Annotated in this window: 52 protein-coding genes (2 of these 52 running past the window's edge); 27 read left to right on the top strand and 25 right to left on the bottom strand. The window is 74.4% G+C overall.

The genetic code is table 11. The annotated features are described in order from the left end of the window. Positions 1–3,103: the 5' portion of a DEAD/DEAH box helicase gene (locus IFT77_RS11215; protein ID WP_192170020.1), read on the bottom strand. It extends 1,910 nt beyond the left edge of the window; the window shows 3,103 of its 5,013 coding nt (coding positions 1–3,103); its start codon is at positions 3,101–3,103; its stop codon lies off the left edge, out of view. Between the two features lie 117 nt (positions 3,104–3,220). Between IFT77_RS11215 and IFT77_RS11210 the strand changes: the two genes are divergently transcribed. Both IFT77_RS11210 and IFT77_RS11205 read left to right on the top strand, forming a co-directional pair. Continuing rightward, positions 3,221–3,865 (top strand): FMN-dependent NADH-azoreductase, encoded by a 645-nt coding sequence (locus IFT77_RS11210; RefSeq protein ID WP_192170019.1) that lies wholly within the window; start codon positions 3,221–3,223, stop codon positions 3,863–3,865. Then, positions 3,862–4,149, top strand: a complete 288-nt coding sequence (locus tag IFT77_RS11205; protein WP_192040650.1) for a hypothetical protein — start codon at positions 3,862–3,864, stop codon at positions 4,147–4,149. The genes IFT77_RS11210 and IFT77_RS11205 overlap by 4 nt, the downstream gene beginning before the upstream one ends. Here IFT77_RS11205 and IFT77_RS11200 read toward each other — a convergent pair. Beyond that, positions 4,130–4,552: a hypothetical protein gene (locus IFT77_RS11200; RefSeq protein WP_192040651.1), complete on the bottom strand. Its 423-nt coding sequence runs from the start codon at positions 4,550–4,552 to the stop codon at positions 4,130–4,132. The two genes, IFT77_RS11205 and IFT77_RS11200, sit on opposite strands and share 20 nt — an antisense overlap. A gap of 143 nt (positions 4,553–4,695) precedes the next feature. Here IFT77_RS11200 and IFT77_RS11195 point away from each other — a divergent pair, with 143 nt between their 5' ends. Both IFT77_RS11195 and IFT77_RS11190 read left to right on the top strand, forming a co-directional pair. Further along, a complete protein-coding gene (locus IFT77_RS11195) occupies positions 4,696–5,676 on the top strand; it encodes an aldo/keto reductase (RefSeq protein ID WP_192170018.1) in 981 nt (326 codons plus the stop codon). 188 nt (positions 5,677–5,864) lie between these two features. Beyond that, positions 5,865–6,758: an SDR family oxidoreductase gene (locus tag IFT77_RS11190; protein WP_192170017.1), complete on the top strand. Its 894-nt coding sequence runs from the start codon at positions 5,865–5,867 to the stop codon at positions 6,756–6,758. A 378-nt stretch (positions 6,759–7,136) separates the two neighbouring features. On the opposite strand, the gene IFT77_RS11185 is transcribed toward IFT77_RS11190, so the two are convergent. After that, on the bottom strand, positions 7,137–7,988 hold the full coding sequence (locus IFT77_RS11185) for an SDR family NAD(P)-dependent oxidoreductase (RefSeq protein WP_192170016.1): 852 nt from the start codon (positions 7,986–7,988) through the stop codon (positions 7,137–7,139). Between the two features lie 428 nt (positions 7,989–8,416). Further along, complete coding sequence (locus tag IFT77_RS11180; RefSeq protein ID WP_192170015.1) at positions 8,417–8,869, bottom strand: DUF1810 domain-containing protein; 453 nt, start codon at positions 8,867–8,869, stop codon at positions 8,417–8,419. A gap of 134 nt (positions 8,870–9,003) precedes the next feature. Between IFT77_RS11180 and IFT77_RS11175 the strand changes: the two genes are divergently transcribed. After that, positions 9,004–10,161 (top strand): GNAT family N-acetyltransferase, encoded by a 1,158-nt coding sequence (locus IFT77_RS11175; protein WP_192170014.1) that lies wholly within the window; start codon positions 9,004–9,006, stop codon positions 10,159–10,161. Positions 10,162–10,195: 34 nt separating this feature from the next. Here the strand turns inward: IFT77_RS11175 and IFT77_RS11170 are convergent, their stop codons facing one another. Together IFT77_RS11170 and IFT77_RS11165 are read right to left on the bottom strand one after the other, a co-directional pair. After that, the gene (locus tag IFT77_RS11170) at positions 10,196–10,873 is read right to left on the bottom strand and encodes an SIMPL domain-containing protein (RefSeq protein ID WP_192040657.1); all 678 of its coding nucleotides are present in this window, start codon (positions 10,871–10,873) and stop codon (positions 10,196–10,198) included. A 101-nt stretch (positions 10,874–10,974) separates the two neighbouring features. After that, entirely contained in the window at positions 10,975–11,676 is a 702-nt protein-coding gene (locus IFT77_RS11165; protein ID WP_192170013.1) for an alpha/beta hydrolase, read from the bottom strand. Positions 11,677–11,776: 100 nt separating this feature from the next. Here IFT77_RS11165 and IFT77_RS11160 point away from each other — a divergent pair, with 100 nt between their 5' ends. Then, positions 11,777–12,334 carry an NUDIX hydrolase family protein gene (locus IFT77_RS11160; RefSeq protein ID WP_146902586.1) on the top strand — a complete coding sequence of 186 codons (558 nt, stop codon included), beginning with the start codon at positions 11,777–11,779 and terminating at the stop codon, positions 12,332–12,334. 511 nt (positions 12,335–12,845) lie between these two features. Next, complete coding sequence (locus tag IFT77_RS11155; RefSeq protein ID WP_192170012.1) at positions 12,846–13,454, top strand: hypothetical protein; 609 nt, start codon at positions 12,846–12,848, stop codon at positions 13,452–13,454. A 199-nt stretch (positions 13,455–13,653) separates the two neighbouring features. Here the strand turns inward: IFT77_RS11155 and IFT77_RS11150 are convergent, their stop codons facing one another. The 3 genes from IFT77_RS11150 to IFT77_RS11140 form a co-directional block, all read right to left on the bottom strand. After that, positions 13,654–15,522, bottom strand: coding sequence for a DEAD/DEAH box helicase (locus IFT77_RS11150; protein WP_192040660.1), 1,869 nt, complete (start codon positions 15,520–15,522; stop codon positions 13,654–13,656). 388 nt (positions 15,523–15,910) lie between these two features. After that, on the bottom strand, positions 15,911–16,315 hold the full coding sequence (locus IFT77_RS11145) for a hypothetical protein (protein WP_192170011.1): 405 nt from the start codon (positions 16,313–16,315) through the stop codon (positions 15,911–15,913). Positions 16,316–16,371: 56 nt separating this feature from the next. Beyond that, the gene (locus tag IFT77_RS11140) at positions 16,372–16,998 is read right to left on the bottom strand and encodes a DUF1684 domain-containing protein (RefSeq protein ID WP_146903578.1); all 627 of its coding nucleotides are present in this window, start codon (positions 16,996–16,998) and stop codon (positions 16,372–16,374) included. Positions 16,999–17,170: 172 nt separating this feature from the next. Here IFT77_RS11140 and IFT77_RS11135 point away from each other — a divergent pair, with 172 nt between their 5' ends. Then, positions 17,171–17,497 carry a DUF4333 domain-containing protein gene (locus tag IFT77_RS11135; RefSeq protein WP_192040663.1) on the top strand — a complete coding sequence of 109 codons (327 nt, stop codon included), beginning with the start codon at positions 17,171–17,173 and terminating at the stop codon, positions 17,495–17,497. Positions 17,498–17,538: 41 nt separating this feature from the next. Here IFT77_RS11135 and IFT77_RS11130 read toward each other — a convergent pair whose 3' ends face one another. Then, complete coding sequence (locus IFT77_RS11130; RefSeq protein ID WP_192040664.1) at positions 17,539–18,030, bottom strand: hypothetical protein; 492 nt, start codon at positions 18,028–18,030, stop codon at positions 17,539–17,541. A gap of 243 nt (positions 18,031–18,273) precedes the next feature. On the opposite strand from IFT77_RS11130, the gene IFT77_RS11125 reads away from it, so the two are divergent. After that, entirely contained in the window at positions 18,274–18,978 is a 705-nt protein-coding gene (locus IFT77_RS11125) for a hypothetical protein (RefSeq protein ID WP_192040665.1), read from the top strand. 51 nt (positions 18,979–19,029) lie between these two features. After that, a complete protein-coding gene (locus IFT77_RS11120) occupies positions 19,030–19,335 on the top strand; it encodes a DUF427 domain-containing protein (RefSeq protein ID WP_123547613.1) in 306 nt (101 codons plus the stop codon). A gap of 195 nt (positions 19,336–19,530) precedes the next feature. On the opposite strand, the gene IFT77_RS11115 is transcribed toward IFT77_RS11120, so the two are convergent. The 12 genes from IFT77_RS11115 to IFT77_RS17475 form a co-directional block, all read right to left on the bottom strand. Continuing rightward, positions 19,531–20,175 carry a CGNR zinc finger domain-containing protein gene (locus IFT77_RS11115; RefSeq protein WP_192040666.1) on the bottom strand — a complete coding sequence of 215 codons (645 nt, stop codon included), beginning with the start codon at positions 20,173–20,175 and terminating at the stop codon, positions 19,531–19,533. Between the two features lie 324 nt (positions 20,176–20,499). After that, positions 20,500–20,955 carry a SprT-like domain-containing protein gene (locus IFT77_RS11110; protein ID WP_123547615.1) on the bottom strand — a complete coding sequence of 152 codons (456 nt, stop codon included), beginning with the start codon at positions 20,953–20,955 and terminating at the stop codon, positions 20,500–20,502. A 72-nt stretch (positions 20,956–21,027) separates the two neighbouring features. Beyond that, entirely contained in the window at positions 21,028–22,272 is a 1,245-nt protein-coding gene (locus tag IFT77_RS11105) for a tetratricopeptide repeat protein (protein ID WP_192170009.1), read from the bottom strand. A gap of 252 nt (positions 22,273–22,524) precedes the next feature. Then, positions 22,525–23,799: a sorbosone dehydrogenase family protein gene (locus IFT77_RS11100; protein WP_192170008.1), complete on the bottom strand. Its 1,275-nt coding sequence runs from the start codon at positions 23,797–23,799 to the stop codon at positions 22,525–22,527. Between the two features lie 119 nt (positions 23,800–23,918). After that, positions 23,919–24,311 (bottom strand): flagellar assembly protein FliW, encoded by a 393-nt coding sequence (gene fliW, locus IFT77_RS11095; RefSeq protein ID WP_133738192.1) that lies wholly within the window; start codon positions 24,309–24,311, stop codon positions 23,919–23,921. Continuing rightward, on the bottom strand, positions 24,308–25,177 hold the full coding sequence (locus IFT77_RS11090; protein WP_370544925.1) for a flagellin: 870 nt from the start codon (positions 25,175–25,177) through the stop codon (positions 24,308–24,310). Before IFT77_RS11090 ends, fliW begins: the two co-directional genes overlap by 4 nt. Before the next feature lie 17 nt (positions 25,178–25,194). Then, positions 25,195–26,610: a flagellar hook-associated protein FlgK gene (gene flgK, locus IFT77_RS11085; RefSeq protein WP_192170140.1), complete on the bottom strand. Its 1,416-nt coding sequence runs from the start codon at positions 26,608–26,610 to the stop codon at positions 25,195–25,197. After that, a complete protein-coding gene (locus IFT77_RS11080) occupies positions 26,610–27,152 on the bottom strand; it encodes a flagellar protein FlgN (protein WP_123547621.1) in 543 nt (180 codons plus the stop codon). The genes flgK and IFT77_RS11080 overlap by 1 nt, the downstream gene beginning before the upstream one ends. Positions 27,153–27,269: 117 nt before the next feature. Next, positions 27,270–28,448 (bottom strand): sensor histidine kinase, encoded by a 1,179-nt coding sequence (locus IFT77_RS11075; RefSeq protein WP_371741028.1) that lies wholly within the window; start codon positions 28,446–28,448, stop codon positions 27,270–27,272. Further along, a complete protein-coding gene (locus tag IFT77_RS11070; RefSeq protein WP_371741027.1) occupies positions 28,445–29,095 on the bottom strand; it encodes a response regulator in 651 nt (216 codons plus the stop codon). Before IFT77_RS11070 ends, IFT77_RS11075 begins: the two co-directional genes overlap by 4 nt. Before the next feature lie 104 nt (positions 29,096–29,199). Next, the gene (locus tag IFT77_RS11065) at positions 29,200–30,624 is read right to left on the bottom strand and encodes an esterase family protein (RefSeq protein WP_192170007.1); all 1,425 of its coding nucleotides are present in this window, start codon (positions 30,622–30,624) and stop codon (positions 29,200–29,202) included. After that, positions 30,621–32,792 carry a bifunctional lysylphosphatidylglycerol flippase/synthetase MprF gene (locus IFT77_RS17475; RefSeq protein WP_371741026.1) on the bottom strand — a complete coding sequence of 724 codons (2,172 nt, stop codon included), beginning with the start codon at positions 32,790–32,792 and terminating at the stop codon, positions 30,621–30,623. Before IFT77_RS17475 ends, IFT77_RS11065 begins: the two co-directional genes overlap by 4 nt. A 320-nt stretch (positions 32,793–33,112) precedes the next feature. On the opposite strand from IFT77_RS17475, the gene IFT77_RS11055 reads away from it, so the two are divergent. Further along, entirely contained in the window at positions 33,113–34,435 is a 1,323-nt protein-coding gene (locus IFT77_RS11055; RefSeq protein WP_192170005.1) for an esterase family protein, read from the top strand. Between the two features lie 15 nt (positions 34,436–34,450). Here the strand turns inward: IFT77_RS11055 and IFT77_RS11050 are convergent, their stop codons facing one another. After that, the gene (locus tag IFT77_RS11050) at positions 34,451–35,635 is read right to left on the bottom strand and encodes an ROK family transcriptional regulator (RefSeq protein WP_192170004.1); all 1,185 of its coding nucleotides are present in this window, start codon (positions 35,633–35,635) and stop codon (positions 34,451–34,453) included. A 219-nt stretch (positions 35,636–35,854) separates the two neighbouring features. Here IFT77_RS11050 and IFT77_RS11045 point away from each other — a divergent pair, with 219 nt between their 5' ends. From IFT77_RS11045 to IFT77_RS17340, 8 genes are all read left to right on the top strand, one after another. After that, on the top strand, positions 35,855–36,583 hold the full coding sequence (locus IFT77_RS11045; protein WP_192041376.1) for an amino acid ABC transporter ATP-binding protein: 729 nt from the start codon (positions 35,855–35,857) through the stop codon (positions 36,581–36,583). A 68-nt stretch (positions 36,584–36,651) separates the two neighbouring features. After that, on the top strand, positions 36,652–37,611 hold the full coding sequence (locus IFT77_RS11040; protein WP_244638737.1) for a glutamate ABC transporter substrate-binding protein: 960 nt from the start codon (positions 36,652–36,654) through the stop codon (positions 37,609–37,611). Positions 37,612–37,750: 139 nt separating this feature from the next. After that, positions 37,751–38,395, top strand: a complete 645-nt coding sequence (locus tag IFT77_RS11035) for an amino acid ABC transporter permease (protein WP_133738194.1) — start codon at positions 37,751–37,753, stop codon at positions 38,393–38,395. After that, entirely contained in the window at positions 38,392–39,327 is a 936-nt protein-coding gene (locus IFT77_RS11030; RefSeq protein WP_192170003.1) for an amino acid ABC transporter permease, read from the top strand. The genes IFT77_RS11035 and IFT77_RS11030 overlap by 4 nt, the downstream gene beginning before the upstream one ends. A 39-nt stretch (positions 39,328–39,366) precedes the next feature. After that, entirely contained in the window at positions 39,367–40,458 is a 1,092-nt protein-coding gene (locus tag IFT77_RS11025; RefSeq protein ID WP_371741025.1) for an asparaginase, read from the top strand. After that, positions 40,455–42,308, top strand: coding sequence for a copper homeostasis protein CutC (locus IFT77_RS17470; RefSeq protein WP_192170002.1), 1,854 nt, complete (start codon positions 40,455–40,457; stop codon positions 42,306–42,308). The genes IFT77_RS11025 and IFT77_RS17470 overlap by 4 nt, the downstream gene beginning before the upstream one ends. A 221-nt stretch (positions 42,309–42,529) precedes the next feature. Then, positions 42,530–43,330 (top strand): DNA-formamidopyrimidine glycosylase family protein, encoded by an 801-nt coding sequence (locus IFT77_RS11015; RefSeq protein WP_192170001.1) that lies wholly within the window; start codon positions 42,530–42,532, stop codon positions 43,328–43,330. A gap of 107 nt (positions 43,331–43,437) precedes the next feature. After that, positions 43,438–45,639, top strand: a complete 2,202-nt coding sequence (locus IFT77_RS17340) for an Ig-like domain repeat protein (RefSeq protein ID WP_192170000.1) — start codon at positions 43,438–43,440, stop codon at positions 45,637–45,639. A 49-nt stretch (positions 45,640–45,688) separates the two neighbouring features. On the opposite strand, the gene IFT77_RS11005 is transcribed toward IFT77_RS17340, so the two are convergent. Then, the gene (locus tag IFT77_RS11005) at positions 45,689–46,249 is read right to left on the bottom strand and encodes a CGNR zinc finger domain-containing protein (protein WP_123547627.1); all 561 of its coding nucleotides are present in this window, start codon (positions 46,247–46,249) and stop codon (positions 45,689–45,691) included. Between the two features lie 106 nt (positions 46,250–46,355). Between IFT77_RS11005 and IFT77_RS11000 the strand changes: the two genes are divergently transcribed. From IFT77_RS11000 to IFT77_RS10965, 8 genes are all read left to right on the top strand, one after another. Beyond that, entirely contained in the window at positions 46,356–47,357 is a 1,002-nt protein-coding gene (locus tag IFT77_RS11000; RefSeq protein ID WP_192169999.1) for an EamA family transporter, read from the top strand. Between the two features lie 88 nt (positions 47,358–47,445). Then, positions 47,446–48,972 carry a family 16 glycosylhydrolase gene (locus IFT77_RS17465; RefSeq protein WP_371741024.1) on the top strand — a complete coding sequence of 509 codons (1,527 nt, stop codon included), beginning with the start codon at positions 47,446–47,448 and terminating at the stop codon, positions 48,970–48,972. 365 nt (positions 48,973–49,337) lie between these two features. Then, on the top strand, positions 49,338–50,159 hold the full coding sequence (locus IFT77_RS10990; RefSeq protein ID WP_192040681.1) for a sigma-70 family RNA polymerase sigma factor: 822 nt from the start codon (positions 49,338–49,340) through the stop codon (positions 50,157–50,159). Between the two features lie 141 nt (positions 50,160–50,300). Beyond that, the gene (locus tag IFT77_RS10985) at positions 50,301–51,140 is read left to right on the top strand and encodes a flagellin (RefSeq protein ID WP_305798190.1); all 840 of its coding nucleotides are present in this window, start codon (positions 50,301–50,303) and stop codon (positions 51,138–51,140) included. A gap of 279 nt (positions 51,141–51,419) precedes the next feature. Then, positions 51,420–52,802, top strand: a complete 1,383-nt coding sequence (gene fliD, locus IFT77_RS10980) for a flagellar filament capping protein FliD (RefSeq protein WP_192040682.1) — start codon at positions 51,420–51,422, stop codon at positions 52,800–52,802. Then, positions 52,802–53,470, top strand: a complete 669-nt coding sequence (fliS, locus tag IFT77_RS10975; protein WP_192169998.1) for a flagellar export chaperone FliS — start codon at positions 52,802–52,804, stop codon at positions 53,468–53,470. Before fliD ends, fliS begins: the two co-directional genes overlap by 1 nt. Continuing rightward, positions 53,460–53,795, top strand: a complete 336-nt coding sequence (locus IFT77_RS10970) for a hypothetical protein (RefSeq protein WP_192169997.1) — start codon at positions 53,460–53,462, stop codon at positions 53,793–53,795. Before fliS ends, IFT77_RS10970 begins: the two co-directional genes overlap by 11 nt. A 72-nt stretch (positions 53,796–53,867) precedes the next feature. Continuing rightward, on the top strand, positions 53,868–55,064 hold the full coding sequence (locus IFT77_RS10965; RefSeq protein ID WP_197980771.1) for an AAA family ATPase: 1,197 nt from the start codon (positions 53,868–53,870) through the stop codon (positions 55,062–55,064). Between the two features lie 116 nt (positions 55,065–55,180). On the opposite strand, the gene IFT77_RS10960 is transcribed toward IFT77_RS10965, so the two are convergent. Further along, on the bottom strand, positions 55,181–56,074 hold the 3' portion of the coding sequence (locus tag IFT77_RS10960; RefSeq protein WP_192169995.1) for a CitMHS family transporter. 630 nt of this gene lie beyond the right edge of the window; the window shows 894 of its 1,524 coding nt (coding positions 631–1,524); the start codon falls outside the window, past its right edge; the stop codon is at positions 55,181–55,183.

The raw sequence follows: 56,074 nt of genomic DNA, 5'->3' as shown, positions 1-56,074 counted from the left end.
TCGCCGGGGCGCCCGCACCGGCGCCCTCTGCGCCCTCGGTCTCGGTCTCGCCCTCGACCGTGCTGGTCGCCGCGCTGCCGGCGGTCGTCGCCAGCCAGCTCCGGTCGACGATCTCGGAGGTGGTCAGCGGCCCGAGCAGGCGCAGCAGGTCGACGACGCCCTCGATGTCGCGGGCGCGGCGATCGGGAGCGAGGCGCTGCAGCTCGAGCTCGTGCTGGTCGATGACGTCGGCGTCGAGCAGCTCGCGGAGCTCTGCTCGGCCCAGCAGCTCCTGCAGCAGGGTCGAGTCGAGCGAGAGCGCGGCCGCACGGCGCTCGGCCAGCGGGGAGTCGCCCTCGTACATGAACGCGGCGACGTAGCCGAAGAGCAGCGACCGGGCGAACGGCGAGGGCACCTCGGTCTCGACCTCGACGACGCGCACGGCGCGGGTCTCCAGCTCGCGGGTGAGGCTCATCAGGGCCGGCAGGTCGTACACGTCTTGCAGGACCTCGCGCACGGCCTCGAGCACGATCGGGAACTGCGGGTACTTGCGCGCCACGTCGAGCAGCTGTGACGCCCGCTGGCGCTGCTGCCAGAGCGGTGAGCGACGGCCGGGGTTGTACCGGGGCAGCAACAGCGCGCGGGCCGCGCACTCGCGGAAGCGGGAGGAGAAGAGGGCGGAGCCGCCCACCTCCTCCGTCACGATCGCGTCGAGGTCGTCGCCCTCGAACCGGAAGAGCTCGGACCCGGGAGGTTCGGCGTCGGTGTCGGGGATGCGCACGACGATCCCGTCGTCGGCCGCCATCGCACCGCCGTCGACGCCGAGCTGGTCGCGGATGCGGGCCGAGATCGCGAGGGCCCACGGCGCGTGCACCTGCATGCCGTAGGGGGAGTGGAGGACGAGCCGCCAGTCGCCGAGCTCGTCGCGGAAGCGCTCGACGACGAGGGTCGTGTCGGACGGCACGTGCCCGGTCGCCTCGCGCTGCTCCGTGACGAAGGCCAACAGGTTGCGGGCCGCGCGCTCGTCGAGCCCGCCCTGCGTGACCCGCTGGGTGGCGTCGTCCGTCGACGAGCTGGCGAGCTCGCGGATGTAGCCCCCGATCGCGCGGCCCAGCTCGGCCGGACGGCCGATCCCGTCGCCCTTCCAGAACGGGACGCGACCCGGCTGCCCGTAGGCAGGGGAGACGAGCACGCGGTCGTGCGTGATGTCCTCGATGCGCCAGCTCGTCGCGCCGAGGGCGAAGACGTCGCCGACCCGGGACTCGTAGACCATCTCCTCGTCGAGCTCGCCGACGCGGGCGGCCTTCTCGCCGACCATGAAGACGCCGAACAGGCCGCGGTCGGGGATGGTGCCGCCGCTCGTGACCGCCAGCCGCTGGGCGCCGGGACGACCGGTGAGCGTGCCGTGCACGCGGTCCCAGACGATGCGGGGCCGCAGCTCGGCGAACTCGTCGGAGGGGTACTTGCCACTCAGCAGGTCGAGCGTCGCGTCGTAGGCCGAGCGCGGCAGAGTCGCGAACGGCGCGCTGCGGCGCACGGTCTCGAACCACTCGTCGGCGTCGATCTCGTCGAGGGCGACGGCCGCGACGGTCTGCTGGGCGAGCACGTCGAGGGGGTTCGTCGGCACGCGCAGCTCTTCGATCAGGCCCGCCACCATCCGCTCGGCGGCGACGGCCGAGTGGATCAGGTCGGCCCGGTGCTTCGGGAACATGACGCCGCGGCTGATCTCGCCGACCTGGTGCCCTGCCCGCCCGACGCGCTGCAGCCCGCTGGCGACCGACGGCGGCGACTCGACCTGGACGACGAGGTCGACCGCGCCCATGTCGATGCCGAGCTCGAGCGAGCTGGTCGCGACGACGCAGCGGAGGCGTCCGCTCTTCAGGTCGTCCTCGATGATCGCTCGTTGGTCTTTCGAGACGGAGCCGTGGTGCGCGCGCGCGAGCAGCGGCTCGCTGCCCTGGGTCTGCCCGCTGCCGCCGATCAGCTGGGCGGGGGCGCCGCCTCCCACCATGGGGTTGCGGGGCGGGTTCGCCGGTGCGGACGGCGCGAAGGGATCGACCACGGTGGACGAGTCCGAGGGGTCGGAGCTGCCGGAGGCGCCGGCCGCGACCTCGGGCACGGCACCGGCGGGCACCAGCTCGCCCCGCGCCTCGTCGGCAGCCTGCAGCGCGGCGGCCCGGGTCTCGACGTCGGCGCCGGTGCGCTCGAGGTAGATGTCGTTGAGGCGCGCGGTGAGCCGCTCGGCCAGCCGACGCGAGTTCGAGAAGACGATCGTCGAACGGTGGTCGAGGATCAGGTCGACGATGCCCTCTTCGACGTGGGGCCAGATCGAGCCCTGGGGGGCACTGCCCGCGGCGGAGCCCTCGAGCGGCGCGGCCGTGCCCAGCTCGGTCATGTCGTCGACGGGCACGACGACGCGCAGGTCGAAGGTCTTCTCCGAGCGCGGGTTCACGATCGTGACGGGCTTGCGGCCGGAGAGGAACCTTGCCACCTCGGTCGGCGGGCGCACCGTCGCGGACAGCCCGATGCGCTGCGCGGGCTTCTCGAGCAGCGCGTCGAGCCGCTCGAGCGACAGGGCGAGGTGCGCGCCGCGCTTCGTGGCGGCGACCGCGTGCACCTCGTCGACGATGACCGTGTGCACGCCCTTGAGGTTCTCGCGCGCCGCCGACGTGAGCATCAGGTAGAGCGACTCGGGAGTCGTGATGAGGATGTCGGGCGGGGTGCGCTGCAGGAGGCGGCGGTCGCCGGACGAGGTGTCGCCCGACCGCACCCCGACGGTGAGCTCGGGTGCGTCGATGCCGAGCCGGCGGGCCGTCTGGGTGATGCCGACGAGGGGCGAGCGCAGGTTGCGCTCGACGTCGACGCCGAGGGCCTTGAGCGGCGAGATGTAGAGGACCCGCGTGCGGTGTTCCTTCACCTCGGGGGGCGGCCCGCTCGCGAGCGTGTCGATCGACCAGAGGAACGACGCGAGGGTCTTGCCCGAGCCTGTCGGGGCGATGACGAGGGCGTCGTCGCCCTCGCTGATCGCCTGCCACGCCCCCAGCTGAGCGAGCGTGGGCGCAGCGAACGCGCCACGGAACCACTCGCGGGTCGCGGGGGAGAAGCGCTCGAGGATGTCGGTCATCGTGAGGACCATCCTGCTCCGGACCACCGACACTGTGCCGAGAGGGCGGCGCGACGACGGCTGCCCGGGCCCCGGGCGCCGAGACCGGACGTCGGGGGCCGCCGCTACGGTGGGCGCATGCCGAACCTGCTGCACCTCGACTCGTCCGCCGACACGGCGACCAGCCGGTCGCGCGCGATCACCGCCTCCTTCGCCGACGCCTGGCGGTCGCTCGGCGACGACCACACGGTGACGCGCCGCGACCTGCACGTCGACCAGCTGCCGCACCTCAGCGACCCGGCCCTGCACTGGCCCGCGCGGCTGCGGCTCCCCGGCGCCGCCCCCGCCCCTGCCGCCGAGGCGCTCCAGGCCGAGCTGATCGCCGAGCTGACGGCCGCGGACGTGGTCGTCGTCGGCGCCCCGCTCTACAACTACACGGTGCCGTCGACGCTCAAGGCCTGGCTCGACAACGTGCACCTGCCGGGGGTCACCGCGCCCTTCGACGGCGACGACCAGCAGCCGATGCTCGGCCGTCCGCTGCTGATCGCGACCAGCCGGGGCGGCTCGTACGACGTCGGCTCGCCGACCGAGGGCTGGGACCACGCGGTGCCGGTGCTCGAGCAGATCCTGGGGTCGACGCTCGGCATGGTCGTCGAGGTGATCGCCGTGAACCTCACCCTGAGCGGGCAGATCGCGATGCCCGGCGGGGCGCGCGAGCGAGCCGAGCGCGAGCTGGCCGAGGCGCTCGCGGCGGCCGCCGACGCCGCGCGCCGACTCGGGTGAGCGGCCGTGCCGGCCGCCTCGGCCGCCGCGCGCAGATCGTCGCGGCCCGGGTGCTCGGCTACCTCTCGGCCGTGCTCGCCGTCGTCGGCGTCGTGACGCTCGCCAAGGGCAGCCCCGGCGTGGGCGGCCTGCTGTTGCTCGCCGCCTTCGTGCTCGTCGCGATCGCGTACGCCTTCGTCCGCAGCGTGAACCGGCGCAGCGTGGACCGGCGCAGCCCGGACCGGCCCGGACCGGACCGGCCCAGCTCGCGGCGCGGCTCCCGCCTCAGGCGACCCGGGCGATGAGTCCGCGGCCGTAGTTGAGGCGCGACTGGGCCTCGAACAGCTGCGCCTGGCCGTCGGGCAGCGCGGGCTCGAAACTCTGGTGGGTGAACGAGCCGTTCGTCGCGGTGAACTGGACGAAGCCCGAGCGGCGGTCCGCCTTGACGAAGAAGAACGCGATCGCCCCCAGGCCGATGATCGTCCAGAAGAACAGCACGAGCAGCACGACGCCGAGGGCGATCGCCCAGCCCGGCGTGTAGCGATCGGTCCGCGACAAGTCCTGGACGAAGAGCTGCGTGCCCGCGAGCGGACGCGTGCCCGACGGGGTCACGAGCTCGTGCTCGGTCAGGGTGATGTCGCCGTACTGGACCAGCGCACGGGGAGGCGTGGGCCGGCGGGGCGGGACGGGGACGAGCTCGCTCGACATGAGGGCCTCTCGACGATCGGGGTGAGGTCCCAGGATGGCGGTCTCGCGGTCCGGGCGCCAACCCCCTCGCGGGGGAGGAGCCCGGGGCGGCGACCGGGCACGCCGTCGGCCCCGCTGTCGGCGGCAGCGCCTAGGGTCGGACCATGCACAGTCGCACCCTGGGCCGCACCGGCCGCGAAGTATCCGTCATCGGCCTCGGCACCTGGCAGCTCGGCGCCGACTGGGGCGACGTCAGCGAGAGCGACGCGCTCGAGGTGCTGGGCGCCTCCGTCGAGTCGGGTGTCACCTTCTTCGACACCGCCGACGTCTACGGCGACGGCCGCAGCGAGAAGGTCATCAGCAGGTTCCGCGCGGCGAACCCCGATGTCCCGCTGACCGTCGCCACCAAGATGGGCCGCCGCCTCGACCAGGTGCCCTCGAACTACGTGCGCGAGAACTTCATCGCCTGGACCGACCGCTCGCGTCGCAACCTCGGCGTCGACACCCTCGACCTGGTCCAGCTGCACTGCCCGCCGTCCGCCGTGTACGACGACGACGCCGTCTACGACGCGCTCGACGAGCTCGTCCAGAACGGGGCCATCGCCTCCTACGGGGTGTCCGTCGAGGAGGCGCAGCAGGCGCTGACCGCGATCGCCCGCCCCGGCGTCGCGACCGTCCAGATCATCCTCAACGCGTTCCGGCTCAAGCCGCTCGACGAGGTCCTCCCGGCGGCTCAGCGGGCCGGGGTCGGCATCATCGCCCGCGTGCCGCTCGCCAGCGGGCTGCTCTCGGGCAAGTACACGAGCGAGACGACGTTCGCCGAGAACGACCACCGCACCTTCAACCGCCACGGCGAGGCCTTCGACCAGGGCGAGACGTTCAGCGGCGTCGACTTCGAGCAGGGCGTCCGCGCCGCGCAGGAGTTCGCCGCGGCCGTGCCCGACGGCGTCACCGTGCCCCAGGCGGCACTCGCCTGGATCGTCGACCAGCCGGGCGTCAGCACCGTCATCCCGGGGGCGCGCAACGTCGAGCAGGCGAAGGCCAACGCGGCGGCCGGCGACGTCGAGCTCGAGGAGGGCCTCGACTCCGAGGTCGTCCGCATCTACGACGAGTACTTCCGCGGGGCGGTCCACCCGCGCTGGTGACCTCGTGAGAGGCCCGAGATCGACCCCGGCGCGCGCGCCGACGTCGATCCCTGGCCTCTCGTGTGCCCGGCCGGGCCGCGGCCGCGCTCGCACCGGGCCGCCGTCGGGCTCCGTCGGGCCCGGTCGTGCTCGCGCCGGGGTACAGCGACCTGACCAGCCGGGCAGCCGCCCCGGCGTAGACCGGGGTCATGGCCGACAACATGTACACGCCCCAGAACCCCATCGAGCAGTACCCGCAGCCTCCCTTCGAGCCGCAGCAGCAGTCCGCGCCCGGCGACGTCCACGCGATGAAGCCCGAGCCCGACCACGGCGAGACCAGCTACGTCGGCAGCGGCCGTCTGGTCGGTCGCAAGGCGCTCGTCACCGGCGCCGACAGCGGCATCGGCCGTGCGACCGCCATCGCCTACGCCCGTGAGGGTGCCGACGTCGCGCTCAGCTACCTCCCCGAGGAGCAGGCCCAGGCCGAGGAGGTCGCCCAGCTCGTCCGCGACGCCGGACGCACCGCGGTGCTGCTGCCCGGCGACCTCCAGGACGAGCAGACCAACGCCGAGGTCGTCGAGAAGACGGTCGCGGAGCTCGGCGGGCTCGACATCCTCGCGATCATCGCCGGGGTCATGCCGACCGTCGACAGCATCGACGACTTCGAGACGAAGACGCTCGACCACGTCCTGAAGGCCAACATCTACCCGCTGTTCTGGCTGACGAAGGCGGCGTCGCCGCACCTGGAGCCCGGGGCATCGATCCTCACGTGCTCGTCGATCCAGGGCTTCCAGCCGTCGCCCTCGCTCGCAGAGTACGCCGTCTCCAAGGCCGGCATCGCCAACTGGACCCGTGCCATGGCCCAGCAGCTCGCCGAGCGCGGCATCCGCGTCAACGGCGTCGCCCCCGGCCCCGTCTGGACCCCGCTGCAGCCCGCGTTCGTGCCGAACGAGAAGATCGAGACGTTCGGGTCGGAGGCCGCCTACGGCCGTCCCGGACAGCCCGTCGAGCTGGCCCCGTCGTTCGTGTTCCTCGCGAGCCAGGAGTCCAGCTACATCAGCGGCGAGACCATCGCGGTGACCGGCGGCACGCCGATCCACTGAGCCGCGCCTCCTGCGGTCGACGACGGCCCGTCCTGCTCCTGCGGGGCGGGCCGTTCGTCGCCCTCGAGGCAGCGTGTCGTCGCGATCCGAGACAGATCCTGTCCTGCACGTCCGTTCTGCCGCCTCCTCCGAGTCCCGGCGCGAGGATCACTCTCGAATTTGCGGGTGAGCCAGGGCCAGGGCCAGGGCCGGGGCTGGGGTCGGGTCCACGTGCCGCAATGCGAGACGGATCCTCCGTCGCGCGACCGCGTTGCCGCCTCCTTGCGGCCCCGGACTCAGGGACACTCTCAAATTTGAGAGTGTTCCGCGTCCGCGTCCGCGTCCGCGTCCGCGTCCGGGCTTCTGTCCAGCCCTCGTCCGCGCCAGCACCCGCTGCGCTCAGGACCAGCGCGTGCCCTCGCCCGCGAGCACGGCCCGGTACCCCTCGCGGAACGTCGGGTAGGCGAACGTGAAGCCCGTCCCGCGCAGCAGCCCGTTCGACAGCCGCTTGTCGCCGCCCGCCTGACGTCCCGCAGGAGGTGCGGGCTGCGGAGCAGGGACGCCCAGCTCCGCGGCCAGGAACTCCAGGACGTCGTCGAGCCGCGCAGGCTCGTCGTCGGTGCCGAGGTAGACCGGCCCGACCATCGCGAGCCCGGCGAGGTGGACGAGCGCGGCGGCGGCGTCGTCCCGGTGGATCCGGTTGGTGTGCGGCGACGTGCCGGGCGTCTCGGCCAGGGTCGCCGACCCGCCGCGCACCTGCTCGATCAGGCGTTCGCGCCCCGGACCGTAGATGCCCGAGAGCCGCACCAGGGTCGCGTGCGGTGCGCGGTCGCGCAGCAGAGCCTCCGCCTCGACCAGCACCGCGGCCGTGGGCGTGCCGCCGGTCGCGGGGGTCTCCTCGGTGACGAGCCCGCCGTCCTCGACGTCGTACACCGCGGTCGACGAGACCACGAGGAGGCGCGGGTCGGCCGCCGAGCGCTCGATCCCGTCGAGGACGTGCGCCAGCCCGTCGACGTACGTGGCGCGGTACTCGTCGGGGTCGCGGCTGCCCGCGGAGAGGGCGACCACGACGACCGTCGCGTCGTCGTCGATCACGGGCACCTCGGTGCGCAGGTCGACGGCGCGGCCCTCGAGCTGCTCGGGCAGCACCTCCGGCCGACGGCGCAGGCCCACCACGCGATGCCCCTCGGCGGCGAACCGCAGGCCGGTCTCGGTGCCCAGGTCGCCGCAGCCGGCGATGACGATGCTCATCGATCGAGCGTACCCACGGAGGTGCGGCCCGGCCTGGGCAGGGCGCCCCGCGCCTCCTGTCTGCCGCTGCCGCCGGAAGCTGCAAAAGCCGACCGGAGAGCCCGCAATAGTGGCAATTCCGGCCGCCCGATGCGGTTTCGAGGCCAGGTGGTCGGCATTTGCCGCTTCCCGCCGCCGCGGGCCGCGCCTGCCGCAGGCGTCGACCCCGGAACAGCGGACGCGGGCCGCGCCGCCTGCGGACACCGACCGCGAACACCACCGCCGCCGACTGTCAGTGCAGCAAATGCCGACCGGAGAGCCCGCAATAGTGGCTTTTCCGGTCGCTGGATGCGGTCTCGAGGCCAGACGGTCGGCATTTGCGGCCAGCAGCCAGCGGCAGGCAGCTGTGCCCGGGCAGGCGGCAGCGAGTTCGGGACGGGTGCGGCGGCTCAGAGCCGTTCGAGCGTCGCCGGGTCGAGCGTCCCGTCGAAGAACCGCGCGAGCGCGCGGGCGAAGCGCTCCTCGGAGGGGTCCGCCTGGGCGAAGAGCGTCAGCGACGAGTGCAGCTTCATGGCGTCGACCTCGCCGAGCACGTCTGCGGCGGAGGGAGCGTCGGCACCGTCGGGCAGCTCGAGCAGGGCGTCGACGCAGTCGAGGAGGCGCGGGCCGAGCACCGGGTGCGCGAGGAACGCCCGGGCGGCACCGACCGTCTCGAGGGCGAAGCGCCGCGAGGTCGCGCTGGTCCCCAGCCCGGCCGCCTGCGGGAACACGAACCACATCCAGTGGCCGCGCTTCCGGCCGGCGCGCAGCTCCCGCAGCGCGTGGTCGTACGTGCCGTCCGCCTCCTGGGCGTCGACGAAGCGGTCGAGGTCGTGGCGGGAGAGCAGGTCGTCGTCGGTCATCGTCCCGGTCTACGCCCCGCGGCGGAGCCGGGTCAGGGGGCTGGTGCGCCCGCCTCCGCACGAGCTAGTCTGGTCGGCTGCCCGGATCGGGCGGCGCGTCCCCGCCGCACGCCCCCGCGGCCCGAGAGACCACGATGACCTCCACCGCCGAGCCCGGCCGCGAGCCCGTCCCCGAGACGCCGACGCACGCCGTCGAGACGCCGACGCACGCCGTCGTCGAGCAGATCCCCTTCCCCGCGTCCGTGTCGCCGGACGCCGCCGACGCACCCGCTGCCGCCGACTACGTCGCCGCCGTCGACCTCGAGAACGCCGTCCGCCGCGCCGCGATCGGCTCCGACGAGCTCTCGTGGGAGCCCGACGAGCAGCTCCCCCACCTGCTCGACGAGGTGCACAGCGACCACCGGCTCTTCGGCGTGCGCGAGCAGGGCCGCCTCGTCGCGGTCGGCTGGTACGAGACGCGACGGGAGGGCGACGCGGCGACGACTGCGTGGCTCGACGTGTCGGTGCTGCCCGAGGCCCGCCGCCGCGGCCACGGCACGCTGCTGGCCGAGCACCTCGAGCAGCTCGCCCGCGCCGAGGGGCGGACGCAGGTGATCGCCTACGTGCGCTCCCGGGGCGAGGGCGAGCCGCGCCTCCTTCCCCCCACCGGTGCCGGGTCCGTGCCGCGCGAGAACGGCGAGGTGCAGTTCTTGCTCGCGCGGGGGTGGGCGCTCGGCCAGGTGATGCGCTGCAGCCGGCTGCCGCTGCCCCCGGACGAGGAGGCGCTCGGCACGGTCCGCGAGCGCGCCCGGTCGGCCGCGGGCGACGCCTACCGCCTGCACACGTGGGTCGGCCGTTCGCCCGGGCGCTGGGTCGACGACCTCGCCGCGCTCGAGACGCGGATGAGCACGGACGCCCCCGCCGGCGGCCTCGACGAGCCGGAGGACGTCTGGACCGCCGAGCGCTGGCGCGACGAGGAGGAGCGCTCGCTCTCCGGTCCGCGCACCCGGTTCACGGCGGTGGTCGAGCACGTCGCCTCCGGCCGGCTCGTCGGGTTCAGCCAGGTCGAGGCGCCGGCCGACCGCGCGCGACCGGCGTTCCAGCAGGACACCCTCGTGCTGCGCGAGCACCGAGGTCACCGGCTCGGCTGGCTGCTCAAGGTCGCCACGACCGACCTCCTGCAGGCCGAGCGACCTGGGCACCCCGCGGTGTTCACCTTCAACGCGGAGGAGAACCGGCCGATGCTCGACGTCAACGAGGCCGTGGGATTCGTGCCGTTCGAGCACGAGGGGGCGTGGAGCAAGAAGCTGTAGGCCAGCTCCGCCCCGCTCCGGCGCCGCCCGCGACCTACGCCGTGAAGTCGGCGCTGATCTCGGCGTGCACCTCGATGTCGGCGGGGGCGAGGTCGAAGCCGCCGCCGCCTCCTGCGGGCGACATCGCGGCGCGGGCGAGGCCGAACGTCGTCGCGCCGCCCGCCGCCCCGGGGCGCAGTCCGGGCTCGAAGACGGCGACGAGCACGGGCTGCGACAGGCCCAGCGCCTCGGCGTAGTCGCCCGCTCGCGTCACCGCGTCGGCCACGGCCGCGACACGGGCCGCCCGCTCGGCCTCCGCCCGCGAGTCGTGGCCGAGCGACCACTCGAGCGCGTCGACCGAGACGCCGTCGACGCGGGCCAGCTCGGACACCCAGGCCGAGAGCGCCGCGAAGTCGCTGAACCGCACGACGACGACCGATCGCGCCCGGAAGCGGGCGGGCAGGTCGGGGTCGGGAGCCGAGGAGGTGCCGTCCGCGTCCCAGCGGACCGGCGGGGCCACGGGGCCCACGGTCACGTCCTGCGCGCTCCACCAGGTGGCGGCACCCTGCCGTCGGTGCCCCGTGGCCTGCTCGGAGACCTGCGCGTGCAGCGACTCGGCCTCGGCGACGACGGCCGCACGGTCGGTGCCCTCGGCGACGAGCGACAGGTGCACGACCCCCCGCTCGGCGCGGTGCCGGTGGACGACGGAGCCGGTGACGGCGATCGTGGTCATGGTGCCTCCTCGAGTGGCGGGCGGTCTGCCGGGGCGGGGCGCGCCTCCTCGGCGGTCGACGCTCGGCAGGCCGGGCTCGGCCTCTGGGGCCGGGCTGCGCCTCAGGCTACGGGCGCCTCGCCCGCGCCGTCGAGCACCGCGGGAGCCGTGACCCGCGACATGAACGCTACGAGGTCGGCGAGCTCCTCCTGCGAGACGCCGTGCGCGAGGCCCGGGTAGACGGTCTGCTCGGCGTCGGCGTGCGCCTCGAGCCAGGCGGAGGTGCGCTCGACCGCGTCGACCGGGATGATCGAGTCGACGTCGCCCCGACCGTAGAAGACGGGCGGTCGGACCTCGGCGAGGGCCTCGTCACGGGCAGCGGACGCGGCCGCGGTGTCGGGGTCGGCGTCGGAGGCGGTCGGCACGACGAAGCCCGCCAGCACCGCGGCGAACTCGAAGCGGCGAGGAGCGTGGCGCAGCAGCTGCAGCGACAGCGAGCCGCCCTGCGAGAAGCCGAGCAGGCTGACCGAGGGGTGCGCGTCGCCGAGCGAGTCGAGCCAGGCGAGCACCGCCTCCGCGGCGTCGTCCACGGCGCCCGCCGACGGTGCGCCCGGCGTGCTGAGCGGGTACCAGGAGAAGCCGTCGCCGTGCGGCATCGGGGCGCGCAGCGACGCGAGCACGACGTTCTGCGGCAGGTAGGGGGCGAGCCCGATCAGGTCGCCCTCGTGCGACCCGACGCCGTGCAGCAGCACGACGAGCGGCCGCCCGGCCCGGTCGGGCTCCTCGACGGACCAGCGGACGAGGGCGGGATCGATCGTGACCATGCCTCGACCCTGCCAGACGGGCTGGCGGGACGCGCGCCTCCTCGGGGCTCGGAGAGCGTTTCGTCACCCGACCGTGACGAAGGCCTAGTAGACAGGGGCCATGAGCTCCGTGCAGACCCCCGACCCCACGCCCGGCGACCCCAACCCGGGCTGGCTGTCCGAGGAGGAGCTGTACACGATCCGGCAGCGCATGCCGATCCTCTACGTCGAGGCGGTGCCGGTGCGGACCGACGGCATGGGCGTCGTGACCGAGGTCGGGGTGCTGCTGCGCGCCTCCGAGGAGGGGTCGATCTCGCGGATGCTCGTCTCGGGGCGCGTGATGTACGGCGAGAGCCTGCGGACGGCGCTGTTCCGCCACCTCGAGAAGGACCTCGGGCCGATGGCGTTCCCGCAGCTGCCGCCGTCGCCGGTGCCCTTCCAGGTCGCCGAGTACTTCCCGCTGCCGGGCTCGTCGGTCTACACGGACGCCCGCCAGCACGCCGTGTCGCTCGCGTACGTCGTGCCCGTCACCGGCACCTGCGACCCCCGCCAGGACGCGCTCGAGCTCACCTGGCTGACGCCGCACCAGGCCGCGTCGGACGACGTCGCCGGCGAGATGGAGGGCGGGCGCGGAGCGCTGCTGCGGAGCGCGCTCGCCTCGGTCGGCGCGCTGCACTAGCGCGCCCGCGCTGCGCGCTGAGCGCTGCGCGCCGCGGCCGTGCTGCGCCGCCGCACCCCCGAACGTGCAACACACCCCCGAATTCGAGGGTGTGTTGCACGTTCGGGGGTGCCCGGTACAGGCTGCGGCGCTGAGTTGTCCACAGGCCAGGAGGCACGGGTGGCGTCACCGAGGACGCCTAGGTCATCCTCGGTCCGTGTGCGACACATCACTCGAACTCATCCACAGGTCCGATGTCGTCCTGGACGGCGGCGATGCGACGTCCCTCGGCCGGGACGCGCGACGCGGCACGCTCGTCCGCCTCGCAGCAGGGGTGTTCGTCCGTGAGGCCAGGTGGAACGGCGCGTGCGGCCGACATCGCCACATCGCCCTGGCTCGCGCGGTGGTCTCACGCCTCGGCCCCTCAGCCGTCCTCTCCCACGGCTCCGCCCTCGCGGTGCACGGCTTCCCGGTGCTCGGGGACCGGCCGTCGCGGGTCCACGTCCTCGCGCCCCGGAGGACGACAGCGAAGGTGAGTCCGCTCGTCCATCAGCACGCGGCCGCGGCTTCGCCGATCGTCGTCGAGGTCGTCGCGGGTCTCCGCGTCGTGCCCGCCGCGAGAGCGGCCGTGGACGTGGCGCGCGTGGGCGAGCTGCGTGCTGGTGTCGTCCCTCTGGACCACGGTCTGCACGTCGGTGCGTTCGACCGGGCGGAGCTCGAGGCAGTTCTGGCCGCGATCCCCCGAGTCCCGGGCAGCCGACGGGCCGCGGCCGCCGTCGCCTTCGCCGACGGGCGGTCGGAGTCGCCGGGCGAGTCGATCAGCAGGGTGGCAGTGCACACGGCGGGGCTGGCCGCACCCGTGCTGCAGCAGCGTTTCCCGGAGCACGGGCCGACGATCGGAGTGGTCGACTTCTGGTGGCCCGAGTTCGGCGTCGTCGGCGAGTTCGACGGGGAGGTCAAGTACCGCGACCGGGAGACGCGCGGGGGGCGGAGCCCGGAACAGGTCGTCGTCGACGAGAAGAACCGGGAGGACGCGCTGCGTGCTCTGCCGGAGGTGCGCACGGTCGTCCGCTGGAGCTGGTCGGACGCGCTCAGGGCTGAGCCGCTCGTGCGTGCCCTCGTCCGTGCCGGCGTGCGCTGACCCTGCCACGGGGGAGGTGTCGAGTCTCCACGCACCCCCGACCGTGCATCACACCCCCGGATTCAGGGGTGTGATGCCTCGTCGGGGGTGTGAGGCGGGCGCGGGCGCGCGGGCGCGGGCGCGGGCGGGGCGCAGCGCGACGCCCCCGGGCGGCGCGGTGGCGCCGCCCGGGGGCGTGGGTGCAGGTGGTGCGTGGGGCCTAACGGCCGCCGCGCTGGCCGCCGCCGCTGCGGGGCTTGCCGCCGACGAGTCCGCCGACCTTGAGGCCGCCGGGGCGACCGCCGTCCGAGGAGGCGCGACGCGAGCCGCCGCCGGAGCGACCGCCCTGCGAACGCTCGCCCTGCGACGCCGCGAAGTCGGCCTGGTCGTTGCGCACGGCGTTCGTGCGGCTCTGGCCGCCGTCGCTCTGGGCGCGGCGTCCGGGCTGGCGGGTGCCGCGAGCCTCGGCGTCGCGGGCAGCGCCGTCGCGGGCGCCGCCGTCACGAGCGCCGCCGTCGCGCACCGGCGACACCGCGCCGCGGCCCGACTCGGTCGAGTAGAACGTCGAGGCGCCGCCGCGGGGAGCAGCGTCGCGCGAGCGACCGCCGTCACGACCGCCACGGGGTGCCCCGTCACGACCGCCCGAGCGGGCGGGCCCGCCGTCGCGACCCGCGCCTCCTGCACGCCCGCCGCCCGCAGCGGGACGACCCGAGCGGTCGGCACGAGCGATCGGGGCGCCGGTGCTGTCCTGGCGAGCGGCGCGCTTGCGCTGGGCGTTGGCGCCCTGCGAGCGACCTCCGCCGCCTCCGCCGTTGCCGCCCTGCTGCTGCTGGACGGCCGACTTCGGCAGGGGCTTCACGTACGCGGCGACCTCGCCGACGAGCGCCGCGACCTCGGGGGAGGAGGTCGTGACGGCCGTGGTGGTCGGCTTGATGTCGGCCTTCTTCATCAGCTGGGCGACGTCGCGCTTCTGGCTGGGGATGACGAGGGTGACGACGTCGCCCTCGGCTCCGGCTCGGGCGGTGCGGCCCGAGCGGTGCAGGTACGCCTTGTGCTCGGTGGGCGGGTCGACGTGGATCACGAGCTCGATGTCGTCGACGTGCACGCCGCGGGCGGCGACGTCGGTGGCGACGAGCACGCGAGCCGAGCCGTCCTGGAACGCGGCGAGGTTGCGGTCGCGCTGCGGCTGCGACAGGTTGCCGTGCAGGTCGACCGAGGGGATGCCGGCCTCGGTCAGCTTCTTGGCGAGCTTCTTGGCGTGGTGCTTGGTGCGCATGAAGAGGATGCGGCGGCCCTTGCCCGAGGCGAGCTTCTGCACGAGGGCGTTCTTGCTGTCGAGGTCGGGCGTCTCGAAGACGTGGTGGGTCATCGCGGCGACGGGCGAGTTGGCCTCGTCGACCGAGTGCAGCACCTCGTTGTGGAGGAACTGCTTGACCAGCTTGTCCACGCCGTTGTCGAGGGTCGCGCTGAAGAGCAGGCGCTGGCCGTCGTTCGGGGTGGCCTTCATGATGCGGGTGACGCCGGGCAGGAAGCCCAGGTCGGCCATGTGGTCGGCCTCGTCGAGCACGGTGATCTCGACGGCGTCGAGCTTGATGAAGCCCTGCTTCATCAGGTCCTCGAGGCGACCGGGGCAGGCGATGACGATGTCGACGCCCGACTTGAGGGCCTGGACCTGGCGGTTCTGCGAGACGCCGCCGAAGATCGTCGTGGTGTTCATGCCGTACGCGGCCGCCATCGGCGCCAGGACGGCGTCGATCTGCGTGGCGAGCTCGCGGGTCGGGGCGAGCACGAGGCCGAGCGGGCGGCCCGGGCGGCGCTTGCCGCCGGCGAGCTTGCCGCCGAGGCGGGCGGCCATCGGGATGGAGAAGGCGAGGGTCTTGCCCGAGCCGGTCTTGCCGCGGCCGAGGACGTCGCGTCCGCCGAGGGTGTCGGGGAGCGTGTCGACCTGGATCGGGAACGCGTTCTCCTTGCCGTCCTTCGCGAGGGCGGAGACGATCGGGGCGGGGACCCCGAGTGAGGCGAACGAGACGGCGGGCGCGTCGGTCGCGTCGGCGGCCGGGACGACGGGGGAGTCGGTGGTGAGTGACATGCGTGCCTTTCAGGGGCAGGTGTCGAGCCGGGCCAAGGCTGCGGGCCACGCGTCTCGGTCGCCCCGACGCGTGGTCATGGGGTTCTGGAGAACGGCGGTGCAGAGCCGGTGAGCGGCTGTCGTAGCCGGGCTCGAGGTGTGGCGACGGTGCAGGTGTGCACGATCGTTTCGCCGCAGAGTGAGCTTCGCGCGCCTGCTGGGTGCCTGGGTGTGTGCCAGGGCGAGAGGCGAGGAGGGGCGTGCTACGACGCAGGGAGCCGGTCGGGCCGACTCGCAAGTGACTCCAGCTTAGCGGCACTCGTCGCAGAACGCGAGGAGGTGCGGTGCGGGCACGCGAGGAGGCGCGGGCCGCGCAGGCAGGGCGCGCACGCCGGGCGGGCGGGTCGTCCTAGGAGAACAGGCTGCGGATGGCCTTGCCGAGGGCCGTCCTCCGACGGTGCCAGCCGTGTGCGGCGAGGGTCCGTTTGACGGGACCGACGACCTTCGCCGAGTTGAACGTGTACGAGCCGGACGCCGTCCCGACGCTGCGCTCGGTGTTGATCTCCGACCGCTTGTACTCATGGGTCTCAGGCAGCAGCGTGATGCGCAGCCGGTAGCTGGAGCGGCTGTTGCCGAACATGCCCCGGGCGTCCTGGTACACCCAGGTGGCGACGATCCTGTCGCCCTCGACGGCGACCGTGAACGGGTTCGCGGGGTCGCGGCCGAGCGCGAGCAGCGCCTCCGTCACGACCTCGGGCGACGAAAGTGCCGGCGGCGCGGAGGAGGAGCCGTCGGGCGGCGTCGTCGCGGTCATGGGGCCACGCTAGCGGACAGGTCGTCCTGCCCCTGCCGCACCGTCCGTGCCGGGGCTCAGTGCGCCCCCGAGTACCGCTCGCCGACGGGGATCTCGACGGCCACGCGGTTGCCGGGCTGCGCGAGCGGGCAGGCCCACGCGGGGTCGTAGGCGCAGCTCGGGTTGTAGGCGAAGTTGAAGTCGAGCACGATCGTGCCCGGCTCCGAGCCCGGCCCGAGGTCGGCGCCCTTGACGGAGTCGATCAGGTACCGACCACCTCCGTAGGTGCCGCCCGGCTTGCCGGCGAGCGCGTCCCCGACCGGGACGAACAGGCCGCCCCCGTACGAGCGCAGCCGCCAGACGTCGAGCGAGCCGACGCCCGGCACCTCGACCCGGCCGACCCGGTCGAAGGGCACGTCGCCGTCGGTGCCCGTCTCGACGACCATGCGGTGCGGCTCCGCGGGCAGGATCGGCACCTCGAAGCGCCAGGCGGCGTCGTACGGCTTCGTCGGCAGGCCCGTGAAGTGCGGCCTGTCCTCGGGGAGCAGCGGCGTGACCGGGTTCGTCGTGAAGAGCTCGTCGCGGGTGCGCCGCCACAGGTCGTGCGCCGCCTCGAGGTCGGTCGCCTCGCGCACCTGCCGGTACAGCCCGTGGATCGTCCGGCGCCACGCGGCCAGCGCGAGGCCCGAGTCGGTGTCGGGCACGAGCGGCGCAGCCGCGCCGGCGTCGCCTGCGGCGGTGGAGGACGGGGAGGTGGGGGACGAGGAGGCGGGGGTCGGGTCGGTCACGCGGGCGACGGTAGTCCGGGCGCACTGTGTCGGTGCCAGACTCGACGGCGGGGAGCGAGGGGCGTTCCCCGGAACGAGGGGGAACACCATGCGAGCACTGCACACCGCTGGCAGCGTCGTCACGATCGCCGTGCTGGCCGCCGGCCTCGCCGGCTGCACCGTCGAGGCGAACCGGACCGTGTCGGCCGACAAGTTCGCCACGACCGTGGCGGACGGCCTGGAGGAGTCCGTCGGCACCCGGCCCGACGTCGACTGCGGCGACGAGGCGATCGACGTGGTGGACGGTGGGGAGGTCCACTGCGACGTGAACACGCCGGGCTACGACGTCGTCTACGACTCGCTCGTGACCATCAGCACCGACGGCGGCGAGGACTACCACGTGGACGTCGCCGTCGACGAGCAGCCGAAGGAGTAGGAGCAGGAGGGGCCGGGCGCGTCACGCCCCGGCCCTCGCGGTCAGCCTGCGTGCCGCGGGTGCGCCTCGGGTGCGCGCCAGCCCGGCGCGAGGGCGCGCATCCGGAGCGCGCGCCACTGCCAGACGAGCCAGAGCCCGGGCCAGAGCGCGATGCCGATCGGCCCGGCGTGGAAGACCAGGCGGTCGCGCAGCAGGGTCTCGTCTGGGCCCAGCGGTGAGACGGCCATGCGGTGGTCGATGCGCATCCGCGAGAACTGGCCGGCGGTGCCCTTCCCGGTGTCGCGCTGGATCCAGGCGCCGTCACGGTCGTGCCAGTCGAGGTCGACGTGCGTGTCGCCGAGGGGCAGCAGGCCCAGGATGTGTGCGGTCACGGGGTGCGCCTCCTCGGTCCAGCGGTCGGGGAAGCCCCCGGGCGCGAGCGAGCGGTAGCGCACCAGCGGCTTGGTCACGGCGACCATGACGGCGGGGTCGCGCAGGGCGTCGGCCGCGGCGTCGACGGGACAGGCGAGTCGGATCTTGAGCTGCACGTGCATGCGGACGAGTCTGCTCCCGTGGGCCGGGCGGCGGGCGCGGCGGGCCTGCTCGGCTCTCCTCTCCTCATCCAGGAACTTCGCTCCTGAGTCGCGCACCGGGGTGACTCGCTGTCCTGAGTCGTGCACGGTCCAGGAGGTGCGGGTCGCGATCTCCTGAACAGTGAGAGGCCCGAGGCGAGGACGCGGCGCGTAACGCGGCGCAACCCGCTGAGCCGAGGAGGCGCCCCGACCTACCCTGAGGAGGTGACAGCTCCGCAGACGACCCCGCAGCAGACGGCCTCGCACCAGCAGGAACCGCAGCAGCAGAAGCCGCACCAGTCCAAGTACCAGGTCCGCCTCGACCAGGGCGTCGCCGGTGCGGCCCGCGTCGCGTCCGGGGCGCACGTCGTGGTCGTGGTCGACGTCCTCGACGGGCACGGCCTGCTCTCGACGGTCGACGTGCTCGACGCGGTCGCCGCCGTCTCGGACGCCGAGGCGCTCGTGCTGCACGCGACCGCCGCCTCCTCGGCCGACGTCGCCCGCCGGGTCCTCGCGCGCCAGACCGAGCGGGGCGACCGCGCGGTCGTGGCCGTGGTCGCCGCGGGAGCGCTCGACGACGACGGGTTCCGGTCCGCCGTCGAGGACGTCCTCGCCGCGGGGGCCGTGGTCGACGCGCTCGCCGCCTCCGGCATCGACTTCTCGTCGCCCGAGGCCGCCGTCGCGTGCGCCGCCGCCGTCTCGCTGCGGGGGGCGCAGTCCCACTTGCTGACCGCCTCCTCGTCCGCTGTCGAGCTCGCGGCGACCGGACGCGAGGAGGCGCTGGTCGCGGCCCGCACGCCGGCCGCGGTCGCGACGGTGCACCGCGTGCCCTTCGTGGCCGAGGCGACCGGCCGAGTCGGCGGTGCGGCCGCCGACGGCGGTGCCCCGGGCACGCACCGTTCGCACGGGGAACAGAGCGAGTCGGCGTAGCGTTCTGCTCAGCACGCGGGCCGACCGAGCCCCCGACCAGAGGAGTGGACGATGAAGGCAGTTCTGAGCGACGGCACCGTGGTGGCCGAGGCCCCGAAGGACGAGCTGATCTCGATCGAGGGCAACTGGTACTTCCCGCCCGCGAGCGTCAACGACGAGCTCTTCGAGAAGAGCCCCACCCAGTACCACTGCCCGTGGAAGGGCGACACCCAGTACTTCAGCGTGAAGGACGGCGAGACGCTCCTGCAGGACCGCGCGTGGAGCTACCCGACGCCGATCCCCGCGTCGTTCGACCGCGTCGGCAAGGACTACACCGGCTACGTCGCGTTCTGGAAGGACGTGCAGGTCGTCGAGTAGGCGCACCTGTCGCCTCACACCCCCGAACGAGCAGCACACCCCCGAATCCGAGGGTGTGCTGCTCGTTCGGGGGTGTGGTGTGGGGGCGTGCGGGCTGCAGGCTCACCCGGGGGTTCGGCGTGACGCTGGCGCGTCACCGCTGAGCCGACCCGGGTTCGCAGGCTCACCCGGCGCGTTCGGCGTGACGCTGGCGCGTCACCGCTGAGCCGAACGCGCCCTGTGCGCACGGACCTTCGCCCGGTTGCCGCAGCGCTGCATCGAGCACCAGCGGCGGCTGCGGGCCCGCGACTCGTCACGGTAGACGAGACCGCACAGCGGGTTGGCACAGCGCCGGAGGCGTGACTCGTCCCCGCCGCCGAACCCCACCTCGTCGAAGAGCCGCACCCCGTCGCGGGCGACCGAGGCGAGCGCCTGACCCAGCCGCAGCCGCCCCGCACCGGCCTGACGGCGTCCCCCGGCGAGTGCGGGAGGCACGTCCGGCGTCGCGGCGAACAGGTTGAGCATGTCGACGTCGCCGGGGTCGGGCGAGGCCCCGTCGACCGCGGCGACGGCCAGCCGGGCGATCGCGTCGCGGAGGCCGCGGGCGTCCGCGAGCTCGCGGTCGGAGGCTCCGCCGCCGATCCCGGGGAACCGCTCGGCGAGCCAGTCGTCGAGGTCGGCGGGCAGCAGGAGGCCGTCCCAGGGCGACGAGCCGTCGATCGGCTGCGCGAGACCCGACTCGGGGCCGAGGCGCGAGCCGGCGCGGAACCCGCCGAGGTACGCGAAATCGAGCGCGAGCGCCCCGGAGTCGAAGAACCAGCGCGTGCCGGTGTCGGAGCGCAGCCACTGCCCAGTCGTCATCTGACCACCCTAGCTGGTTACGCAGCGGGGCCCGCGCCTCCTCTGCTCTGCGGCTCCGCACATGCCGACCGCGGACGTGCGACACGCCACGTGTGGAGGCGAATCCCGGGCGTGTCGAGGGCCTGCGGTCGGCATTTGCGGGCATGGCGGCAGCGGCAGCGGCAGCAAAGCGAGAGAGATCTGGCGGATGACTCCCCGCGGGTCTGAGTCCTGGGTCGCCGACGGGCGGATCCCTCTCAAATGTGAGAGGGATCCGCCCGTCGGGGTTCGGGGGGTCGGGCGCTGGGCGCCGGGCGCGAGGGCGCGACCCCGCGGCTCAGAGCCTCAGACCGCGCGCTTGGTCCAGGTGATGAGGTGCGCGGGGTCGTAGCGACGCGAGCAGCGACCGCAGGCGAGGGGCCGCTTCGGCTCCCGGTAGCGGAAGTGCTCGTGTCCGGCGGCGCAGACGCCGACCCACGGGGCCAGCTCGGAGGCGATGGCCCCGTCGTGCAGCCGGCCGCCGACGTAGCCGAGCTCGGTCGCGACGCTCTTCCAGCGCGGACCGTGGCCCGCCCGCGACCCGGCGACGGCGTGCGCGACCTCGTGCAGCAGCACCTGGTGGATCTCGTCGTCCTCGTACCTGCCCGCGAGGTGCCGGGAGACGGTGATCCGCTTCTTGCCGTAGTCGCAGAGCCCCGCACGGGTCTTGGCCGCGTCGAAGCCGAAGCTCCACACGGCAGGGTCGAGGTGCAGGGCGATCAGGGCGTCGGCCCAGCGCCGCACCCGGTCGAGGTCGGCCACGGTCAGCGCCTCCCGAGGGAGGGCACGGCCCGGGGCGTCACGAGGAGGTGCGGTGCAGCATCGACGCGCAGGTCAGCGCGCCGGGAACGGCCAGGTGGTCGGCTCGTCGTCGCGCGGCAGTCCGTCGACGACCCCGGTGACGCCGGTGGCGCCGCGGCGGGGCTCGCCGTCGTCGTCCACCGCGGGTGCGTCGACGACCACGGCACGCTCGCCGTCGCGGTCGCGGTGCCCGGCGGCGTTCGCCGCGAGGCTGGAGATCTTGCCCCAGAGGCTGGTGTCGGCGCGGGTCGACGGCTTGTCGAGCACGGGCTCCGACGGGGCGGCAGGCGCCGAGGAGGCGGCGGGCGCGTCACCGGGATCGATCCGCATCGCGGCGGCGAGGGCAGGCTCGATCGGCGCAGGGGCCTGCAGGGCAGGGGCCTCCGAGGCCGACGTGGCAGTCGCGTCGGACTCGGGCGTCGCGGGTGAAGTCGGGGCGGGCGCGGCGGAGGCGGGAGCAGGGACGTCCGCGTGCTCCGGGGACTGCTGCGCGCCTCCTTCGCCCTGGTCGCCGTGCCCGACGGCAGCGGACGTGGGCGACCCGTCCCCGACGCGGGGCAGGCCCGAGGGGTTCGTGTCGCCTTCCTCCGGCGGGGAGGCGACGGCCGCGTGGGCGCCCGCCGCGGCCCGGCCGATCGGTGTGACCGAGCCGGTCTCGCGGGCGTGCGCGGGGCCCTCGTGCGCGGCCCGCATCAGCCCCTCGATAACGGTGCGGAGCGCGTCGAGCCGGTCGCGGGCGGCACCGGCCTGCTCGTAGGCCGTCAGCGCGGCGGTGAGGACCTCGTCGCTCTCGTCGTACCGGCCCAGGTCGAAGAGCGTGTAGCCCTCGAGCTCGGCGGCGGTGGCCTCGAGCACGCGCCATTCCTCGGTGGAGGCGGTGATGCGGCTGGTGTGCAGGTCGCCGAGCGCGCGCTCGAGCTTGCCCTGCTCGCGCAGGACGTGCGCACGACGGATGCGCGCCGCCGTGGAGTCGGCTCGGTCGCCGGTGAAGTGGGCGAGGCGGAACGCCTCCTCGGCGATGGCCAGGGCCTCGTCCAGGCGGCCGAGGGTGCGCAGCAGGTCGGCGCGCTCGCCCAGGGCGGAGGTGCTGCGGCTCTGGCCGAGGGCCGTGAGGCGGGCCTCCGCGGTCCGCACGTCGACGGCGGCGCGGAGGCTGATCGGCTCGACGCCGGGCACGGGGCGGGAGGTGCGGCCCGAGGGCGCGTCGGAGCCCGGCGGCACGCTGCGGGGGCGGGTGCTGCCGGTCGCGGATCCGGGGTTCGAGTCGTGCTGGCTCATCGAGTACGAGGGTAACCGCAGGGTGCTCGTTCGGGCCGTCCGGCGCGCGCTCGGCACGGGTCCTCTCGGTTTCGATGTCGGGCCTCTCGAATATCGAGAGTGATCCGCCGCATCGTGGCCGAGCGAGTTGGGCTGCCAGTGACGGCCGAGCAGGATCTGTCTCGCTTTTGCGGCCGCGGCCGCGGCCGCGGCTGCGGCTGACCGACCAGCCCGCAGGAGGCGCGGGTCGGCCCCGCAGGACCCCCGCGGCGCTCAGTCGACCGGCTGCAGCGGCACGCTGACGATCCGGTCGTCGCCCTGCCGGGCGTCGCCGCGGCCGTCGGTGTTGTTCGTCAGCAACCAGAGCGTGCCGTCCGGCCCCGGCAGCACGTCGCGGATCCGCCCGAGCGACTCGTCGCCCGAGAACCGCTCGGTCGAGGTCGCCTCGCCGCCCTCGGGCACCTGGATCTCGAAGAGCGCCTCGCCGCCGAGCCCCGCCAGGAACAAGGTCGACCCGACGGCCGTGAGGCCGCTCGGGCTCGCCTGGTCGGTGCGCCACTGCAGCACCGGCTCGAGGAACCGGCCCGACGAGCCGGCCGGCCCCGACGACCCGGAAGACCCCGACGACCCGGCCGGCCCCGACGCGCCCCTGCCCTCGACCTCGGGCCAGCCGTAGTTCGCGCCCGGGGCGAGGGAGTTCAGCTCGTCCCAGGTGTCCTGGCCGAACTCGGCGACCCAGCCGCCGCCCCACGCGTCCCACGCGATGCCCTGCGGGTTGCGGTGGCCGAGGCTCCAGACGGGTGACCCGGGCATCGGGTTGTCGCTCGGCACGGCGCCGGTCGGCGACATCCGCAGCACCTTGCCGCCGAGGGAGGTCTCGTCCTGCGACGCGGTGTCGTCGGAGGCGTCGCCGGTGGTCGCCCAGAGCATGCCGTCGGGGCCGAAGGCGATGCGGCCGCCGTCGTGGTTGCGGGCGGCCGGGATGCCGGTGAAGACGTCCTCCACGGACCCGAGCCCGTACGAGCCGGGCTCGCCCGTCAGGGGCGCGCGCACGATGCGGTTGTCGTCGGCGGTCGTCAGGTAGGCGTAGAGGTACGAGGGCGACCCCGCGAGCACGGCCAGCCCCAGCAGGCCCGACTCGCCCTGGTGCACGACGCCGTCGAGGGTCGCGACGTCGCGGACCGACCCGTCGCCGGTCAGCTCGACGACGCGGCCGCTGTCGCGGAGGCTGATCAGGGACGACCCGGTGTCGAGCCGCACGACCGACCAGGGGGCCTCGAGGCCGGTGACCACGTCGGTCGGCTCGGCTCCGTCGGCGACGCGGACCGCCGCGGTGTCCGTGGTCGGCGCGACCGGACCGGGGCCCGGCGTCGTCTCGACGGGTGCGGCGGCGTCGCTCGCCGAGCGGGACGACGACGTGCCCGTGGACGCCTCGTCGCCTCCGGTGCAGCCCGCGAGCAGCAGGGCGAGGGAGGTCGTCACGGCGGCGGCGGCGACCTCGACGCGCGTGCGCCGGGCGGGCCGGTGTCGGGGCCGGTCTCGTGTCATGGGGTGCGCCTCCTCGTGCCTCAATCAGACACGAGGAGGAGCGGGCCGGGCGACGGGTGCGGCGCATCGTTGCAGGACCGTGACGAGTCCGTCACCCGACCGTGACGTGTGAGCGGTGCTCAGGCGCGCGCGGCGAGCTCCGCGCGGAGCGGCCAGTCCTGGCCCTCGAGGATGAGCTGCGCGGCCTGGCCGGTGCGCGTGTTGACGACGACCGGCGCGAGCAAGTTCACCGTCATGCCGCTGGCCGCGGGTGTCGCGACGACGAGCAGCAGCGCCTCTGCAGCGTCGTGCAGGTCGAGCCCGGTGGTCTGCTCGTCGGTCAGCACCGGCGAGTAGTCGGGCAGGTGCACGGCGGCGTCGAGCACGTAGAGCCGCACCTCGGACGACGTGTCCGTCGCCCGCAGCGCGAACAAGCCGGTCGCGCCCTCGACCTCGTCGAGGACGAAGTCGACCAGCGGCTCGAGCCCGAAGGGAGGCGCGACGAACGCCACGGGGGCGGTCACGGCGCTCATCGGAGGAAGTCCATCAGCGAGACCTGCAGCACCTTCGCGGTGACCTGCAGGGCGGCCTGGTACGAGTTGTTCTGCAGCTGCAGGTCGAGCACGGCCTGGCCGAGGTCGAGGTCCTCGAGCCCGGCGCGCTGTGCCTCCAGCGTGACCTTCGTGTCCATCAGGGTGTCCTCGGCTCTCAGCAGCTGGGCGTGTCGCGCGCCCATGTCGGACTGCACGCTGCGCAGGCCGGACACACGGGCGTCGACGGTGGTCAGGTGGGACGCGACGTCGCCTCCGGTGCGGAGGCTGGTCGCGATGTCGTCGATCAGGGCGAAGACGGAGGAGGCGCCGGTGCCGAACGCGGCGGAGCCGTCCGAGTCGACCGCGACGGTCGTCTCCGGCCCGATGCGGCGGGTGACGCTGGAGCCGGCGGTGCCGGTCCAGCTGTAGTCGGCGCGGAAGGCGACCCCGGCATCCGAGGTGCCGGCGAAGACGCTGCGGCCGTTGATGCTCGTGTTGGCGACGCCCAACAGGTCGGCCTTGAGGCCCTCCAGCTCGACGGCCACCGCCTCCTTGGCGTTCGGGGACAGCGAGCCGTTGGCGCCCTGCAGCGTCAGCTCGCGCACCTTGGCCATCAGCGAGTCGGCGGCGATCAGCGCGGAGTCGGTCGTGCTCAGCCAGCCGTCGCCGTCGGCGACGTTGCGGGTGTGCTGGGCGTGGGCCGACTGCAGGCTCTTCACGCGCAGGGCCTCGGCCGTGGCGGTGGGGTCGTCGGAGGGGCGGCTCAGCTTGTCGAGGCTCGTGGCCCGCTCCTGCGCCTGCGCCAGGCGCACGGAGCCCGCCTGCAGGTGCTGCTGCGACTGCAGCGCCGTCATCTGGTTCGTCACGCGTGTCAGCATCGTCCCTACCTCCCGACCCGGCCCATGCCGTTGATCAGCGTGTCGAGCATCTCGTCGATCGCCGTCATCACGCGTGCAGCGCCCTGGTAGGCGTGCTGGTAGCTGAGCAGCGAGACGTTCTCCTCGTCGAGGCTCACGCCAGAGCCCGAGAGCTGCCGGTTCTTCGCCGACGAGGCGGCGAGGTCGGCGAGCGACGACTGGGCCATCTCGCTCTTGGCGGAGGCCCCGATGCCGGCGACGATCGACGACCAGGCGCGGTCGGGCGAGCCCGACCCGACGCCGATCTGCGCGATGCGCTGCGCGACGGAGCCGTCGAGGGCTCCCGCGCCGCCGCCCGACGCGATCGAGGAGGCGCCGGTCGGCACGACCGTGAGGCCGCGTGCCGCCGAGACGCCGGGCGCCAGGGCGAAGAACTGGCCGGCGGGCTGGCCGTCGGCGCGGACGCCGCCGGCGTGCACGGCGTTGACCTGCGTCGCGAGCTGCGTGGCGAGGGCGTCGTACGACGCGGCGGCCTCGGCGAGGGCGCCGCCCTGTCCGCCGGCCGCGGGGCCGAGCAGCGAGACGGCACCGGCGAGGCTGCCGCCGTCCATGGCCACGGCGTCGCCGGGGCGGTGCGCCCACTCGACGGTCACGCCGGTCGAGGCGCTCATCGCGAACTCGCCCTCGACGACGACGCTCCGCGCCGTGGTGCCGCTGACGAGCGCGTTGCCGCCGATCAGGACGTCGACCGTGCCGTCGCCGGCGTCGCGGACGGTGCCGCCGGCGATCGAGGCGATCTGCTCGGTGAGGCGGGCACGGGCGTCGATCAGCTCGTTGGCGCTCGTGCCGTCCTGCACGGCCGAGCGGATGCGGCCGTTGAGGTCGGCGACCTGGCGGGCGGCGTCGTTCAGCTGGACGCCGAGGGTCTGGGCGGTGCCGCGGGTGGCGCTCCACTGGTCCTCGACGGCATGGTGGCCGGAGGCGATGCTCGCAGCGAGGGTCTTCGCCTGGCCGAGCAGCACCGAGGCGGGGCCGGTCTGGTCGGGGTGGCTGCCGACGTCGCTCCATGAGTTCCAGAAGGCGCCGAGCTGGGCGGTGATGCCCGTGCTGCGCGGCTCGCCGAGGCCCTGCTCGAGGGAGGACAGCGCGTCCGCGCGCACCGACTGGTAGCCGGCGGCGGCCGCGGCGCCGCGGACCTGGCCGTCGACGACGGCGTTGCCGAGGCGGGCGATCGCGTCGACCGCGACGCCCTGCCCGGGCACGACGCCCGCGCTGAAGCGGCCCATCCGGGCCGGGGCCTCGACCGAGCTCTGGCCGACGCGTTGGCGCGTGTAGCCCTCGGTGTTGACGTTGGCGATGTTCTGGCCGGTCACGTCGATGCCGGTGCGGGCGGCGACGAGGCCGGTGTAGGCGGTGTGCAGGCTGCCGAAGGTGCTGACCATCACAGCCGCCCGTCGAAGAGCTGGCCGCCGGAGACCTGGCTGCCGGAGGCGGCTCCCGCGCCGGCACGTCCGGCGCGCGACGCCGAGGCGCCCCCGACCGAGCCGCTGGCGTCGTAGATGCTGCCGGCGGCCGCGTCGGCCGCCGTGGCCATGGTCTCCTGCGTCGCCCGGGCGGCGGCGCGGAGGAACCGCTCGTTCTCGTCGCGCAGCTGCGCGATGCGGGCGGTGAGGTCGGTCATCGACCTCAGGTGAGCCGTGAAGATCTCTCCCCAGGGGCCTGCGGGAGCCGCGGCGATGATCTCGCGGAGGGGCGCCTCCTCGTCCGTGCCCCACTCCTGGGCGACCGACGAGACCTCGACGGCACGGGCCAGCCCGGCCTCGCGGAGGCGCTCGAGCACCTGCTCGACCTCGCGGGTCGCGTGCTCGATCCAGCGGGTGCGGCCGGCGGTGAGCAGCAGCTGCTCCTCCTCCAGCTTGAAGGTCAGCAGCTCCAGCAGCTCTCGCTCACGCCAGAGCAGCGCGGACAGCTCGTTCGCGCCCATGGGGCCTCCTCGGTCAGGGGGTCGTCGGGTGGTGCAGCGGAGCGGTGACGTCCTCTGCACGGGGGACTATCGGCGTCCCTCTCCCCGGCGTTAGGCGACGGGCGTCCCTCGCGGGCGTCAGAGCGGGAACTGCAGGGTGAGGCGGTGCGAGCCGTCGTCGCGGGTGACGCCCGAGACGGTCCCGCCGAGCAGCTCGGCGCGCTCGCCGAGGCCGGTCATGCCCAGGCGTGCGCTGGGCAGGTCGGGCAGCGGCTCGGTCGCCGGGCCGGCGTCGACGTGCAGCAGGACGGTGCTGGCCTCGACCCGGGCGCTGATCGCGACCGGGGCCCCGGTCGAGTGCTTGCGGGCGTTCGTCAGCCCCTCCTGGACGGCCCGGTAGAGCGCGCGCTGCTGGGCGCTCGTCAGGTCGTCGGGCAGGCAGAGGTCGAGGGTCGCGTCGATCCCGCTCTCGGCGACCAGCCGGGGCACGTCGACGAGCGCAGGCTGCGGGGACGCGTCCCGGTCGTCGCCCCCGGAGGCGCGCAGCACCTCCACCATCGACCGCAGCTCGTCGAGGGTGGCGACGCTGAGCCGGCGGATCGTGCGCGCGGCCCCGCGGGTCTCGTCGTCGCGGGCGACCATCTGCAGCGCGCCGGCCTGCACGGCGATGAGGCTCACCTGGTGCGAGACCACGTCGTGCATCTCCCGGGCGAGGACGGCGCGCTCGCGCTCGAGCGCGTCGTGCGCGTCGCGTTCGCGCTCGCGGGCGGAGGAGGCGCGGAGGGCGCCCAGCTGATCGGCCAGCGACCGGCGCGCCTGCAGGAACGCACCGAGCAACGCCGGGACCGCCGTGTAGAGGGCGGCGTCGACGACGTCCTCGGTGACGAAGTCCGGGAACTCCCAGGTGTCGACCGACACCAGGTGCACGAGCGCCGACAGCACCACGGCGACGACGGTCGTGCGTCGCTGCGACGGCATCGTCCCGAGCGTGAAGAGGGCCACCATCACGGGCACGAACGCGTCGGCCCACGCGAAGGCGGGCAGCGTCAGCAGCAGGCTGACCCAGGGCAGCCGACGCCGCACGAGCAGGCCCGCGCAGGCCACGGCGCCGAGCGCGACGCTGCCCGGGTCGGAGTCGACGAGCACGACGGACGAGCCCGCCCCCGCGCCGAGGGCGACGGCGACGTCGACGAGCGCCGACAGCCAGGGGCGGGCGGCGCGGGCGGTCGGACCGGCTGCCCGCCCGGCGACGTCCGTGCCCGCGCGCTCGACCCGGCTGGCGCCCTGGCCCTGGCCCGCGCCCGCGCTCTCGCTCACCTGCGGTCCACCAGCCCTGCCCGGTCGGCCACGATCGCGGCCTCCACCCGCGAGCGGACCCCGAGCGCGGCGACGACCGAGCTGACCGCCTCCTTGACGGTGCCGAGGGGGAGGCCGCACTCGACGCCGATCTCGGCGTTCGACGAGCCGCGCGCCAGGGAGCGCAGCACGGCCGTCTCGCGCGCGGAGAGCCCGGCGACCCTCGCGGTCTGCGAGTCGTCGCCGGCGTCGCGGAACAGCCGACGGTGTCGCAGGCCGGGCGCGAGGACGACGCCGCCCGAGGCGAGCGTCAGCACGTGGCGGGCGAGCTGCTCGGGATCGGTGTCCTTGAGCAGGAACCCGGACGCACCGCGGTGCAGCGCCTCCAGCACGAGGTCGTCGGTGTCGAAGGTCGTGAGCATCGCGACCACCGGGGGGACGGGCAGGTCCATCAGGGCGGCGAGCACCGTCAACCCGTCGGGCGGCGGCATGCGCACGTCGAGCAGGACGACGGCGGGCGCGTGCTCGCGGACCGCCTCGACCGCCTCGGGGCTCGGCACGGCCGCGACGACCGCGATGTCGGGGGAGGCGTCGAGCACCAGGGCGATGCCCGACCGGACGAGGCCCTCGTCGTCGACGACCACCACGGAGACGGGGCTGTCGGTCACGGTCGGGACCGCCTCTCGGTGTCGGTGCGGGTGCGGGTGCGGGTGCGGGGGTGCGGGGGTGCGGCTGCCCGGACGACACGAGGCTAGACCCGGCGCCGGCACCGTCAGCCGAGCTGCGGCACCTGGGCCGTCGCCGCCAGGCCCATGCGCGGGTAGAGATCGCCGATCCCGACGGCGAACCCGTTGGTCGCCGTCGTCCAGTCGTGGCCGCTGCCGGGCGACGTGTACCGGGTCACGGTCATGCCCGCCGCGGCCGCCGCGGCGGAGTTCGCCTGCTCGAACGCCGCGAAGGTCGGGTCGTCGGCTCCCACCGCGAAGAAGGCGGCGGTGTCGTCATAGCGCCCGTGAGCGGTCATGATCGCCTGCGGCTGGGCGGCGTCGTAGGCCGCGCGGTCGCCCGCGAAGCCCGCGTCGATCGTCTCCTCGGGCGAGCCGACCGACGGGCCGAGCTCGCCCGAGACGTCGACGATCGAGCCGAACAGGTCGGGCCGCGCCGCCCCGAACTGGATCGAGCAGGTGCCGCCCTGCGAGAAGCCGCCGACCGTCCAGGCTCGGGGGCCCGAGGCCACGTGGTAGTGCGACGACACGTACTGCACGACGTCGGTCGTGACGTACGTCGCGCTGTCGCCGAGGGCGCCGTCGACGCACATCGGGTTGTGGTCGTCGGCGCTGAGCTGGTCGGGCACGACGGCGATGGGCGCGAGGCCGTGGTTCGCGGCCGCGAAGGCGTCCAGGGTCGAGACGAGGTGGCCCGCCGTCACGACCGCCTCCGGGTTCGCCGGCTGGCCGGACATCATCACGACGACGGGCAGGGCCGGGGCGTCGGCGACGAGCGCGGCGGGCGGCAGGTAGACGATGGCTTCGCGGGCCGGGAACCCCGACTGCGCGCCGGGGATGTGCACGGTGCCCCAGCGGCCCTTCGTCGGCATGTCGGCGGGGGCCTTCCAGGTCGACCAAAGGGTCGGGTCGAACGTCGTGCTCGACGACGCGGACGCCCCTGCACCCGGCACCGCCCCGAGCGCCGGAGCGGTGTCCACGCCCAGGGCTGCCGCGAGGGTCGGGTACGCCCCCGCGTCGCGGTTCACGGCGAGCGCCCCCGCGAGCAGGAACACGACCACGCCCAGCACGGCCGTCACCCTGCGCAGGGCCGAGGTGCGCCAGAGGGCGACGACGGCCACGGCGACGGCGGCGGAGGAGGCGGTGATCCAGGCCGCGTCGACCGGCGTCGGCGGAACCCCGGCCACGTCGAGGACGACCCCGGCGACCCAGGTCGTCAGCGCCCCGGCGACCGCGCCGACCAGCGCGGCGACCGTGAGGCGCCGCCACCAGCGGCGCCGGGTCGTGCGGCGGTCGCCTTCCCCGGCTGTCCCGGCCGATGCCGCCGTCCCCGCTGTCCCCGCTGTCTCGGCCGACCCGCGGGCCGGTCGCGGCGGGCGCGCCACGAGCACGAGCAGCACGGCCGCGACCGCCCAGACGCCGGCGAGCAGCCAGGAGGAGGTCAGGGGCACGTTCGCGAGCAGGTCGGTCATCGGCCCGTCTCCTTCCTGCCGCGGGCGGCGCCCAGTGCGGCGACGACCTGGCGAGCCTGCAGCCCGGGCACGTAGGCCGCCGCCAGCGCGCGGCTGATCGGCGCCAGGTCGGCGGCGCTCGGGCAGGCCAGCCAGAGGGTCTCGTGGCGCGGGTCGAACTTGGCCTTGAACCGCGCGAGCGAGCTGAAGCCGTAGGACGGCTCGAGGACCCGGCCGGTGAGGGCCATCAGGCGGGCGACGCCGCGGCTCACGAGGGTCGTGGGCAGGTCCGGACGCGCCGGGGCGAGCGGCGTGCCCGACAGGCTCAACGTCTCGAGCCCCTCCGTCCGGAACGTCTGGGCCGCCGTCGTGATGAGGAACTCGACGACGCCGGGCATCGGGTCGGCCCCGCGCCGCATGACGTCCAGGGTCCGGCCGACGAGGACGCCCCCGCGCCGGACGGGCAGCCAGCTCGTCACCCCGTGCAGTCGCCCTGCGCCGTCCACGGCGAGCAGCACACGGACGTCGGGGTCGTCGAGCTCCGCCAGCCCGCCGAGCGTGAAGCCCATCTCGGGCAGCGCCTTCGCGTCGACCCAGTCGTCGCTCAGCGACTCGACCTGCGCGCGGAGCCGGTCCGGCAGGGAGGCCCACGTGCCCCAGACGGCCTCGACGCCGTCCCTCGAGGCGCGGTTGACGGCGGTGCGCAGGTCCTGGCGCTTCTTGCCCGCGGTGGTGAACCCGGCCAGGTCGAGCACCGCCTCCTCGGCGACCGGCGTCACGTTCCAGCCGAGCTCGGCGAAGGTGCCGAGATGGCGCTCGTGGACGCTGTAGAACGCAGGCACGAGGGCCTGGGTCGAGCACCAGCGGGCGAAGCGGCGGATCGTCTCGGCCGCCTCCGTCTCGCTGCTGACGGGGTCGGAGACCGTGAGGGCGACGCCGTGGGCGGCGCGGTAGGCGACCGAGCCGTCGCAGGAGGCGCGGTGCGCGCCCGACGGGACCGCCGCCTCCTCGTCTGCCGTCGCCTCGTCGGCCGCGAACCAGTGGCTGTTGCCCGCCCAGGTGCCCATGTAGCCGAGAGAGCCGGCGTCCGAGCGGGCGAGCTGGTCGAGCACGCGCTGGCGGTCGTCGGAGGCGCCGTTCCCGGTCGCGCGGCGGCCGAACGCCTGACGACGGGTGAGCAGCACGACGATGCTCGCCGCGGGAACCAGCCAGACGAGCAGCAGGGCGACCTGCCACTCGAGCTCGCCGGAGGGCACGCCGGTCCAGGTGAACCAGTCGTCGGCGAGGGGGATGACCGTGAAGTACCAGGCGAGCAGGCCGGTCATCAGCAGCAGGGCCGCGACGGCGAGGACGAGGCCGAGGCGCCGGCCCCGCAGCAGCAGGGCCACGGCGAGGACCAGCACGCCGATGGCCGCGATCGTCGCCGCAGGGTCGAGCAGGTCGGCGATCGGGGAGAGGACGCCGACCGCGTCCCGGCCGACAGCGGCGATCGCCCAGCCGAGGGCGACCGTGCCGAGCGTCGTGGCGGCGATGGTCCTGGCGCTGCGTGCGGTCTCGTCGTGCCAGGCCGAGCGGGTCGAGAGCGGGACGAGCCGGCGCCCGAGGGCGAGGCCCGCCAGGAGCGCCGCCGACCTGGCGAGGTCGCCGCCGTGCCCGCCGAAGAGCAGCGCGGCGAGGACGACGGCGACGAGCGCCGCACGCACCCCCTGGCGGCGTGCGGGCGCCAGCCCCCGGCTCGCGGCGGCGACGACCACGACGAGCGTGACCGTCGGCGACCAGACGCGGTCGGTCTCCGCGAACTCCGAGAACTGCTCGCCGACGGCCTCGCCGAGCCGCAGCAGGAACACGGCGGGCACGACGGCCAGCACGGAGCCGAGCACGGCGATCGCAGCTGCGCGGCGGGTGCCGAGGCGCTCCTCGGCCCAGGCGACGCCCGCGACCGTGAGCGCGACGCCGACCACGCTGCCGGCCCAGTGCGGGTGGCCGTCGGAGAGGCCGCGGACCACGACCCAGGAGGCGCCCGCCAGCAGCGCGAGGAGGGCGAGCGGGTGCCACCGTCGGAGACGTGCGGCGGCGGCACCGGCGGCTGCGGTGCCGGCGCCGATGCCGGAGCTGCTCGCCGAGCTGGCGGTCTCGACGGCAGAGCTCGACGGCGTCGCCGGGTCGGAGGTGGTCGTGTGCTCGCTCACGACGCTGAGTCTCGTCCTCGGACGTGGTGGTGACATCGCCCGGGAGGAGGGTGCGCCCCGGCCGAACGGCCGCCGCAGGGCCGGGCCCGTCCGGCCGATCGGCTGCCGTCGGCCGGCCGGTCGGCGGACGCGGTGGGCCTCGGGGGCGACGCGGCGGGGGACGGTGCCGTGGTCGACTGGCGGCACGCCCGGCGACCTCGGTCGCCGGCCGCACGCACACCCGCGGGACCCGCGCAGACCCGCGCTCGCGCACGAGGGTGCGCGCGGCATCGACGGGTGAGCGCGCGTCGTCGTGCGGTCACGAGTGGTGAGGAGTGCCGATGTCCGACCTGTGGGAGCTGTCGCTGGTCTCGACCTGGACGTTGCTCGTCGTCGACCTCGTGGCTGCCGCCCTGATGCTGGCCGCCCTCCGCGGGCGGCTCCGCGATCGACGGCGCTGGGCCTGGGTCGTCGCGGCGGCCGCCGCCGGTGCCGGGATCGGTGCCGCCGCCTCCTGGTGGCTCGGCGACGTGCTCGACGTCGCGGACGTGCCGCCGACCTGGGTCGACCGCATCTGGGTGGCACTCCTCGGCGCGGCGACCGGCGCGCTCGTCGTCGCGGCGGTGCGCGGCGGGGCCGGTCGTCGGGCGCTCGCCGCCGTCGCCGTCGTGTCCGTGGTGCTCGCCGCGGGCCTGGCGGTGAACCGCGACGCCGGGCTGTTCCCGACGGTGGCGGCCCTCACGGGGCGCTCGACGGTGTCGCCGCTGCGGATCCCGGCGGGGGAGGCGGCGACCACCGGCGAGACCGCCGACGGGTCGACTCCGTGGTCGACCTGGCGTGCTCCGGCGGGGATGCCGGCCCGGGGCAGGCTCGGCAGCGTCGACCTGCCGGGGACGACGTCCGGCTTCCCCGCCAGGCCCGCGATCGTCTGGCTGCCGCCCGCCGCGCTCACCGCGGACCCGCCGGCCCTGCCGGTCGTGGTGCTGCTCTCCGGGCAGGGGCCGGGCGCCTCGGCGGAGAACCTCGTCGAGGCCGGCCAGGTGCCGTCGGCGCTCGACTCGCTCGCCGCCGCGCACTCCGGGCTGGCGCCGATCGTCGTCATGCCCGACCAGCTGGGCCGACCCACGAGCAACCCGATGTGCGTCGACGGAGCGCTCGGGAACAGCGCGACGTACCTGACGGTCGACGTGCCGCGCTGGGTCTCGTCGCACCTGCACGTGCTGCCGACCGGGGCAGGGTGGGCGATCGGCGGCTTCTCGCAGGGCGGCACCTGCTCGGTGCAGCTGGCCGCGGGCCACCGGGGGACGTTCGGGTCGCTGGTCGACGTGTCGGGGCAGCTCGGCCCCGAGCTCGACGGCGGTGTCGCGCGGACGATCCGACTGGGCTTCGGCGGCGACCGCCGCGCGTACGACGCTGCCCAGCCGGTCGCGGTGCTCGCGGCAGGGGCTCCGTACCCGGGCTCCGCGGCGTTCTTCGCGGTCGGTGCCGACGACACCCGGTACGGCCCGGCGATGCCGGTCGTCGCGACCGCCGCGCGGGCGGCCGGCATGGCGGTGGTGACGGAGCGGGTGCCGGCCAGCGCACACGACTGGCACACGGCGTCGATCGGCCTCGCCGACGGGCTGGCCTGGTTCGAGGCGCGCTCCGGCCTCGCCGCAGGCTGAGCACACCGCGCGAGCTCAGGCCAGGCCGCGCACCGAGAACACCTGGTCGAGGAACACCCGCCCCGCCCCGCGCAGCCCGCCCGAGCCCTGGTGCCGCGTGACCTCGACGGTCAGCTGGTCGGTCGCCATCGGCAGGCAGTCGGCCCAGAGGGTCGAGCGGACGCCGGCGACGAAGACGTCCGAGTCGGCCAGCACGCCGCCGAGCACGAGCCGGTCGGGGTTGAAGAAGTTGACGATGGTCGCGAGCACGCCGCCCGTCATGACCCCGGCTCCGCGCAGCAGGCCGGTGGCGAGGGGGTGCGCGTCGCGGGCCAGGTCGATCATCGCCTCGACGGTCGAGACGTCGTGGCCGGCCAGCTGCATCTCGCGCACGAGCGCGTTGCCCGAGGCGAGCGCGTCGAGGCAGCCGGTGCGGCCGCACGAGCACGGGACGGCGGTCGCGCCGGGCACCGTGACGTGGCTGATGTCGCCCGCCCAGCCGTTGCTGCCCGTGTAGAGCTCGCCGCGCGAGACGATGCCGCAGCCGATGCCCGAGCCGACCTTGACGAAGACCTGGTCGGCGGGCACGGCCTCGTCGCCCTCGGCCACGAGCTCGCCGGCCGCCATGAGGTTCGCGTCGTTGTTGACCACGACGGGCAGGTCGATCTCGCGCTGCACGACCTCGGCGACCGAGACGCCGTTCCAGCCGGGCATGCGCGAGGGCGAGACGATGCGCGCCGTCGTCGACGAGACGGGGCCGGGCACGCCCACCGACAGGCCGCTCAGGCGGGCGTGCCCAGGGTCGCCCAGCTCGTCGAGCATCCCGAGGAGGTGCGCGAGCGACGCCGACAGCACCGCGGTCGGCCCCTCGGCCACGTCCAGGGCCACGTGGCGCTCGGCCAGCAGCGCGCCCGAGAAGTCGACCAGGCCGAAGGAGGCGCGGTCGACGCCGAGGTCGACGCAGCCGACGAGGCCGGCGTCGCCCCGGATCTGCAGCCGCCGGGGACGGCGGCCGCCCCGCGACGCGCCCTCGCCCGTCTCGACGACGTGGCCGAGACGGATCAGGTCCTCGACGCGGGAGGCGACGGTCGAGGGCGACAGCCCCGTCGCCCTGGCGAGGTCCGCGCGTGACCTCGCGGCGCCCGTCCTCAGCGGACGCAGCACCTCGACGGCCTGGGGCGTGTGGCGGGGAGGGGCACGGAACGCCTCGGTCGTCGTCATGGGCCCCTCGCGATGATCGGTCGCGAACCTGGTCAGGCCGGTCGCGTTGCTCCAGTATTGCACGAAGTTGATCGAAATCTACGTGTAACAATCGCACAGTAGGTTCCCGTCCCACACGGACGACGACCTCACCGGACGGCGACGCGGCCCCCTCGCCGCACCTCTCGAGAAAGCGGCACCAGCGTGGACAGCACCGCCTCAGGCACCAGCGCCAACGACATGATCACGATGCGCGACGTCCAGAAGCACTTCGGCGAGCACCACGTCCTCAAGGACGTCACGCTCAGCGTGGCGCCGCGCGAGGTCGTCGTGGTCGTGGGCCCCTCCGGCTCGGGCAAGTCCACGCTCTGCCGCTGCCTGAACCGGCTCGAGACGACCACGAGCGGCGAGATCCTCGTCGACGGCGTCCGGCTGCCCGAGGAGGGCAAGGCGCTCGCCGCCCTCCGCTCCGACGTCGGCATGGTGTTCCAGTCGTTCAACCTCTTCGCGCACCGGACGATCCTCGACAACGTCACGCTCGCGCCGATCACCGTGCGGGGGGAGTCGAAGAAGGACGCCCAGGCCCACGGGCTCGAGCTGCTCGCCCGGGTCGGCATCGCCGACAAGGCCGACTCCTTCCCCGCCCAGCTCTCGGGCGGCCAGCAGCAACGCGCCGCCATCGCCCGCGCGCTCGCCATGCGCCCGAAGGTGATGCTCTTCGACGAGCCGACGTCGGCGCTCGACCCCGAGATGGTGAACGAGGTGCTCGACGTGATGGTCTCCCTCGCCGCCGAGGGGATGACGATGATCGTCGTCACCCACGAGATGGGCTTCGCCCGTCGCGCCGCCGACCGCGTCGTGTTCATGGACGACGGCCGCATCGTCGAGCAGGCCGACCCGGCCACCTTCTTCGACCACCCCGAGTCCGACCGGGCGAAGGCGTTCCTGTCGAAGATCCTCACCCACTGACCTCCTCCCCCTCCGCACCTCCCGCAGCACCACCTCCCACAGCAGCCCCATCGAAGAGAGGCACCACCTTGCGCACCTCCCCCTCCCCCCTCCGCCGGCGTCGGGTCGTCCCGGCAGCCGTCGCCGTCGTCGCCATGCTCGGCCTCGCGGCCTGCTCGAGCGACAGCTCGGCCGTCCCCGGCACCGACCCCAGCGCCTCCTCGGCCGCCTCGGCCCTCGACGAGGTCTACGCGGACGCGGTCGTCGCGGACGCAGCCGACATCCTGCCCGACTCGACGATGGCCAAGATCAAGGAGCGCGGCAAGCTGATCGTGGGCGAGGCCCTCGACGCGCCGCTGCTCTCGCAGCAGGACCCGTCGAACCCCGACGACGTGCAGGGCTTCGACGCCGACCTCGCCAAGCTGCTCGCCATCTACATCCTGGGCGAGCCGAACGTCGAGATCGTCCCGCCCGCCTCCGAGACCCGTGAGGCCCTGCTGCAGAACGGCACCGTCGACGTCGTCTTCAACACGTACACGATCACGGAGGAGCGGGCCGAGCAGATCTCGTTCGCCGGCCCGTACCTGGAGTCCGGCCTGGCCGTCGCGGTGAAGGCCGACAACGACGAGATCAAGGGCATCGAGGACCTGGGCGGCAAGAAGGTCATCGTCGGCGCCAACACGCCCGCCGTCACCGCCGTGCCCGAGGAGCAGCCGACCGCCACGCTCGTGTCGTTCGCGACCGACCCGCAGGCGATGCAGGCCCTCAAGCAGGGCCGTGGCGACGCGTACGTGCAGGACTTCACGCTGCTCGCCTCGAACGCCGCGTCGGACGACTCGATCAAGGTCGTCGGCCAGCCCTTCACGACCGAGGCCTACGGCATCGGCCTCGCCAAGGACGACGCCGACTTCAAGGCGTTCATCAACGACTGGCTCGTGCAGATCGAGGACGACGGCACCTGGGCGAAGGTCTGGGACGCGACCCTCGGCGCGGCCGTCGAGTCGGACACCCCCGACGCCCCCGAGATCGGCTCGGTCCCCGGCTCCTAGCCGGACCGCGGGCGCCGGTGCGCCGGCCGGCCGTCGGGGCGACCCGACGGCCGGCCGGCGCCCGGCCCCGTCGCTGCAGCCGCACCTCCTGCTCTCCTCTGCTCCACCTGCCCCACCCGCCCTCGGCCCGAAAGACCCCATGGACTTCTTCGTCGACAGTGCAGGGCCGCTCCTCACGGCCCTCGGCACGACGATCGTGATGGCGCTCGTCGCCGGCGCCGGGGCCCTCGTGCTCGGCACGCTCGTCGCCGCCGCCCGGATCAGCCCGGTGCCCGTGCTGCGCGGCGCCGCCTGGGCGTACACGCAGTTCTTCGTGAACGTGCCGCTGCTGGCGCTGCTGATCCTCGCCGTCTTCGCCCTGCCCGACGCCGGGCTGATCATGCCGCTCGCACCGACCACGGTGCTCGTGCTCGCCCTCTACGAGGCCGCCTACGTGGCGGAGGCGGTGCGCAGCGGCGTGAACACGGTCGGCAACGGCCAGATCGAGGCGAGCAGGGCCCTCGGGCTGACCCTCGGCCAGACCCTCCGGCTCGTCGTGCTGCCGCAGTCTCTGCGCGCGGCGGTGCAGCCGATCGGCAACGTGATGATCGCGCTCACGATGAACACGGCGCTCGCCGCGGCCGTCGGCGTCGTCGAGCTGACCAGCGCCGTCAACAAGCTCAACCTCGTCCAGGCCCAGCCGATCCTGATCTTCACCGCCGCCGGCCTCGTCTACATGGTGCTCGCCCTCGTCATCGGCCTCGGCGCCGGACGCCTCGAACGAAAGGCGGCGATCGTCCGATGACCACGCCGACCACCTCCTCCTCCCGTCCTGGCAGCGGTGCGGCTGCCGTCACCTCCGCCTCCGCCTCCGTCCGGAAGGCGCCCACGGTCTCGCTCTACGACGAGCCCGGCCCGCGCACGCGACGCGCCATCCGGCTCTGGTCGGTCGTCGTCGTGCTCGCCCTCGCGGGGCTCGTCGCGGCCGGGCTCGTGCAGTTCGGCTCGCGCGGGCAGCTCGACGCCGACCGCTGGGCGCCGTTCCTCTCCTGGCCGATCTGGCAGTACCTGCTCGTGGGGCTCTGGGGCACGATCCAGGCCGCCGCCCTCGTCGCGGTGCTCGGCGGCGCGCTGGGCCTCCTGCTCGCACTCGGGCGGCTGAGCCCGCGTCGCCCGCTGCGCTGGCTCTCGACCGCGTACATCGAGGTCGCCCGCACGGTGCCCGTGCTGCTGCTCATCTACCTGATGCTCTTCGGGCTGCCGCAGCTCGGCCTCGACCTGCCGCTGATCTGGAAGCTGGTCGTGCCGCTGACCGTGGCGAACTCGGCCGCGTTCGCCGAGATCGTCCGCGCGGGGATCCTCGGGCTGTCGCGCGGCCAGCGCGAGGCCGGGCTCAGCCTCGGGCTCTCGTCGGCGCAGACGACCCGGCTCGTCGTGCTGCCGCAGGCGCTCCGCTTCGTGACGCCGTCGCTGGTGACCCAGCTGGTCAGCCTGGTCAAGGACACCTCGCTCGGCTACATCGTCGCGTTCACCGAGCTGCTCTACCGCGGCCAGGTGCTGTCGTCGTTCAACCACCTCCTCATCCAGACGTTCCTCGTCGTGACGCTCGTGTACCTCGTCTTCAACGGGGCGCTGTCGACGCTCGCCGCCCGCCTGCGGGCACGGCCGTCGCGGCGCAGCCCCCGGCGCGCGGCGGCTCCCGTGCCGGCGCCGGCCTCGGCGCCCGCGCTCGACTGACCCTCCCTCCCTGCCCTCCCCGTCACCAAGGAGCACACCGTGGCCCCCTCCCTCCCTTCCCGTGCCGACGGTCTGCCGACGCCGACGCCGACGCCGAAGCCGACGCCGGCCAGCCCTGCGGCACCGTCAGCCCCGGCCGCGTCGCTCGCCGAGCTCGCCGTCGTCGTGCGCTCGGGCGTGGTCGAGAGCCGGCACCTCGGCTGGCTGGTCGCGCTCGACGCCGAGGGGCGCGTCGCGGCCGACCTCGGCAGCGGCGCGACGCAGGTGCTGCCGCGCTCGACGACCAAGCCCGTGCAGGCGCTCGCCTGCCTCGAGGCCGGGGCGGACCTCGACGGCGAGGAGCTCGCCATCGCGGCCGGCAGCCACACCGGCGAGGACGCGCACGTCGAGGTCGTCCGCCGCATCCTCGCCCGCGCGGGGCTCGACGAGTCGGCGCTCGGCTGCCCGGTCGACTGGCCCGAGGACGAGGCGACGCGCGAGCGGCTGATCCGCGACGGCGAGACCCGGTCGCGCGTCCGCATGAACTGCTCGGGCAAGCACGCGGCCATGCTGCTGGCGTGCGTGTCCGCGGGTTGGGACACCGCCTCCTACCTGGACCCTGCCCACCCGCTGCAGCAGCTCGTCCGCCGGACGCTGGAGGCGGTGGCCGGCACGACCGTGGAGGCCACGGCCGTCGACGGCTGCGGCGCACCCCTCTTCAGCACGACCGTCGAGGGGCTGGCGCGGTCGTTCCGGGCGCTCGTCACGGCGCCGGCGGGGTCGAACGCCCGCCGCGTCGCCGACGCGATGCGCGCGCACCCCTTCTACGTGGGCGGGAACGCCCACGCCAACAGCGACGCCATGACCCGCGTGCCCGGCCTGCTCGCCAAGGGCGGCGCCGAGGGCGTGATCGGGATGGCGACGTCGACCGGCGAGGCCGTGTCGATGAAGGTGGTCGACGGCAGCCCGCGGGCGACGACGCTGGTCGCGCTCGAGGTGCTCGGGGCGCTCGGCGTGGACGTCTCCGGGGCCGGGTCGCTGACCGCGCTGCCGGTGCTCGGCGGCGGGGTGCCCGTCGGCGAGATCCGGGTCGGGGCGGACGTCGCGGCGTGGGTCGCGGGGGCGCGCGGCGCCGGGGTCGACGCCTCGTGACGGACGTCGTCGTCGAGCTCTGCGTCGACGACCTCGACGGCGCGCTGGTGGCCGACCGTGCGGGCGTCGAGCGGATCGAGCTCTGCGCCGACCTGCTCGAGGGCGGGACCACCCCGAGCGCCGGGCTGGTCGGCTCCGTGCTCCGGGCCGTGCGGCACGTCGGCGTGCAGGTGATCGTCCGTCCGCGCGGCGGCGACTTCACGTACGACGACGGCGAGCTCGACGTCATGTGCGCCGATCTCGAGGCGCTCGCGGTGCTCGCGGCCTCGCTGTCGACCGAGCACCCCGCCGGCCAGGAGGGCGGGACCGAGGTCGGCGTCGTCCTCGGGGCCCTGACCCCCGCCTCCGAGGTCGACGTGCCGGCGATGCGCCGGCTGCTCGCCGCGGCCGGTCCGCTGCCCGTCACGTTCCACAAGGCGATCGACGCCACGCCCGACCTGCTCGCCGCGTACGACGTGCTGCGGTCGCTCGGCGTGCGCCGCGTCCTGACGGCGGGCGGACCGGGCACCGCGGCCGAGGGCGCGGACGTGCTGGCCGAGCTCGTGCGGCGGTCGGCCGCGAGCCCCGACGCCCCCGAGGTGCTCGTCGGCGGCGGGGTCCGGGCCGAGGGCGTGGGCTCCCTGCTCGCCGCGACCCGCGCTTCCTCGGTGCACCTGCGGGCGATGTCGCCGTCGCCGCGCGGGGACGGGACGCTGCGGACCGACCCGGCCGTCGTCGCGGAGTTCCTCGCGGCCGTCGGGCGCGGGCTGGGCAGCTCGACCGTCGCGGGCGTCGCGGAGGCCGCGGGCCCTGCCGACGCCGTCCACGTCGCTGACTCGGCGGACCTCCAGGGCGGCGAGGACGCAGGAGGCGCGGTGCCCGACCCGGCCCCGTCCCGGTCCGCGGTCGTCGCGGTCGACATCGGGGGCACCTCCTTCAAGGGGGCGGTGGTCGACGACTCGGGGCGCACCGTCCTCTCCCTCTCGGTCGCGGCGGGAGCCACGGGCGCGGAGTCCGTCGACCTCGTCGTCGGCCTCCTGCACGAGCTGCGGGCCGCCGCACGGACCTCGGGGCACGACGTCGTCGGGGTGGGCGTCGTGACGCCGGGCATGGTCGACGCCGAGCGCGGCGTCGTCCTCTTCGCGTCCACGCTCGGCTGGACGGACGTGCCGCTCGGGCCGATCCTCTCCGCCGAGCTCGGGGTGCCCGTCGAGATCGACCACGACGTGCGGACGAGCGGCCTGGCCGAGAGCCTGTTCGGCGCCTCGGCGGGGGTCGCCGACTCGGTGCTCGTCGCCGTCGGCACCGGCGTGGCGGCGTCGATCACGAGCGGCGGCCACGCCGTCCGCGGGGCCCTGACGGCGGCGGGCGAGCTCGGCCACGTGCCGGCGGTGCCCGGCGGCGAGGCCTGCACCTGCGGTCAGCACGGCTGCCTCGAGGTCTACCTGTCGGGGGCCGGCGTCGCCCGGCGGTACGCGGCCCTCGGCGGACTGCCCGGGCTCGACACGGCGGCCGTCGTCGCGCGGGTCGGGGGCGTCGAGGGCGTCGGGACCGGCGTCGACGCGGTCGCCGACCGGGTCTGGGCGGACGGCGTCCGGGCCCTCGCGCTCGGCCTGACGTCGCTCACGCTGCTCGTCGACCCGGCCGTGATCGTGCTCGCCGGGGGAGTGTCCCGCGCGGGCGCCGCCCTCGTCGACCCGCTGCGCGCCGAGCTCGCGGCCGGGCTGGCCTGGCGGGCCGCGCCCGAGGTGCGCCTGTCCGAGCTCGGCACGCACGGCGGGCGCATCGGCGCCGCGGTGCTCGCGTTCCGCGCCGGCGGGCGGGGGAACGTCGTCGACTCGTGGTCGCGGGCGGACCTGCTCGCCGAGTAGCCGCGGCCGCTCTTCTCTTCATTCAGGAAGATGGCTCCTGCGTGTTGCGAGGAGAGGAGCTTGGTTCCTGAACCGTGCACGATCCAGGAACTGACGGGCTGGACTTCCTGAGTCGTGCGCGCGGCGCGGCCGTGAGTGGTCCGGGCCGTGCGCAGGGTCCGGCTGTGCTCGCGGTCCGGCCGTGCGGGACGGGTGTCGGAGGCGGCGGCTAGCCTGCCCGCATGCCCGAGGGTGACAGCGTCTTCCGACTGGCCGCGCGCCTCCGTGCGTCCCTCGACGGGCAGCGGCTGACGAGCGGCGAGCTGCGGTCGGGCGCCGCCGCGGGCACGCCCCTGGCGGGGTGGACGATCCGTGAGCACGACACCCACGGCAAGCACCTCCTCACGCGCTTCGACACCGGGCGGACGCTGCACACGCACCTCCGCATGCAGGGCTCGTGGACGATCACGCGGCCCGGTCGGCGACTCCCCACGGCCGTCGCGAAGGAGGCGCGGGTCCGGCTGCAGACCGAGGCCGGCTCCACCGCGTGGGGCCTCGACCTGCCCGTGGTCGAGCTGCTCGACACCCGCGACGAGCGGTCCGTGGTGGGCCACCTCGGGCCCGACCCGCTGCGCGACGACTGGGACCCGGCGGAAGCCCGGCGACGGATCGAGGCGGCCGACCCGGACCGCACGGTGGCGGCCGTGCTGCTCGACCAGCGGGTGCTGGCCGGGCTCGGCAACCTGTGGGCGAACGAGGTCTGCTTCCTGCGCGGGGTCTCGCCGTTCACCCCGGTGGGCGCGGTCGACGCGGCAGCGCTCGTGCGGGTCGCGGCGCGGGGGCTGCAGGCGTCGGTGCGGGTGCCCGGCATGTTCCAGACGACGACGGGGAACACGCGGCGCGGCGAGCGGCACTGGGTGGCGGGGCGCGCCGGGCGCCCGTGCCTGCGCTGCGGCACGACCGTGCTCGTGCGTGCCGAGGTCGCGGACGACCCCGGCCGGCGCCGCACCTGGTGGTGCCCGAGCTGCCAGCCGGTCCGCTGAGCGCACCGCCGCCGACACGACACGCCGATACCTGGCGGTATGCGCCTCTCATCCCTTACTCTCAGCACGTCTCGACGAGCGAGACCACCCGACGAAGCCGGATCCCGATGCGCCCTCTCCGTTCCCCCTTCCTCCGCCGTGCCGCCGCCGGGCTCGCCGCGACCACCGTCGCCGGTGCCCTGCTCCTCTCCGGTGCGGGTGCCGCCCAGGCGGCTCCTCCGGCGCAGACGGTGTTCCTCGACCAGAGCTTCGGTGGCGCCTCGGCCGGGCCCGACTTCCTGCTCCCGACGACGCCGTCGGGCAACGTGGCCTGCCTCACCGCAGGCACCGACGTCGCCGCTTCGCCGATCCCCGGGTGCCGCTTCGCGAACGACCCCGAGGGTTCGGGAGCGCTCCGCCTCACGGACACCGGCACGAGCCAGTCCGGCGGCGTCGGGTCGACCGTCTCGGTGCCCACCGCTCAGGGCCTCGACGTCACCTTCGACTCGTGGCAGTACGGCGGCGGCGCCGCCGACGGCCTCACCTTCTACCTCGCGGCGACGGATCCCTTCGACCCCGAGGTGCCGACGCGCCTCGGAGGCATCGGCGGCTCGCTGGGCTACAGCCCGCAGGACTCGCAGCTCGGCCTCGCGAACGGTTACCTGGGCGTGGGGCTGGACGCCTACGGCAACTTCGCCAACCCCGCCTTCAGCGGGAACTCGTGCCCGCCCGTCGGCGGGGCGGGCTCGAACGCCCTGACTCTCCGCGGCCCCGGCAACGGGTCGACGGGCTACTGCGTCCTGAGCAGCACCCGGGTCGACGGGAACCTGCGCGGGTTCGACGGCGTCCGCGACGAGGCCGGTCGAGTCCCCGTCGAGGTGGCCGTGAACCCCTCGGCCGACACCGTCACCTCGCCGTCGGGCCTCGAGGTGCCGGCCGGCAGCTACGTGGTGAGTCTCCAGGGGAGCTTCGGCAGCGCGCCGACGATCACCCAGGGCCCCCTGCCCTCGCTCCTCGGCTCGTCGACCGACCCTTCCTGGTACGACCCCACGACCGGCGTGCCCTACAAGCTCACCTTCGGCTGGACCGGCGGCACCGGGAGCCTGTCCGACTACCACGAGATCGCGAACGCCCGGGCGACGACCCTCGTCGGCCCTGCCCCCGTGCTCGCGCAGACGACGTCGGGCAGCGCGACCGTCGTGCCGACCCGCGGCTCGACCGTGAGCGTCGCCGCGTCGGTCAGCGCCGACGGCGGCGCCGAGGCCGAGCCCGTGGTGGCGACGCTCGTGTTCCCCGAGGGGCTCGCCCCGACGCTGCCGACCGCGGCGACCGGCTGGGCGTGCACCGTCTCCGGCCAGACCGTGACCTGCACCGTCGTGCCCTCTCCCGAGTTCGCGCCGGGCGCCTCCCTGCCGGTCCTGACCGTGCCGTACACGGCGACCGCCGACGCTGCGGGCGCCCTGACCGTGCTCACGACCGTGTCGTCGACCGACTCCGCCGCGGCGACGTCGCAGCTCGAGGTCTCGGCAGTGCGTGAGCCCACGGTCGTCACGTCGTCCTCGGGCCGACAGACGCCGGGCACCACCGGCCCGTCCACCGTCTTCACTGCCGACGTCGCCTCGGCCGCGGCGACCGACCCGACGGCGCCCCTCGGCACGGTCGAGTTCGTCGACTCGGCCACCGAGGAGCTGCTCTGCGAGGCCGACCTCGTGCCGGCCGCGTCGGGAGCGACGTCCACGGCGACGTGCACGGCCGACGCCGACCCGTCGACCGCCGTCCGTGTCGACTACGACCAGGCCGACGCCGCGCACGAGCCGACCCGGGCCGACCTCGGCTCGTTCGTCGTCCTCACCACCCCCGTCACCCTGGCTGCCGGCGCGGTCGTCGTCGACGGCGATGCACAGCTGAGCGTCACGGGGCTGCCCGCGGACGCCACCGGCACCGTCGTCTTCTCGACCGGAGCCACGACCCTCTGCACGGTGACCCTGCCGACCGTCGCCTGCACCGTCCCCGACCTGGCAGACGGCAGCTACACGGTGACCGCGGCGTACTCGGGCGACGCGGTCTACGCGTCCGCCGAGGCCACGGCGTCGTTCCGGATCGGCACGGCCGCTGCGCCGGTCCCGGCGCCCGCCGATCCCGCAGCCCCCGCGGTGCCGGCCGCCACGTCGGCACCCGTGGCGGCCGCGCCCGTCGCCGACGACGAGGAGGCGCGCCTCGCCTTCACGGGATCGTCGCTCGTCGCCTGGACGGCCGGCGCCCTCGGCCTCGCGCTCGCCGCCGCCGGAGTCGTGCTGGTCGCCGCACGCCGCCGCGGCCGCACCGCCTGATCGCCTGACGGCCTGACGGCCTGACGGCCTGACGGCCTGCCGCGGCGCGCTACGCGAGCGGGTCGGCCGCGCGCCGCTCGCGGAACGCGACCGCGTTCACGCGGTTGCTGCAGCGCACGCTGCAGAAGCGCTTCGAGGCGTTCCGCGAGAGGTCGACGAGCACGCCGTCGCAGTCGTCCGCCGCGCACTCGCGGAGGCGCCCGGTCTCGTCGGTCCGGACGACGTCGACGAGGGCCATCGCGGCCTCGACGAGGATGCGGTCCGCGAGGGGCGCCTCCTGCGGGGTGGCGTGCACGTGCCAGTCGAGGTCGCCGTGCCGCACGAGCCGCGGCACCGCCTGCAGCCGCGCGAGCAGCTCGTTCACCGCCTCGACCATCGCGTCGCGGTCGAGGGTCCAGAGCTGACGGAGGCGCGTGCGGGCCTGCCGCACGGCCTCGAGCTCGGCCTCGTCGCCGTCGAACCGGCCGGAGAAGCCGAAGCGCGTCATCAGCTCGGCCAGCTGATCGGTCGTGGCGAGCTGGTCGACGCCGCTGCGGGTCGCTCGGGCGGCCGTGTTGAGGATCGTCGCGTCGAACTCCAGCACGTCTTCCGTGTCAGGGGCGAAAAGCACATTGACTCCTTACTCGTGACCAGTCTACTGTCAGGACTCATCACCCTTTAGGCCCTGATGCGACGGTCGCCCCCGACGTCCGGTGCCCCTGACGAGACGAGCAGCCGTGGACCGCCGCCACCTCACGACCGGACTGATCGTCGCAGTCGTGGCCGCCGCCTCCTTCGGGGTGTCGGGCCCCTTCGTCAAGCCGCTGCTCGCCTCCGGCTGGAGCCCGGTCGCCGCCGTGGCTCTTCGCGCCCTCGTCGGGGGCGCGCTGCTCGCTCCGGTCGCCCTCGCGGCGCTGCGCCTCGACCTGCGACCGATCTGGCGGGCGCGGCGGCGCGTGCTCGGGATGGCTGTCGTCGGCGTCGCGGGCACGCAGGTGTTCTACTTCGCGGCGATCCAGCACATCCCAGTCGGCACGGCGATCCTGCTCGAGTACATGGCCCCGCTGCTGCTCGTCGCCGTCGCGTGGGTCGTCTCGCGGCGTCGGCCGGCCGGGGTCGTGCTGATCGGCTCCGCGATCGCCGCGGCCGGGCTCGTGCTCGTCGTGTCGCCGAGCGGCGGGGGAGCGCTCGACCCCCTCGGCCTGCTCTTCGGCGTCCTCGCGATGGTCTGTTGCGCCGGGTACTTCGTCATCGCCGCGCAGCCGTCGGGCGACCTGCCCCCGGTGGCGCTCGCCGCCTCGGGGCTGCTGGTCGGGTCGGCGCTGCTCGGGCTGCTGGGCCTGACCGGGCTGGTGCCCTTCACCGCGTCGGCGGACGATGTGGTCGTGCTCGGCGGGGTCGTCGCCTGGTGGGTGCCGATGCTGGTGATCGGAGTCGTCGCCACCGCCGTCGCCTACGCGACGAGCATCACCGCGAGCTCGATGCTCGGGTCGCGGCTGGCGTCGTTCGTCGGCCTGCTCGAGGTCGCGGCCGCCGCGGCCTGGGCGTGGGTGCTGCTCGACGAGGCGCTGACCCCGTGGCAGCTCGTCGGAGGCGTCCTGATCGTCGCCGGGATCGTCGCCGTGCGGTCGGACGCCGGGGCCGACCAGCCGGGCCCGTCGCCCGAGGTGCTCGCCTCGACGCTCGCCGACCCGGTCGAGCGTTCGTCGACGGTGGTGGACGGCCCCCCGCGCCGGTAGGGTCGGGCCACATCGACCGGCCGGGCCTCGCCTCCGCGAGGACGGCCGTCAGGGTCCGGCGGGGTCGCCGGCGAGGGGGGACGACATCGTGGGACGACGAGCACGGGCGGCGATCGTGGTGGCGGGCATCTGCGTCGGTGCGACGGTGGCGAGCGGCCTCCCGGCCACCGCCTCCGGCGCCACCGCCTCCGGCGGCGCCGTCGGGGGCGTCGGCACGCAGTACTTCCTCAACGACCGGTGGAGCGGCGACGCGGACCGGTCCTTCACCTGGGGGCGCGACGGCGACGCCGTCCACGTCGGCGACTGGGACGGCGACGGGGCGGACAGCCTCGCGACCCGTCGCGACGCGACCTTCGCGTTCGACGACGTGCTCGGCGGCGGCGGCGACCTCCGGACCGGCCGCTTCGGGACGCCGTCCGACGTCGCGCTCACCGGCGACTGGGACGGCGACGGCGTGGACACGCCCGCCATCCGCCGTGGGTCGACCTACCACCTCACGAACCGGCTCACGGGCGGCGCCGCCGAGCAGGTGCTCGCCTACGGCCGGGCCGACGACCTCGTCCTCGTCGGCGACTGGGACGGCGACGGCCGCGACACCCTCGGCATCCGCCGGGAGAACGCCTTCCACCTCAAGAACACCATCGCCGGAGGCGCCGCCGACGTCGCCTTCACCTTCGGCCGCGCCGACGACCAGGTGTACGTCGGCGACTGGGACGGCGACGGTCGCGACACCCCAGTCGTGCGCCGCGCCACGACCTACTTCGTCAGCGACTCCTTCGCGGGCGGCGAGGCCGACCGCGTCCAGGCCTACGGGCGGGCAGGGGACACCACCCTCGTCGGCGACTGGGACGGCGACGGCCGCGACACGCTGGGCGTGCGACGCACCGCCGCGCTGCCTGCCGGGGTCGTCTGGGCACAGGAGTTCGACGGGGCCGCGGGCAGCGCTCCCGACCCGGCGACCTGGAACCTCGAGACCGGGGCCGGCGGCTGGGGCAACGCCGAGCTGCAGACGTACACGACGTCGAGGGCCAACTCGGCGCTCGACGGAGCGGGCGCCCTCGTCATCACGGCGCGGAAGGAGGCGAACGGGACCTACACCTCCGCGCGCCTGACCACGCAGGGCACGTACGAGCCCCAGTACGGACGCATCGAGGCGCGGATCCAGGTCCCACGGGGCCAGGGCATCTGGCCGGCCTTCTGGATGCTCGGCGCCGAGCTGCCCTCGAAGGGCTGGCCGGCCGCGGGCGAGATCGACGTCATGGAGAACATCGGCCGCGAGCCCCACCTCGTGCACGGCACGGCGCACGGTCCCGGCTACTCGGGAGGCGAGGCGATCAGCGGCACCTACCGGCACCCCCAGGGCTGGGCCTTCGCGGACACCTTCCACACGTTCGCGGTCGACCGGAAGCCCGGGTCGATCGAGTGGTCGGTCGACGGGCAGGTCTACCACCGCGTCACGCGCGCGAGCACGGGGGGCGACCCGTGGGTGTTCGACGCCCCGTTCTTCCTCGTGCTCAACGTCGCCGTCGGCGGCCAGTGGCCGGGCTACCCGGACGCCACCACGGTGCTGCCGCAGCAGATGAAGGTCGACTGGATCCGCGTCCACCGGAACTGAGCCCTTCCCCTTATCGCCTGACGCGCCTCCGCCGCTACGGCACCGCCGCCCCAGCCCGGGGGCCACCGCCGCCCGGCACCCCCCGAAGGCGCGCCGTGCGCGCCCCCTCACTGGGGACAGCGCACCCCTTATACGGCCCTCGGCCCGTCGATAGGTTTGCTCTTGCACGGCGGAGGAGATCCGCCGGGCCGGGAGACCCGAAGTCCCTGGCCCGACGTCCACGGAGTCCGAGCCCTGCACCACCTCGCCTGCCCGCGACCGAACGAGCGGACCGACGAACGAGCCCTGATCAGAGGGCTGTTCGCCGCGCCCGGAAACGAACACCGGCCTGCCCGACGCAGGCCCCGTCCTGCTGGGAGCACCGGATGAACCGCACCGAACGCAACGCCATGGTCGTCGAGAACCTGCCGCTGGTGGGCTACCTCGTCAGCGAGGTGTGCGCCCGCGCCACCCACCTGTCGCGCGACGACCTCGCGAGCGTCGGCGCCGTCGCCCTCGTCCAGGCCGCGGACGCGTTCGACCCGACGCTCGGCATCCCGTTCGGCGCCTACGCGCGCACGCGCATCGTCGGCGCCTTCGCCGACGACATGCGCTCCGGCGACTGGGCAAGCCGCGGCACCCGCAAGCGCATCAAGGAGACGCTGTCCACGCAGGAGGCGCTGACCGCCTCCCTGGGACGCGCCCCCTCGGTCGACGAGATCGCCGGCGCCCTCGGCGTCGACCGGCAGACCGCGTCGAGCGCCCTCGCCGACGCGGCCCGCACCGTCTCGACCCTCGACGACACGGTCGCCGACCACCTCGCGGCCGACGTGCCGATGCCCGGCGACCACCTCCTCGCCAGCGAGCGCAGCCGCTACGTGCGCGCCGCGGTCGACGCCCTCCCCGAGCGCATGCGCCTCATCGTCGAGGCCGTCTACTTCGGCGACCGCACGGTCACCGAGGTCGCCGCCGAGCTCGGCATCACCCACAGCGCGGTGTCGCAGCAGCGCACGGAGGCGGTCCGCCTGCTGAGGGACGCGCTCGCGGCCCACTACGCGGACGACGAGCAGGCCGAGTTCGTGCCCGTCTCGAAGACGGCGCCCGCGCGCCGCAGCGCCTACCTCTCGAAGGTCGCCACGAACGCCGCGGTGGGCATCGCCCGTGCCGTGCGCGAGCCGGCCGTCGAGGGCTTCAGCGCCGCCGTCTGACGGCAACCCGTCGCCCCGCGCGACGGTCTCCAGAAAAACTTCGGCACTCGGCTAACGAGTGACGGCGACCGGCCGAGAGTAGCCGGTGTCAGCCCACGGACGGGCTGACGAACACCACCCAGTCACGGAAGAGGAAACACCATGGGCATGCAGATCAACACCAACCTCGCGGCGAACAACACCTACCGCAACCTGAACGCCACGCAGAACGACCTGTCGAAGAGCCTGGAGAAGCTCTCGTCGGGCCTCCGCATCAACCGTGCCGCTGACGACGCGGCCGGCCTCTCGATCTCCGAGGGCCTGCGCTCGCAGGTCGGCGGACTGACGGTGGCCGCGCGCAACGCCCAGGACGGCATCTCCGTCGTCCAGACCGCTGAGGGTGGCCTCACCGAGGTCCACTCGATCCTCCAGCGTGTCCGCGATCTCGCCGTCCAGGCCGGCAACGACTCGAACAACGCCGACGCCCGCAGCGCGATCAAGACGGAGTCGGACGCACTCGGCGACGAGCTGAACCGCATCGCCGCGTCGACCAACTTCAACGGCATCAACCTGCTCGACGGCTCGGCTGACCTCACCTTCCAGGTGGGCGCCGGCTCGACCGCCGCGTCGGACCAGATCGGCGTCGACCTGACGGCCGCGAACATCGCCACCATCGGTGCCGCTGTCAAGGCCCTGGACTTCACCACCGCTGCCGGCGCCGTCGGCGCGACGGGCACGATCGCGACGATCGACGGCCACATCAAGGACGTCTCCACCTCGCGTTCGGCCCTCGGTGCCGTCCAGAACCGCTTCGAGCACTCCATCGCGTCGACCAACGTCGCCAAGGAGAACCTCACGGCGGCCGGTTCGCGCATCCGCGACGTCGACATGGCGGAGGAGATGGTCAAGTACACGCGATCCAACGTCCTCAGCCAGGCCGGCCAGGCGATGCTCGCACAGGCGAACCAGAGCACCCAGGGCGTGCTGTCGCTCCTCCGCTAGTCGTCACCGACGGGCGGATGACCGGCTCCCGATCCCAGCGGGGGCCTGACACCACCTGAGCTCGGCTCCTCCGGGAGCGAACGGTTCACGACCGGTGGTCGGGACGCAGCAGCTGATCCTCTGCGTCCCGGCCCTCGGTCATCCCGAGCAGCATCCCGAGCGTCGACGACGACCTCGCTGGCACCTCCCGCAGCACCGCACCACCCCACGACTCCTGCATCCCGCGGTCTCCTCCGCACCTCCTCAGCTCGCCCGCCCCCGTCCCCGAAGGAGCTCCCGATGGCCTCGTTCGGCATCGACGGCCTCGTCTCCGGGCTCGACACCACCACGCTGATCAACGGCCTGATGGCGGCGGAGGCGGTGCCCCAGACGATCCTGAAGAACAAGGCGACCGCGAACCAGGCGCTGGTCACCGCACTCCAGGGCCTCAACACGAAGGTCGCCGAGCTGGCGACCCTGGCGAAGACGACGGCGAAGGCCGACTCGCTCGCCGCGTTCACCGCGAGCAGCAGCTCGAAGGACGTCACTGCCACGACGACCGCGGCCGCGCTGCCCGGCTCGATCGACTTCACCGTCGGCGCCACGGCGCAGGCGAAGAGCGGCGTCACCGCCGCGATGACCGCCTGGCCCACGTCGCCCGCGACGCTGACGTTCACGTCGGCCGCCGGCAAGGCGGTGGAGGTGACCAGCGCGTCCTCGTCGCTCGACGACCTCGTGCGCGCCGTCAACTCGTCGGAGGCGGGCGTCAAGGCCGTCAAGGTCGCGTCCGGCAAGGACGCCGACGGCGCCGTCACGTACCGCCTGCAGCTCACCTCGGCGACGACGGGTGCGGCGGGCGGCTTCACGGTGCACCAGGGCACGGCCGCCGAGGTCGCCGACGGCACCGCCCCCGACCTGCTCGCCGCCCCCGGCGCGGCCGTCGTCAAGCAGGCGCGCGACGCCTCCGTCACCCTCTGGGCGGGCACCGCCGCCGAGCAGGTCGTGACGAGCGCGACGAACACCTTCGCCGACCTGCTGCCCGGCGTCTCCGTCACGGTGACGGCGCCGAGCACCGAGCCCGTCACGCTCACCGTCGCCCGCGACGGCGCCGCCTCGTCGAAGGTCGCCTCCGACCTCGTGTCGGGGCTGAACGGGATCCTCTCGCTCATCGCGTCGAAGAGCGCGACGTCGACCTCGACCAGCGCCTCCGGAGCCGTGACGGTCACGTCGGGCACCTTCACCGGCAGCTCGACGACCCGCGACGTCGTGCAGAAGATGACCACCGCGATGTCGTCGCCGATCGGCGGCGTCTCGCCCTCGAGCATCGGCATCTCGATCACGAAGACCGGGGCGTTCGAGTTCGACGAGGCGAAGTTCTCGGCGGCGCTCGCGGCCGACCCCGTGAAGGTGCAGGCGACCCTCTCCGAGCTCGCCGGCCGGGTCGAGTCCGCGGCGACGAGCTCGTCCGACAAGCGCGACGGCACGCTGACGAAGATCATCACCGGCCAGCAGTCGGTCGTGAAGGACCTCACCGCCCAGATCGCCAACTGGGACGACCGCCTCTCGTCGCGCCGCACCCAGCTCCAGAAGACCTACACCGCCCTCGAGGTCGCGCTCAGCTCGCTCACCGCGCAGCAGAGCTGGCTGACCAGCCAGATCTCGAGCCTGAACAAGAGCAGCTGATGGACGCCACCTCCTTCGCGGCGTTCGCCGCCGCCTCCCAGCCCACCGCCGTCGTGCAGCGCCAGCGGAGCGAGTACGCCGAGCAGGCGGTCCTCTCGGCGACGCCCGTGCAGCTCGTCACCATGCTCTACGACCGCCTGCTGCTCGACCTCGCCCGCGCCGAGAAGGCCCAGGTCGGCCAGGAGTGGGCGACCGCGTCCGAGCAGCTGCTGCACGCCCAGGCGATCATCGCCGAGCTCAGCTCGTCGCTGCGGGTCGACGTGTGGGACGGCGGCGAGGGCCTGCTGGCCCTCTACGGCTACACCTCGACGGCGCTCGTCAACGCGAACGTGCACCGCGACGTGGCCCTGACCCGCGAGGTCACCGGGCTGCTCGAGCCGCTCCGCCAGGCGTGGCACGAGGCGGCGACGTCGCTCGGCGGCGGGGTGGCCGGCGGTGCCGGTGCGCCGACGTCGGCTGGTGCTGGTGCCGCTGCTCCGGCCACCGCCGCTCCCGCGTTCGCGGCGTCGGCCTTCCCCTCTGCCGCGCCTGCGTCGCCGACCGCGTCGCAGCCCGGCGCCGGCTCCCCGTTGCCCGTGGGCGTCGCCGCCTTCGGGGCTGCGACCTCCGGCTACGGGGCGACCAACGCCTCCTCGACCTCCCTCGGGGGCGAGCTCGGTGTCGCCTAGGACCGACCGCACCCACGCCGCCTGGCTCGCCGCCCTCGACGAGCTCGAGGCGGTCGCCGGGCGCGACCCGCAGCTCACCGCCGACGGCGCCGGCGTGTCCGGTGCCGGTCTCGGTGCGCTCGGCACCTGGACGCCGCCGGCCGGCCTCGGCCCCCTGCCCGCGGAGCTCGCCGAGCGGGCCTCCGCCGTCGCCGGCGTGCAGCGCGGGGCCCTCGCCCGGCTCGACGCCGCCCGCAAGGCCGTGCTCGCGCACCTCGGGGCCGTCCGCAGCGTCGAGTCCTCGCACGAGCCCGAGCGCCCCGTCTACCTCGACGCCACCGGCTGACCCCGCCCGGCTGACGCAGCGCCCCAATATCGGGTTGCATATGCCTCTATTGCGGTCGTGCAATAGAGGCATATGCTCTGCAATGTGCTGCCTGCCTTGAATCCCTACAATCCTGGCTCCGGCCTGCGACCACCCACTCTCGAAGGTCGGGGGGCCGAGATCGACGCGTTCGATCTCCTCGTCGCGCGCTCGCATGCTGGTGCGCCCGGCCGCGGGATCGTGCTCCACGGTCTTCGAGGCGTCGGGAAGACAGTGCTGCTGAACGACTTCGCTCGGCACGCCGCGGCGCATGGATGGTTCACCGTCCCCGTCGAGGGTCGGACGACTCGGTCAGGCCACGCAGCAGCCCGACAGAAGTTGGTTCGATCACTGGGCGTCGCAGCGAGGAGTTTCGCCGGATCGGCCCCTCGGTCTCGATCGATCATCGACGCCCTCCGTTCTGTGACGTCGTTCTCCCTGTCGGTAGCAGGCACCGGTGTGGCGCTCGGAGTCGATCCGGCTCCAGGTCGTGCGGACTCAGGGCAGGTCGATGTGGACCTCGAGGAGCTCGTGGAGGACTTGGCGCCCGCCCTGGCCGAGCATGGAGGGGTCTTCGGGGTGTTCATCGACGAGATGCAGGATCTCGACCCAGAGCTGCTGTCAGCGCTGCTGGCCGTCCAGCACAAGGCAGGCCAGGAGTCCTGGCCCTTCTATGTGATCGGGGCAGGCCTGCCCTCGCTCCCTTCCGCCCTGAGCGAGGCCAGGTCGTACGCGGAACGCTTGTTCGACTATCGACACATAGGGGCTTTGCCGTCAGGCGCTGCCCGCGCCGCGCTCGAGCTGCCCGCCACCCGTCTCGGCGCCCGATTCGAGGAGGGGGCGGCGGATCGACTCCTCGAGGCATCCGGCGGGTATCCGTACTTCATCCAGACCTTCGGCAAGGCCGCGTGGGACGCGGCGTCCGGCAAGTCCATCGACGTGGAAGCGGCCACGGCGGCCATCCAGGAAGGAACGGCGTCCCTCGACGTCGGTTTCTTCCCGGCCCGCTGGGACCGCGCCACACCTGCTGAGCGCACCTACCTCAGGGGCATGGCGGAGGACGGGGACGAAGGATCGTCGACGGCCACCATCGCGGAACGACTAGGCCTCAAGCCGTCGTCGCTGACGCCTGCGCGGGGGAAGCTGATCGAGAAGGGCATCATCTACGCCCCCGAACGAGGCAGGGTCGCCTTCACCGTCCCGGGCATGGCGGGCTACATCCATCGCCAGCACGCTGCCTGGTCCGACTGAACGACCTCTCCGCTTCGGCGGCGAGTGGTCAGGAACGGTCGTTCGAGGGCCGGTGACGGACCGTTCCTGACCACTCGGCGTACGGTCGGGCGAGAACCAGCCCAGGAGGCGCCTCCTCAGCCCCAGGGGATGACGCCGACGACGATCGCCACGGCGAGCATCACCAGCGACACGATCGCCGCTCGCCAGAGCACCTTCTTGTGGTGGTCGCCGAGGTTGACGTTCGCGAGGCTGACGAGCAGCAGGATCGCGGGCACGAGCGGGCTCTGCAGGTGCACGGGCTGTCCGACGACCGACGCGCGGGCCATCTCGACCGGGTCGATGCCGAACGAGGCGCCGCTCTGCGCGAGCACCGGCAGGATGCCGAAGTAGAAGGCGTCGTTGCTCATGAAGAACGTGAGCGGCAGGCTCAGCACCCCCGTGATGACGGCCAGGTACGGCCCCATCGAGGTGGGGATCACGTCGACCAGCCACTGGGCCATCGCGTCGACCATGCCGGTGCCGTTGAGCACGCCGATCAGCACGCCGGCCGCGAAGACCATCGACACGACGCCGACGATGCTCGGGGCGTGGGCGACGATCTCGGCGGACTGCTCCTTGACGCGCGGGAAGTTCACGAGCAGCGCGACCGCCGTCCCGACCATGAACACGTAGGCGAGCGGGAACAGGTCGGCGACGAGCAGCACCATCACGGCGACCGTGAGGACGAGGTTGAACCAGATCATCCGGGGCCGCAGCGTGGGGCGGTCGGGGTCGAGCATCGTGTCGGCCATCGTGACGCCGCCGCCGAGGGAGCCGTTCGCGCTGCCGCCGGGGTTGTCGACCGCGCGCTCGCCCGGCCCGTCCGCCCGCGAGCCGTCGGCCCGCCCGCCGCGCACGCCGAGGGCGACCGTCGGGCTGGTGAACATCGAGACGCCGACGCCGGGCGTGCCGGGGCCGCCGCCGCGCGAGGCGCTCGCGAGCTCCTGCGAGAGCGGAGACATCGCCGACGCCGCGGCGGCCAGCTTCGA

Origin of the sequence: Frigoribacterium sp. CFBP 13729, assembly GCF_014841875.1 — a bacterium.
Lineage (GTDB): Bacteria > Actinomycetota > Actinomycetes > Actinomycetales > Microbacteriaceae > Frigoribacterium.
Note: the sequence above shows the minus strand (reverse complement) of the source record. Positions and strands in the feature narration are given on the sequence as shown.

What these genes read in the sequence shown, in the direction of transcription:
- IFT77_RS11210 (WP_192170019.1), top strand. Translation starts at nt 3,221, where the DNA reads ATGCCGAACCTGCTGCACCTCGACTCGTCCGCCGACACGGCGACCAGC.
- IFT77_RS11200 (WP_192040651.1), bottom strand. Translation starts at nt 4,552, where the DNA reads ATGTCGAGCGAGCTCGTCCCCGTCCCGCCCCGCCGGCCCACGCCTCCC.
- IFT77_RS11195 (WP_192170018.1), top strand. Translation starts at nt 4,696, where the DNA reads ATGCACAGTCGCACCCTGGGCCGCACCGGCCGCGAAGTATCCGTCATC.
- IFT77_RS11190 (WP_192170017.1), top strand. Translation starts at nt 5,865, where the DNA reads ATGGCCGACAACATGTACACGCCCCAGAACCCCATCGAGCAGTACCCG.
- IFT77_RS11185 (WP_192170016.1), bottom strand. Translation starts at nt 7,988, where the DNA reads ATGAGCATCGTCATCGCCGGCTGCGGCGACCTGGGCACCGAGACCGGC.
- IFT77_RS11180 (WP_192170015.1), bottom strand. Translation starts at nt 8,869, where the DNA reads ATGACCGACGACGACCTGCTCTCCCGCCACGACCTCGACCGCTTCGTC.
- IFT77_RS11175 (WP_192170014.1), top strand. Translation starts at nt 9,004, where the DNA reads ATGACCTCCACCGCCGAGCCCGGCCGCGAGCCCGTCCCCGAGACGCCG.
- IFT77_RS11170 (WP_192040657.1), bottom strand. Translation starts at nt 10,873, where the DNA reads ATGACCACGATCGCCGTCACCGGCTCCGTCGTCCACCGGCACCGCGCC.
- IFT77_RS11165 (WP_192170013.1), bottom strand. Translation starts at nt 11,676, where the DNA reads ATGGTCACGATCGATCCCGCCCTCGTCCGCTGGTCCGTCGAGGAGCCC.
- IFT77_RS11160 (WP_146902586.1), top strand. Translation starts at nt 11,777, where the DNA reads ATGAGCTCCGTGCAGACCCCCGACCCCACGCCCGGCGACCCCAACCCG.
- IFT77_RS11150 (WP_192040660.1), bottom strand. Translation starts at nt 15,522, where the DNA reads ATGTCACTCACCACCGACTCCCCCGTCGTCCCGGCCGCCGACGCGACC.
- IFT77_RS11145 (WP_192170011.1), bottom strand. Translation starts at nt 16,315, where the DNA reads ATGACCGCGACGACGCCGCCCGACGGCTCCTCCTCCGCGCCGCCGGCA.
- IFT77_RS11135 (WP_192040663.1), top strand. Translation starts at nt 17,171, where the DNA reads ATGCGAGCACTGCACACCGCTGGCAGCGTCGTCACGATCGCCGTGCTG.
- IFT77_RS11130 (WP_192040664.1), bottom strand. Translation starts at nt 18,030, where the DNA reads ATGCACGTGCAGCTCAAGATCCGACTCGCCTGTCCCGTCGACGCCGCG.
- IFT77_RS11120 (WP_123547613.1), top strand. Translation starts at nt 19,030, where the DNA reads ATGAAGGCAGTTCTGAGCGACGGCACCGTGGTGGCCGAGGCCCCGAAG.
- IFT77_RS11115 (WP_192040666.1), bottom strand. Translation starts at nt 20,175, where the DNA reads ATGACGACTGGGCAGTGGCTGCGCTCCGACACCGGCACGCGCTGGTTC.
- IFT77_RS11105 (WP_192170009.1), bottom strand. Translation starts at nt 22,272, where the DNA reads ATGAGCCAGCACGACTCGAACCCCGGATCCGCGACCGGCAGCACCCGC.
- IFT77_RS11100 (WP_192170008.1), bottom strand. Translation starts at nt 23,799, where the DNA reads ATGACACGAGACCGGCCCCGACACCGGCCCGCCCGGCGCACGCGCGTC.
- fliW (WP_133738192.1), bottom strand. Translation starts at nt 24,311, where the DNA reads ATGAGCGCCGTGACCGCCCCCGTGGCGTTCGTCGCGCCTCCCTTCGGG.
- flgK (WP_192170140.1), bottom strand. Translation starts at nt 26,610, where the DNA reads ATGGTCAGCACCTTCGGCAGCCTGCACACCGCCTACACCGGCCTCGTC.
- IFT77_RS11080 (WP_123547621.1), bottom strand. Translation starts at nt 27,152, where the DNA reads ATGGGCGCGAACGAGCTGTCCGCGCTGCTCTGGCGTGAGCGAGAGCTG.
- IFT77_RS11065 (WP_192170007.1), bottom strand. Translation starts at nt 30,624, where the DNA reads ATGACCGACCTGCTCGCGAACGTGCCCCTGACCTCCTCCTGGCTGCTC.
- IFT77_RS11055 (WP_192170005.1), top strand. Translation starts at nt 33,113, where the DNA reads ATGTCCGACCTGTGGGAGCTGTCGCTGGTCTCGACCTGGACGTTGCTC.
- IFT77_RS11050 (WP_192170004.1), bottom strand. Translation starts at nt 35,635, where the DNA reads ATGACGACGACCGAGGCGTTCCGTGCCCCTCCCCGCCACACGCCCCAG.
- IFT77_RS11045 (WP_192041376.1), top strand. Translation starts at nt 35,855, where the DNA reads ATGATCACGATGCGCGACGTCCAGAAGCACTTCGGCGAGCACCACGTC.
- IFT77_RS11035 (WP_133738194.1), top strand. Translation starts at nt 37,751, where the DNA reads ATGGACTTCTTCGTCGACAGTGCAGGGCCGCTCCTCACGGCCCTCGGC.
- IFT77_RS11030 (WP_192170003.1), top strand. Translation starts at nt 38,392, where the DNA reads ATGACCACGCCGACCACCTCCTCCTCCCGTCCTGGCAGCGGTGCGGCT.
- IFT77_RS11015 (WP_192170001.1), top strand. Translation starts at nt 42,530, where the DNA reads ATGCCCGAGGGTGACAGCGTCTTCCGACTGGCCGCGCGCCTCCGTGCG.
- IFT77_RS17340 (WP_192170000.1), top strand. Translation starts at nt 43,438, where the DNA reads ATGCGCCCTCTCCGTTCCCCCTTCCTCCGCCGTGCCGCCGCCGGGCTC.
- IFT77_RS10990 (WP_192040681.1), top strand. Translation starts at nt 49,338, where the DNA reads ATGAACCGCACCGAACGCAACGCCATGGTCGTCGAGAACCTGCCGCTG.
- IFT77_RS10985 (WP_305798190.1), top strand. Translation starts at nt 50,301, where the DNA reads ATGGGCATGCAGATCAACACCAACCTCGCGGCGAACAACACCTACCGC.
- fliD (WP_192040682.1), top strand. Translation starts at nt 51,420, where the DNA reads ATGGCCTCGTTCGGCATCGACGGCCTCGTCTCCGGGCTCGACACCACC.
- fliS (WP_192169998.1), top strand. Translation starts at nt 52,802, where the DNA reads ATGGACGCCACCTCCTTCGCGGCGTTCGCCGCCGCCTCCCAGCCCACC.
- IFT77_RS10965 (WP_197980771.1), top strand. Translation starts at nt 53,868, where the DNA reads ATGCTCTGCAATGTGCTGCCTGCCTTGAATCCCTACAATCCTGGCTCC.